44 protein-coding genes and 1 pseudogene (1 of these 45 running past the window's edge) are annotated in these 44,797 nt (G+C 47.3%); 28 read left to right on the forward strand and 17 right to left on the reverse strand.

Going from position 1 to position 44,797, the window contains the following annotated elements:
• Positions 1-997: the 5' portion of a TrkH family potassium uptake protein gene (locus CRG97_RS13135; RefSeq protein WP_098743396.1), read on the reverse strand. Its footprint begins 356 nt before the window's first position; 997 of the gene's 1,353 nt are visible here — the first part of the coding sequence; its start codon is at positions 995-997; its stop codon lies beyond the left edge, outside the window.
• A 78-nt stretch (positions 998-1,075) separates the two neighbouring features.
• On the opposite strand from CRG97_RS13135, the gene CRG97_RS13140 reads away from it, so the two are divergent.
• The 4 genes from CRG97_RS13140 (at position 1,076) to CRG97_RS13155 (ending at position 4,465) form a co-directional block, all read left to right on the forward strand.
• Positions 1,076-1,993 (forward strand): DMT family transporter, encoded by a 918-nt coding sequence (locus CRG97_RS13140; RefSeq protein WP_098743399.1) that lies wholly within the window; start codon positions 1,076-1,078, stop codon positions 1,991-1,993.
• 113 nt (positions 1,994-2,106) lie between these two features.
• Complete coding sequence (locus CRG97_RS13145) at positions 2,107-3,243, forward strand: alcohol dehydrogenase catalytic domain-containing protein (protein WP_098743403.1); 1,137 nt, start codon at positions 2,107-2,109, stop codon at positions 3,241-3,243.
• 161 nt (positions 3,244-3,404) lie between these two features.
• Positions 3,405-4,148, forward strand: a complete 744-nt coding sequence (locus CRG97_RS13150; RefSeq protein ID WP_098743405.1) for an AzlC family ABC transporter permease — start codon at positions 3,405-3,407, stop codon at positions 4,146-4,148.
• The gene (locus CRG97_RS13155) at positions 4,139-4,465 is read left to right on the forward strand and encodes an AzlD domain-containing protein (RefSeq protein ID WP_098743408.1); all 327 of its coding nucleotides are present in this window, start codon (positions 4,139-4,141) and stop codon (positions 4,463-4,465) included. Before CRG97_RS13150 ends, CRG97_RS13155 begins: the two co-directional genes overlap by 10 nt.
• 129 nt (positions 4,466-4,594) lie before the next feature.
• Here the strand turns inward: CRG97_RS13155 and CRG97_RS13160 are convergent, their stop codons facing one another.
• Positions 4,595-5,512: an NAD-dependent epimerase/dehydratase family protein gene (locus tag CRG97_RS13160; protein ID WP_098743411.1), complete on the reverse strand. Its 918-nt coding sequence runs from the start codon at positions 5,510-5,512 to the stop codon at positions 4,595-4,597.
• Positions 5,513-5,690: 178 nt separating this feature from the next.
• Between CRG97_RS13160 and CRG97_RS13165 the strand changes: the two genes are divergently transcribed.
• The 6 genes from CRG97_RS13165 (at position 5,691) to CRG97_RS13190 (ending at position 12,491) form a co-directional block, all read left to right on the forward strand.
• Positions 5,691-7,616, forward strand: coding sequence for an LTA synthase family protein (locus CRG97_RS13165; protein ID WP_098743413.1), 1,926 nt, complete (start codon positions 5,691-5,693; stop codon positions 7,614-7,616).
• Between the two features lie 201 nt (positions 7,617-7,817).
• Positions 7,818-8,816 (forward strand): biotin synthase BioB, encoded by a 999-nt coding sequence (bioB, locus tag CRG97_RS13170; RefSeq protein WP_098743416.1) that lies wholly within the window; start codon positions 7,818-7,820, stop codon positions 8,814-8,816.
• 70 nt (positions 8,817-8,886) lie between these two features.
• Positions 8,887-9,333, forward strand: coding sequence for a rhodanese-like domain-containing protein (locus tag CRG97_RS13175; RefSeq protein WP_237566379.1), 447 nt, complete (start codon positions 8,887-8,889; stop codon positions 9,331-9,333).
• 149 nt (positions 9,334-9,482) lie between these two features.
• Positions 9,483-9,821: an antibiotic biosynthesis monooxygenase gene (locus CRG97_RS13180; RefSeq protein ID WP_098743419.1), complete on the forward strand. Its 339-nt coding sequence runs from the start codon at positions 9,483-9,485 to the stop codon at positions 9,819-9,821.
• Between the two features lie 170 nt (positions 9,822-9,991).
• Positions 9,992-11,242, forward strand: coding sequence for a DHH family phosphoesterase (locus tag CRG97_RS13185; protein WP_098743421.1), 1,251 nt, complete (start codon positions 9,992-9,994; stop codon positions 11,240-11,242).
• A 79-nt stretch (positions 11,243-11,321) separates the two neighbouring features.
• Positions 11,322-12,491 carry a cell wall-binding repeat-containing protein gene (locus tag CRG97_RS13190; protein WP_237566439.1) on the forward strand — a complete coding sequence of 390 codons (1,170 nt, stop codon included), beginning with the start codon at positions 11,322-11,324 and terminating at the stop codon, positions 12,489-12,491.
• 312 nt (positions 12,492-12,803) lie between these two features.
• Here CRG97_RS13190 and qoxD read toward each other — a convergent pair whose 3' ends face one another.
• The 4 genes from qoxD to qoxA form a co-directional block, all read right to left on the reverse strand.
• Positions 12,804-13,091 carry a cytochrome aa3 quinol oxidase subunit IV gene (gene qoxD, locus CRG97_RS13195; RefSeq protein ID WP_098743425.1) on the reverse strand — a complete coding sequence of 96 codons (288 nt, stop codon included), beginning with the start codon at positions 13,089-13,091 and terminating at the stop codon, positions 12,804-12,806.
• Between the two features lies 1 nt (position 13,092).
• Positions 13,093-13,689: a cytochrome aa3 quinol oxidase subunit III gene (qoxC, locus tag CRG97_RS13200; protein ID WP_076321252.1), complete on the reverse strand. Its 597-nt coding sequence runs from the start codon at positions 13,687-13,689 to the stop codon at positions 13,093-13,095.
• Positions 13,686-15,629, reverse strand: coding sequence for a cytochrome aa3 quinol oxidase subunit I (qoxB, locus tag CRG97_RS13205; protein WP_098743428.1), 1,944 nt, complete (start codon positions 15,627-15,629; stop codon positions 13,686-13,688). The genes qoxC and qoxB overlap by 4 nt, the downstream gene beginning before the upstream one ends.
• 63 nt (positions 15,630-15,692) lie before the next feature.
• Positions 15,693-16,643 carry a cytochrome aa3 quinol oxidase subunit II gene (qoxA, locus tag CRG97_RS13210; RefSeq protein ID WP_098743430.1) on the reverse strand — a complete coding sequence of 317 codons (951 nt, stop codon included), beginning with the start codon at positions 16,641-16,643 and terminating at the stop codon, positions 15,693-15,695.
• 590 nt (positions 16,644-17,233) lie between these two features.
• Here qoxA and CRG97_RS13215 point away from each other — a divergent pair.
• The 5 genes from CRG97_RS13215 to CRG97_RS13235 all read left to right on the forward strand — a co-directional run bounded on the left by CRG97_RS13215 (position 17,234) and on the right by CRG97_RS13235 (position 22,450).
• Positions 17,234-18,298 (forward strand): histidine kinase, encoded by a 1,065-nt coding sequence (locus CRG97_RS13215; protein WP_237566380.1) that lies wholly within the window; start codon positions 17,234-17,236, stop codon positions 18,296-18,298.
• Complete coding sequence (locus tag CRG97_RS13220; protein WP_098743432.1) at positions 18,295-18,927, forward strand: response regulator; 633 nt, start codon at positions 18,295-18,297, stop codon at positions 18,925-18,927. Before CRG97_RS13215 ends, CRG97_RS13220 begins: the two co-directional genes overlap by 4 nt.
• 190 nt (positions 18,928-19,117) lie before the next feature.
• Positions 19,118-20,050, forward strand: a complete 933-nt coding sequence (locus tag CRG97_RS13225) for an ABC transporter ATP-binding protein (RefSeq protein WP_098743434.1) — start codon at positions 19,118-19,120, stop codon at positions 20,048-20,050.
• 16 nt (positions 20,051-20,066) lie between these two features.
• A complete protein-coding gene (locus tag CRG97_RS13230) occupies positions 20,067-21,347 on the forward strand; it encodes an ABC transporter permease (RefSeq protein ID WP_098743436.1) in 1,281 nt (426 codons plus the stop codon).
• Positions 21,347-22,450 (forward strand): ABC transporter permease, encoded by a 1,104-nt coding sequence (locus CRG97_RS13235; RefSeq protein WP_161952928.1) that lies wholly within the window; start codon positions 21,347-21,349, stop codon positions 22,448-22,450. The genes CRG97_RS13230 and CRG97_RS13235 overlap by 1 nt, the downstream gene beginning before the upstream one ends.
• A 95-nt stretch (positions 22,451-22,545) precedes the next feature.
• Here the strand turns inward: CRG97_RS13235 and pdxR are convergent, their stop codons facing one another.
• Positions 22,546-23,994, reverse strand: a complete 1,449-nt coding sequence (gene pdxR, locus CRG97_RS13240; RefSeq protein WP_098745064.1) for a MocR-like pyridoxine biosynthesis transcription factor PdxR — start codon at positions 23,992-23,994, stop codon at positions 22,546-22,548.
• A gap of 142 nt (positions 23,995-24,136) precedes the next feature.
• Here pdxR and CRG97_RS13245 point away from each other — a divergent pair, with 142 nt between their 5' ends.
• From CRG97_RS13245 to CRG97_RS13255, 3 genes are all read left to right on the forward strand, one after another.
• Entirely contained in the window at positions 24,137-24,754 is a 618-nt protein-coding gene (locus CRG97_RS13245; protein WP_098743441.1) for a LysE/ArgO family amino acid transporter, read from the forward strand.
• A gap of 109 nt (positions 24,755-24,863) precedes the next feature.
• A complete protein-coding gene (locus tag CRG97_RS13250) occupies positions 24,864-25,712 on the forward strand; it encodes a GNAT family N-acetyltransferase (RefSeq protein WP_098743443.1) in 849 nt (282 codons plus the stop codon).
• A 77-nt stretch (positions 25,713-25,789) separates the two neighbouring features.
• Positions 25,790-26,602, forward strand: a complete 813-nt coding sequence (locus tag CRG97_RS13255) for a sugar phosphate isomerase/epimerase family protein (RefSeq protein ID WP_098743446.1) — start codon at positions 25,790-25,792, stop codon at positions 26,600-26,602.
• A gap of 524 nt (positions 26,603-27,126) precedes the next feature.
• On the opposite strand, the gene CRG97_RS13260 is transcribed toward CRG97_RS13255, so the two are convergent.
• Positions 27,127-28,971, reverse strand: coding sequence for an ABC transporter ATP-binding protein (locus tag CRG97_RS13260; protein WP_098743449.1), 1,845 nt, complete (start codon positions 28,969-28,971; stop codon positions 27,127-27,129).
• A complete protein-coding gene (locus tag CRG97_RS13265; RefSeq protein ID WP_098743452.1) occupies positions 28,964-30,700 on the reverse strand; it encodes an ABC transporter ATP-binding protein in 1,737 nt (578 codons plus the stop codon). Before CRG97_RS13265 ends, CRG97_RS13260 begins: the two co-directional genes overlap by 8 nt.
• 204 nt (positions 30,701-30,904) lie before the next feature.
• On the opposite strand from CRG97_RS13265, the gene CRG97_RS13270 reads away from it, so the two are divergent.
• Together CRG97_RS13270 and CRG97_RS13275 are read left to right on the forward strand one after the other, a co-directional pair.
• A complete protein-coding gene (locus CRG97_RS13270; protein WP_481856199.1) occupies positions 30,905-31,789 on the forward strand; it encodes a M15 family metallopeptidase in 885 nt (294 codons plus the stop codon).
• The gene (locus tag CRG97_RS13275; protein ID WP_098743458.1) at positions 31,786-32,340 is read left to right on the forward strand and encodes a VanZ family protein; all 555 of its coding nucleotides are present in this window, start codon (positions 31,786-31,788) and stop codon (positions 32,338-32,340) included. The genes CRG97_RS13270 and CRG97_RS13275 overlap by 4 nt, the downstream gene beginning before the upstream one ends.
• Positions 32,341-32,478: 138 nt before the next feature.
• On the opposite strand, the gene CRG97_RS33070 is transcribed toward CRG97_RS13275, so the two are convergent.
• Positions 32,479-32,715 (reverse strand): hypothetical protein, encoded by a 237-nt coding sequence (locus CRG97_RS33070; protein ID WP_161952929.1) that lies wholly within the window; start codon positions 32,713-32,715, stop codon positions 32,479-32,481.
• A gap of 420 nt (positions 32,716-33,135) precedes the next feature.
• The gene (locus tag CRG97_RS13280) at positions 33,136-34,356 is read right to left on the reverse strand and encodes an RNA polymerase sigma factor (RefSeq protein ID WP_098743460.1); all 1,221 of its coding nucleotides are present in this window, start codon (positions 34,354-34,356) and stop codon (positions 33,136-33,138) included.
• Between the two features lie 318 nt (positions 34,357-34,674).
• Here CRG97_RS13280 and CRG97_RS13285 point away from each other — a divergent pair, with 318 nt between their 5' ends.
• On the forward strand, positions 34,675-35,076 hold the full coding sequence (locus CRG97_RS13285) for a hypothetical protein (RefSeq protein ID WP_098743463.1): 402 nt from the start codon (positions 34,675-34,677) through the stop codon (positions 35,074-35,076).
• A 145-nt stretch (positions 35,077-35,221) separates the two neighbouring features.
• Here the strand turns inward: CRG97_RS13285 and CRG97_RS13290 are convergent, their stop codons facing one another.
• The gene (locus tag CRG97_RS13290; RefSeq protein ID WP_202618917.1) at positions 35,222-36,151 is read right to left on the reverse strand and encodes an aminoglycoside phosphotransferase family protein; all 930 of its coding nucleotides are present in this window, start codon (positions 36,149-36,151) and stop codon (positions 35,222-35,224) included.
• 220 nt (positions 36,152-36,371) lie between these two features.
• On the opposite strand from CRG97_RS13290, the gene CRG97_RS13295 reads away from it, so the two are divergent.
• The gene (locus CRG97_RS13295; protein WP_098743466.1) at positions 36,372-36,686 is read left to right on the forward strand and encodes a DUF1904 family protein; all 315 of its coding nucleotides are present in this window, start codon (positions 36,372-36,374) and stop codon (positions 36,684-36,686) included.
• 370 nt (positions 36,687-37,056) lie between these two features.
• Here the strand turns inward: CRG97_RS13295 and CRG97_RS13300 are convergent, their stop codons facing one another.
• From CRG97_RS13300 to CRG97_RS13310, 3 genes are read right to left on the reverse strand one after another with little or no spacing between them, the layout of a single operon-like run.
• A complete protein-coding gene (locus tag CRG97_RS13300; protein WP_237566381.1) occupies positions 37,057-37,395 on the reverse strand; it encodes a DMT family transporter in 339 nt (112 codons plus the stop codon).
• Positions 37,396-37,406: 11 nt separating this feature from the next.
• Complete coding sequence (locus CRG97_RS13305; RefSeq protein ID WP_481856190.1) at positions 37,407-37,736, reverse strand: DMT family transporter; 330 nt, start codon at positions 37,734-37,736, stop codon at positions 37,407-37,409.
• Positions 37,737-37,791: 55 nt separating this feature from the next.
• Entirely contained in the window at positions 37,792-38,331 is a 540-nt protein-coding gene (locus CRG97_RS13310; protein WP_098743474.1) for a TetR/AcrR family transcriptional regulator, read from the reverse strand.
• 74 nt (positions 38,332-38,405) lie between these two features.
• Here CRG97_RS13310 and CRG97_RS33580 point away from each other — a divergent pair.
• Positions 38,406-38,567: pseudogene (locus CRG97_RS33580) on the forward strand (Mu transposase C-terminal domain-containing protein); the annotation flags it as partial.
• Positions 38,568-38,629: 62 nt separating this feature from the next.
• The gene (locus CRG97_RS13320; protein WP_098743477.1) at positions 38,630-39,583 is read left to right on the forward strand and encodes an aminoglycoside phosphotransferase family protein; all 954 of its coding nucleotides are present in this window, start codon (positions 38,630-38,632) and stop codon (positions 39,581-39,583) included.
• A gap of 90 nt (positions 39,584-39,673) precedes the next feature.
• Here CRG97_RS13320 and mraY read toward each other — a convergent pair whose 3' ends face one another.
• The gene (gene mraY, locus CRG97_RS13325; protein WP_202618918.1) at positions 39,674-40,624 is read right to left on the reverse strand and encodes a phospho-N-acetylmuramoyl-pentapeptide-transferase; all 951 of its coding nucleotides are present in this window, start codon (positions 40,622-40,624) and stop codon (positions 39,674-39,676) included.
• Positions 40,625-40,702: 78 nt separating this feature from the next.
• On the reverse strand, positions 40,703-41,287 hold the full coding sequence (locus tag CRG97_RS13330) for a TetR/AcrR family transcriptional regulator (RefSeq protein WP_098743483.1): 585 nt from the start codon (positions 41,285-41,287) through the stop codon (positions 40,703-40,705).
• A gap of 508 nt (positions 41,288-41,795) precedes the next feature.
• Here CRG97_RS13330 and CRG97_RS13335 point away from each other — a divergent pair.
• From CRG97_RS13335 to CRG97_RS13350, 4 genes are all read left to right on the forward strand, one after another.
• Positions 41,796-42,467, forward strand: coding sequence for a tyrosine-type recombinase/integrase (locus CRG97_RS13335; protein WP_153047493.1), 672 nt, complete (start codon positions 41,796-41,798; stop codon positions 42,465-42,467).
• A 5-nt stretch (positions 42,468-42,472) separates the two neighbouring features.
• Entirely contained in the window at positions 42,473-42,907 is a 435-nt protein-coding gene (locus CRG97_RS13340) for a tyrosine-type recombinase/integrase (RefSeq protein ID WP_098743489.1), read from the forward strand.
• 240 nt (positions 42,908-43,147) lie between these two features.
• On the forward strand, positions 43,148-43,648 hold the full coding sequence (locus CRG97_RS13345) for a GyrI-like domain-containing protein (protein WP_098743492.1): 501 nt from the start codon (positions 43,148-43,150) through the stop codon (positions 43,646-43,648).
• A gap of 35 nt (positions 43,649-43,683) precedes the next feature.
• Entirely contained in the window at positions 43,684-44,541 is an 858-nt protein-coding gene (locus CRG97_RS13350) for an AraC family transcriptional regulator (RefSeq protein ID WP_098743495.1), read from the forward strand.
• Positions 44,542-44,797: the final 256 nt, after the last annotated feature.

Raw genomic sequence — 44,797 nt, forward strand, 5'->3', positions numbered from 1 at the left:
TCGTAACGACGGCACCAATGAGTACGGCGAAAGTAGTCACCTTAATTCCGCCTCCTGTTGATCCGGGAGCTGCCCCGATGAACATCAGGATAATCATGAAGAACTGGGAGGATTGCTCCAGACTCGCGATGTCCAAAGTGCTGACGCCACCGGAACGAGGAGTGATCGATTGGAATAGGGAAGCCATGATTTTTACCGGGTACGAGAGCGGCCCTAAGGTTTTGGGATTGCCGTGCTCCAGAATAAAGATCATGACAGCCCCGATTACGATTAACAGTGACGTCACGGTTAATACAACCTTGGAGTGAAGAGACAGTTTCTTGCACTTCGGGTATTCAATAAGATCAAAGATGACGATGAAGCCGATTCCCCCAAGGAAGATCAAGAACATAATGATTATATTGACAAAAGGATCCGCTACATAGGTTGCAAACCCTGAGAAGGGTCCGTGAATTTGGCCAAAGAGGTCAAAGCCTGCATTGTTGAATATGGAAATGCTCTGAAATATGCCGAAGTAAGCCGCATCTGCAAGCGGCATAATGGCAGAGAACCTGAGCGTCAGCAGCAACGCGCCTACGCCCTCAATGATCAGAGCGTATATGAGCACTCTGCGGATGAGATCCACAATCCCTTGAATTTGGTATTGTCCCATCGCTGCCTGAAGGATCATGCGCTCGCGAAGCGAGATTCTGCGATTGAACATCAATGCAATCCAGGTGGCTGAGGTCATAAAGCCCAATCCGCCAAGCTGAACGAGCATGAGCATAACAATTTGTCCAAACATGGACCAATGAGTCCCTGTATCCACAACGGTTAAACCCGTTACACTGATGGCGGAAACCGCTGTGAATAGAGCATCTACAATCGAGGTAGAGCTCCCGTCTGCCGTAGCGATGGGAAGTTTAAGCAGGAATGTCCCGATCAGTGTAATCGAGGCAAAGCCGATCGCCAGAAATTTGGGAGGGGTCATTTGGTTGCGAAGGTCTTTCTTTTTCATGCCAATTATCCTTTTCCGAATGTTATAATTTTAAAATCATTCTCTAATATAACACGAAAGGTGAATCATTTAACCATCATGAATTCGAACCGAGCACCGATTCCCGTATTTATTCCTCTATTTATCGGCATCATAGCTATTTCTTTTTCCTCGATTTTTGTAAAATGGTCCAGCAGCCCCGTATCCATTCAAGCGATGTACAGACTGGTGATCACGTTCCTGATCATGCTGCCCTTCGCGGGAAAATACGTGCCGGATATCAAATCGCTGAAGCGAACAGATCTGCTGCTGCTCCTTCTATCCGGAGCGATGCTGGCTCTGCATTTTTTGTTATGGATGGGCTCCTTGAAGTGGACGAGCGTAGCCAGCTCCACGATTATCCTTGCTCTTCAGCCGGTATTCGTGATGATGGGTGCTTACTTCTGGTTTAAGGAGAAAACATCGCTGGCGGCGATCAGAGGCATGGCCATCGCCTTTCTCGGCGTCTTCCTTCTCATTGGAAGCAGTGGGCTTAGTGGGAGCAAGGGGCATTTGACAGGTGATATCATGTCTTTGCTGGGGACGGCTGCGGTTGCCGTCCATATGCTGCTGGGTCAATTGCTGCTACGGCGTCTGCCGTCATTCCTATACAGCTGGCTTGTCTTTGCGGTAGCGGCGTCCGTATTGGCGGTTTATAACGTGGGCATGAACATTCCAATGACGGGGTATTCCGGACGAGAGTGGGGGATATTTGCCTTACTGGCTGTCGTGCCAACGGTATTCGGTCATCTGCTATTTAACTGGTTGATGAATTATGCCACAGCCTCAACCGTATCAATGAGCGTTCTCGGAGAGCCGGTTGGAGCGAGTGTACTGGCTTTTCTCCTGTTGAATGAGTCGATGAGTTCCCTGCAGGCGGCAGGGGGAGCGCTTGTGCTGTTAGGGCTGGTATTATTCTTGAAAGTCGGGAAATCAAAAAAGCAGCCTGTAGACATTCAACCCGAAGCGCTGGGGTGAACTTCGCGTTATTTTTGCCCTGGCGGAGTAGTTATGATTGAATTTGCGTACACTGATCCTAAAAAGTAAAATCCTTACAAAAATGGATGTTGACTCGAAAAGGGGTTTCGTGCGTGAAAGCAGTCACTTATCAAGGCAGACATCGGATCCAAGTGAAGGAGATGAAGGACGCCGTCCTTCAGCACAGCGAGGATGTCCTGATCCGAGTCACCACCACGGCCATCTGCGGATCGGATTTGCATTTATATAACGGTGGATTAAAACAGCTGACCGATGATTACATTATCGGCCATGAGCCTTTGGGAATCGTTGTGGATGCAGGTTCGGAAGTAAGCAGGGTCAAAGTGGGTGACCGTGTAATTATTCCTTTTATCATATCTTGCGGAAAATGCCTCTTCTGCCAGAATCACATGGAGAGCCAATGCGATTATGCGAATGAAGCCAAGAATACCGGCGGTTTTTTTGGATATAGTGATGCGTTCGGCGGTTTTCAAGGTGCCCAAGCAGAGCTGTTGCGTGTCCCTTACGGAAATTCCATGCCCTTTGTTATTCCTGAGGACGCCGAGATGGAAGATGAGAAGCTGCTCATGCTCTCCGATGCGCTGCCCACAGCCATCTGGAGCGTGGAGAACGGAGGGGTTAAACCGGGCGATGTCGTGATTGTTCTGGGCAGCGGTCCGATTGGATTGCTGACGCAGAAGTTTGCCTGGCTAAAAGGCGCGAAGCGGGTGATTGCGATTGATCATGTGGATTACAGGCTGGCGCATGCGAAACGGAGCAATCTTGTGGAAACCTACAATTTTGAGAAAATCCCCGAAATCGAGCATTATATCCAAGAGATCACCAAGGGCGGCGCAGATGTTGTCATTGATTGTGTAGGTCTGGACGCCAAACGGACCCCTGCTGAAATGCTGGGCAGCATGCTGAGGCTGCAGGGAGGCTCATTGGGTGCTTTCCGCATGGCTGTGAGTATGGTTCGTAAATACGGGACCATCCAGCTAACCGGCGTGTATGGGCTTGTTTATAATGCATTTCCGCTGGGAGAGCTGTTCGAACGCAATATTATGTTAAAAATGGGGCTGGCACCGGTCATTCATTACATGCCGCACCTATATCAAATGTTGAAAGAGGGGACTGTAGATCCTTCGGATATCATCACACACCGGCTCCCGATGGAGAAGGCTGCCCATGGCTACGATATCTTCAATGAACGAAAGGATGGCTGTATCAAAGTCATCCTGAAACCTTAAGCAGCCAAATAAACCGAAAGAAGAAGCGTTCTTGGCGAATGAGGAGCATTCCCGGGACGCTTTTTTGATGGAAAAACGGTATAACAGCGTTGACAAGGCAGCAGGAAGAATTCATAGTAATTAAAAATAGAATTGTAGAGTAAGAGAGGAATCGAACACAGATGAGCACCAAGTCAGAACGGCTTCCCGCAGGTATAGAGGGAAACCAAGGAAGCCAGGGAAACACCTATCTTCAAGGCTTCAAAGATTGTATTCCAACCCTCCTGGGCTACCTGAGCATCGGTTTTGCGGCAGGTGTTGTCGAGCGCACAGCAGGTTTCAGCCTGCTCGAGATTGCGCTCATTTCGCTGCTGCTCTATGCGGGCTCCGGGCAATTTATTGCTGCAGGGATGATAGCGGCTGCTAGCCCGATCCTATCGATCATTGTTACGATATTTTTTGTTAATGCCAGGCATCTGCTGTTAAGCGCCGCGATTGCCCCGTACTTTAAAGGGCTTTCCTCGGGAAAAAGCTTCTTTATCGGCTCCCTGTTAACTGACGAGACATTTGGTGTTGCGGCAGCCAAGGCCACCGAGCAGAAGAGACTCGGCTATCAATGGATGGTCGGCCTGAATATCACGGCGTATCTGTTCTGGTGTGCAGCCAACGTAGCGGGGGGGCTAGTCGGGGAGTGGATTCCGGATCCGGAGAAGTTTGGCCTGGATTTTGCATTGCCCGGGATGTTTATTGGATTGCTGGCTCTGCAATGGATCAGCCGGAAGAAGTATAAGCTGGACTTCATGGTGGTTATGATTGCCGCCGTTTCGGTGGTAGCAGTCAGTACGATTCTGCCGGGAAGCGCGGCGGTGATTGTCGCAATTATGGTTGCGGCTACTGCAGGGATGGTGATCGAACGATGGAAATAAGATGGCATATCGCCATACTGATTATCGGTTGTGCTGTCGTAACCCTCATTCCAAGGGTTTTGCCGCTTATGATCCTAAGCAAGCTCCGCATTCCAGAGATGATGATCCGGTGGCTCAATCATGTACCGATTGCCGTCATGGGAGCGCTGCTAGCCCAGGAGCTGCTCCTATCGGATGGACGTGTAGATCCAGGTGGGCATACACTCGAATTGATTGCGGCCGTGCCCGCTTTCCTCACCGCTTTTCTCACGAAAAGCCTGTTTGCCACCGTCATCGTCGGGATCCTGACTTTGGTGGGACTCCGCCTGTTTTTCTGACAAAACGAAGCGCTATGTTTGGAATGTTTTTCGTATCCCTAACCGGAACGATTAAAAACAGCCATATTCCTTGGAATGACGAGGAATATGGCTGTTTCTATGTTCATTTGCTACCGTTCATTTGGGAAACTAGGATGTGCGAAGCCAGTGGCGGTAGGTTTCTTCCATTCCTTCTTCCAGGCTAAAAAACGGGCTCCACTGCAGCAATGCCCGGGTTCTCTCATTATTCAGGCAGCTATGCCGAATATCGCCGTTCTTCGCAGGCAGATAGTTGACATCAATGCGGTCAGGATGCAGCCTGCTGATGTGATCGACGAGTGAATTGACGGTATGACCGGTGCCGGTGCTAACATGAAGAACGCTCTCATCCCCGTGTTGGATGGAGGCGAGGTTTGCTTCAACCACATCCTTAACATAAATGAAATCCCGGGTTTGTTCGCCATCACCGTATATACGAAACGGTATCCCTTTACGCAGGCGATCACCAAATACCGCCACAACGCCGCCTTCCCCCTTCGTAGTCTGACCCGGACCGTAGACATTCCCATAACGAAGAATGGTGTACTGCAGGCCGAAGAAGCGGTGGTATAAACGGATATATTGCTCGCCTGCCACCTTGGAAAGTCCATAGAAGGAGATCGGATTAACCGGATCATCCTCCGTTAGCTGAGATTTCTCCAGGTCTCCATATACGCCTGATGTCGAAGCAAACACAATTTTACGAACGCCAGCCATGCGGCAAGCTTCAAGTATATTGATGGTGCCCATGACATTCGCATCCGCATCAAGCCCAGGCTCCTTGATCGACTGCTGCACGTTGGCCTGTGCCGCCAAGTGAAACACAACGTCCGGTTTCAGTACAGAAATATACGCTGTTGTCTGCTGACTGTTGACATCGGCTACATGTAAAATCGCCTCGCTGTGAAGGCGACCCGGATCTCCGGTTGTCAGGTTATCAATCACATGGACTTCATAACCTTGATTAACGAGTCTGTTCACCAGGTGGGAGCCGATAAAGCCCGCTCCGCCGGTTACAACCATCTTCATGTCGTAAACCCTCCAGCCTTTTGATTGGAATGCTTTATCCTACGTGATACGGGAGGTTCGTGCATTGGACAATTGACAGGGGGGGCGAAGGAATGGGCAGATTAGATTGACGTTTACATTCCTGTTATAATGGAAACTGCAATTTAACATTATATTTACACAAAAGAGGGAATGGAAAATGGAACGCTACCTTGAACAAAGGTTGAAATTAAGCATACTCGTTTTTTTGACGCTCTTATTGAAGTTGATCCTTCTAAGAGTGTTTCTGTTTAATGGGGTCGTATGGGGTAAGGTGCTTACCGACGCGCTATCTCTATTGGTCCTGATTAGCTTACTGGAGCTGATCCTGCCGGTAAGAGGGAAAAAGATGGTCTATGTGATCCTAGATGTCGTATTATCTTTTATCATGTTTGCGTCAGCGGTTTATAACGTTCATTTTGGCTCCATACCGACGTATACCGCGCTTGCGGGTATCGGTCAAGTAAACCAGGTAAGAGCCAGCATTACGGCTTTGTTAGAACCGGAGCACTTTCTCTTCTTCCTGGACCTGCTAGTCCTATTGGTCATATGGGCGGTTCGAAAAATTCGTTCGCGCTCACGAAGAGGATTGCACTTTGGTGGAGTCCGTTCCAGTTATTCCGCATCCTATTCGCGCAGACCTGGAATGAAGTGGCGCATCTCCATGACAGTTGTGCTGGTCATTACGGGTGTTCTGTCCGGACTTATCATCCATAAAGAATGGGGAATCGAGAATGAAATCGTGCGAGCGGAGCAGATGGGCTTTATGAATTATCAGGTATCGGCCGTGATCCGGAATTCGCAGGAGAATCGTGCCCTGGCCGAAGGGAGTCTGCAGGACACCATTCTGCGGTCCCAGCAGCTGCTGGCGACCTATCCTTACGTTAAGGAAGCAAAGGACAAGCCGGACTACTTCGGCGCTGCCAAAGGCAAAAATCTGATCATCGTTCAGATGGAATCGCTGCAGAACTTTCCGGTGGGTCAATCCCTGAATGGTCAGGAGCTGACACCGGTGATGAACCAGCTTGCGGATGGCGGCCTATATTTCCCGCATATCTTCCAACAGATCGGGCAAGGCAACACTTCCGATGCCGAGTTTGCGGTCAATACATCGATTTATCCGACCGGAACGGTGGCGATGTCCACCGGGTTCGGAAATAAAGAGCTGCCGGGTCTGCCGCGGCTCTTGAACAAGCACGGGTATATTACTACGACATTCCACGTGAATGATGTGAAGTTCTGGGATCGAAGCAAACTGTACCCGGCACTTGATTTTCAGCATTATTACGACAAGCCGTACTTCACGAATGATAACTTCAATGAATTTGGACCTTCCGATGAAGAGTTGTTCCGTGTCGGCGTGGACAAGCTGCTGGAGAATCAACAGCAGAACAAGCCTACCTATGCCCATTACATCACGGTATCCAACCATTCTCCATACCATGTGAAGGATGAATTCACGAAGATCACCCTGCCGGCTGAGCTGGAAGGGACCCATCTGGGGAATTACCTGAAGTCGGTGAATTATTCTGATTATGCACTCGGAACGCTGGTTGATCGTCTGAAGCAGAACGGGTTGTGGGAGGATACCGTACTGGTTGTGTACGGGGATCACTTCGGGATCAATCCGGCAGAAGCGGACGCCAATATGATCTCGTCAACGTTAGGGATTCCTTACCATGAGCGGGTCAGCCGATTTAACATCCCGCTTGTCATTCATGTACCCGGGATGAAGGAAGGAAAGGTTATCGAGCAGGTGGGGGGTCAGGTCGATATTCTGCCAACCGTCGCTAACCTTTTAGGTATATCGCTGGACGATGAAGGTTTTAACGCATTTGGCCATGACCTGCTGAATGTGGACCGCAATGTAATCGGGATGAGATATTATTTACCGACAGGGTCTTTCTTTAATAATGACATTCTGTTTGTGCCTGGGGACGGGTTTGAGGACGGCACGGCGGTATCCTTGAAGACGCTCGAGCCCGTAACGGACATCACGCAGTATCGCAGCGATTATGATTATATTCTGCAGTTAATGAAGCTGTCCGATGAATATGTGAAAATGCTGCCCAAGCGAGCGCCATAAAGTCAATGAGTGGTTAACGAGAAAGAGGATTGTTTCATCCAGCCTGACGCAGGCATGGATAATGCAGTCCTTTTTTTCTTGTGCAAAAGCTGCGATGGAGGATTGCCTCTGTTTCGTCATCTGTGCTATTATTACCCATATTGTTAACCTTATTATATATAAAAATGGTTGACATTAAAAACGGAGAGGGAGAATGAAGATATGACGACTCAAATCCATTATGATTGGGCGACGCTGGCTGACCATGTTGTGCAAGGGCATGATATTACGCCGATTGAGGCTTTGGCAATTCTATGCAGCGAGGATCAGGAACTGCTGACGGTTATGCAGGCTGCATATCGCATCCGCCGCGAGTATTACGGAAATAAGGTCAAGCTGAACATGATTGTAAACGCCAAGTCCGGTCTGTGTCCTGAAGATTGCGGATACTGCTCCCAATCCATTGTTTCGGAAGCGCCTATCGATAAATATGCCTGGCTTACCAAAGACAAAATTCTCGAAGGCGCGCGTGAGTCGATTCGCCGAAAGGCGGGCACCTACTGCATCGTGGCTTCCGGTCGCCGTCCTACCAATCGAGAGATTGATCATGTAGTCGCAGCGGTGAAGGAGATTACACAGACTACTCAGCTGAAGGTGTGCTGTTGCCTGGGTTTTTTGAATGAGGACCATGCACGTAAGCTCGCCGATGCCGGTGTGCATCGATATAACCATAATTTGAATACTTCCAAAGATAACTATGAACAGATTACGACCACGCATACATACGATGATCGGTTAGATACCGTGAAGCAGGCAAGCTCTTCCGGAATGTCCCCTTGTTCCGGAGCTATCTTCGGAATGGGCGAGAGCCTGGAAGAACGGGTGGAGATTGCGTTTGCTCTGAAATCGCTTGGAGCGGATTCGATTCCTTGCAATTTTTTGAATGCGATTGAAGGCACTCCGCTTGAAGGGCGCAAGGAATTGACCCCGACGATGTGTTTGAAGATTCTTGCCATGATGCGGTTTGTTAACCCCACGAAAGAGATTCGAATTGCAGGGGGACGCGAAGTGAATCTGCGCTCCTTGCAGCCGCTGGGGTTATATGCAGCCAACTCGATTTTCATCGGCGATTATTTAACGACAGAAGGCCAGGCACATACCGCAGACTGGGGATTGATTGAAGACCTGGGCTTTGAAATTGAGGAATGCGCTCTGTCATGATGTATTGACATTTAGACATGAAGCACATACTATATACCCGTAGGGGTAGGGACTGGGGGTTGAATGTCCCGTGCTCTTTCCACCAAGCATCAAGCTGATGCACTTGACAATGATGGGGGAATGCTGCGTGCTGATTGCATCTGCCGCTCTGATTATATTTATATTCAGTATATATTACCGGAGGTATGTACCTATAACTGGCCTGCGGTTCATGAAGTGCAGTGAACTTCGACAGGCTCAGAAGGAATGTCCGAATCTAAAAGTGCTCGATGTACGCGATGTATCCGAATATATGGCCTGTCCGCAGAAAGAGACGATTAACATCTCTCTCGGAAGATTGCCGTATGTGTGGGAGCAGGAGCTCAGACCCGATGACTCCGTGGTCATTGTAACGCCGAAGCGTTCGGATGGAATCCTGGCTGCTCGCAAGCTGAAGAAGGCTGGCTTTACTTCGCTTTTTTATTTGCAGGAGGATTGCACGGCTTGCAATTCCATGCAACATGTTTCACTGAATTAATAATGATCTGATCAGCAGACTCATGCTGGTCAGATTTTTTTTGTTTTCGGGTGAAAGGATAAAATTTGACAATGATAATCGTTATCATTTAGAATGAAAGAATATCGTTCATTTTACGGTTATTTTCGCTAAGGGAGTGTTCGTTCAATATGTTGATCGAGACGAAAACGATTATTGTTAAAGCAGGCACATCCAATTTGGTTGTTGAGCGTTTTAGCAAACCGGGACCCATTGAAGAAATTGAAGGTTTCATCGATCTGAATGTCCTTGTTAAGAATGCAAAGCGTACCGACGAAACGGAAGAAGTCATCGTCATGATTCGCTGGGAATCCAAAGAAGCTTGGAAACGCTGGGAAACCAGTCCCGCACATATTCAAGGACATCGTGATAAACGCGGCAAGCCGCAGCCTGAGCATGTGATTAGCTCCAGCCACGGCATGTATGAGATTATGGCATCCAAAGGACCGAGACCTGTTCAACAGGCATAATATCTTTATTATCCAAAAAAGAAGCGGCTGCTAAAGTCGCTTCTTTTTTTGTCCCATTGTAACGTCGGATGGGGCTATCAGGGGTTAAAGCGATAGATTTTAGGGAACCGTAAAGGGATGAAAGACAGGATCAGCTAATCATTCCACCTACTGTTTGGAGGAAGTCACCTATGTATCATCTATACAGCCATAATGATCTGGATGGTGTCGGTTGCGGCATTATCGCCAAATGCGCTTTCGGCGAAGGAATTGATGTCCGTTACAACTCCATTCACGGTTTGAATCAGCAAGTCGCAAGGTATTTGAACCGGACTTCCGTACAGGAGAATCCGTATGATGTGTTGTTTATTACGGATTTGTCCGTCGCTCCGGATATGGAGAAGGAACTGAACGTGTTTGTTGAAGAGGGAGGGCAGGTGCAGCTTATCGATCACCACAAAACGGCTCTTCACTTGAATGAATATAGCTGGGGGCAAGTGGATGTCACGCATCGGGACGGCCGCCTAGCATCGGCAACCTCACTATTCTATGAATATTTAATTGAGCATGGACATCTGGGCAGAAGCGAAGCACTGGACGAATTCGTAGAGCTGGTCCGCCTCTATGATACGTGGGAATGGGAAGAGAATCAGAAGATTGAGGCTAAACGTCTGAATGATTTGTTCTATATGTTGTCCCTTGACGAATTTGAGAGCAAGATGACGCAGCGTCTGCGGGAGCAGGGGGGCTTCTTCTTTGATGAGTTTGAAGAGAAAATATTGGACATGGAAGAGAATAAAATCGATCGTTACATCCGCCGCAAGCAGCGGGAACTCATTCAGACCTTCGTGGGGGAGCATTGCGTAGGCATCGTGTATGCCGAATCCTATCACTCTGAGCTTGCCAGCGAGCTGGGAACGACATATCCTCACCTGGATTACATTTCCATCTTGAACATGGGGGGAAGGAAAATGAGCCTTCGTACGATTCATGATCACGTGGATGTGTCCGAAGTCGCGATGCGATACGGGGGAGGCGGTCATCCCAAAGCAGCGGGGTGCACGATTAACGAGGAAGTGTATCAATTATTTGCTGCTGACCCGTTTGAGCTGGAGCCGATCCGGTTCGACGCTTCACGGAATCAGTTCAACATGAAGGGGACGGAGTCCGGCGTTCTTTACGAAAGTTGGAGTGAGGATCTGCTGTTTGTTTATGCCCACGCCGGGGAATGGATTGTCGAGTGGAACGGGGAACCCCTCCCATTCCGGTTCAGATCGTTCGAGGAGGCGGAGCGGCACATGAAGCGGCAGTATGGGGCCTGGCTCTCCAGGGATGACGTGTTTGTGAAGATGCTGAAGGAACAATGGAGGCGAAACCGTTCCAATGGCCGGCCGGGACTACCGCCGGATATGGATGAGGAGAAGTTAATGGAAGATCTGTAGAATTAACAGCATCAAGGGTGGAGGAGATCTATCCTAAAGACGCTTTATTGTGAGACAGGAGGAATATACGGTGAAAAAAATGATCGCCGGCTGGGCTCTTGCCCTGTTAACGGCAGGCATCCTCGCATGGAGTCAGACTCAAAGTCATTCCGAGCCCTCCATTCCCTCGGCTGTTCACAGCAAGGAGCTGCTGAAGGATGTTCCTGTACCTTGGTCCGCTACGAAGAACACCATTCGATTGAATACATCCGATCCTGTAAGTGCGGCTGTACTGACCTCCAAGACGCTGTGGCAGTCCACGAATGAGCATAGTCGTCCGCAGACGGTGATTCTGGTGGATTCGGCTCAATGGTCCATTGCGGCTGTTAGCGTCGATCTGACCCAGCTTAGCGAAGGGCCTCTACTGTTTGTGGAAGAAGAGGGGATTCCCAAGGAGACGCTGGAAGAGCTGAGACGGCTGAAGCCAAGGGGAGCGGAGCATAACAAGGGCATTGAGATTATTACTGTCGGCCCGATTTCGGATAGGGTGATGAAGGAACTTCACGGGCTTGAATATAAGACCGATCACATTACTGCCGGGGAGCCAGCAGAAGCAGCAGCCGCTATTGATGAATACGCTGCTAAGGTATCCGGATCTGTACCCACCTCGGTTATTGTCGGATCGATGGATCGTCCGGATTATACGCTTCCTGCGGTGAGCTGGATTGCCCATATGCCGGAAACGATGCTGTATGTTCGCGAGAAGAATGTGCCTGAAGTGACGGCACAGGCGCTCCATAAGCGGAAAGGGAAAGCGAATATCTATATCATTGGTCCCGAAAAGGTGGTATCCCGGGCAGTCGAGGACGAGCTGCGGCAATATGGGAAGGTGACGCGAATATCCGGGGATGACCCATTCGAGAATGCCATACATTTTGCACAGTTCAATGATCCCGTAACAGGCTTTGGTTGGGGCATTCAATCGCCGGGTTACAGTCTCTCGTTCTCGACACCAGATTCGCCTGTATTGCCCATTGCAGCCGCTCCATTATCCCATATGGGTAAGCATGCACCTTTATTGTTTACGGACCGCGACGGGGTGCCACGCTCCATTACGAAGTATGTAGAATCGATACGGCGTCAGAGCGGCACGTCCCGGGTGGAAGCTCCTTATAATCATGCCTGGATCATTGGAGATGAACAGACCCTGACTACGAAGCTCCAGAGTGAGATTGATGAAATTCTGGACATGGATGCAGGGCATGACTAATGTCGTCCTCCAAGTCCATTGGCAGGTGAAGTTGGTCCATGGTGTATTGAATGTAAATAAACCGTTCCTTTCGTAAATGGTGGGTAGAACTTCCATTTTACCAAGAAACGGTTTCTTTTCGTTTGTCTAAAGTATGTTTCCGCACAACGTAGCGGAGAGGACGAAACGATTCGTACACGAAGCGTCGCATAAAAGAAAAGAGGGCATCCCGCCAGATCTAGGATCTTTTGGGATACCCTCTTTGATATTGGATGACTGTTCAGGATACGAACGTTCATCGCCATGTTTTAAGTTCAGAGATATTCGCAGGGATTAAGCATACCAGCCCCATACGAAGATGAACAGCGTTCCGAAGATTGTGACAAGGCCAACGAACAGAGCGTAGGCAATGTTGATGTAAACGGATTTTTTGTCATCACTTTCCCCGACGTGCATGAACAGCATGAGCTGAACGGTTGCCTGCAGGATAGCGGTAACCAGCAGAACGGCCAATTTCGAAGCTGCCGGCATATCCAGCAGAACGACGAGCGCAACCGCTGAAAGGACGAGAGACGATATATAACCCGCTACATGCTTAATTGGAAATAGCTGTTTTAACATGTCACATCAGTCCTTTCAAGTATACAAAGCTGAAGATGAAGATCCACACAACGTCCAGGAAGTGCCAGTAGAGCGAGAAGATGAAGGACTTGTTGGCTGTGGAATGATCCAGTCCATGCTTTTTAATTTGAAGCAGAATGCCAGTTCCCCACAGGAGACCGAAGGTAACGTGAGCTCCGTGGGTGCCAAGCAATGTGAACAAGCTGGAGGAGAAGGCGCTGGTTGAGAGCGTTACTCCTTCATGCACATAGGTGAAGAATTCGAAGATCTCGATCCCAAGGAATCCTGCACCGAGCAGCAGGGTGATGACCATAAAGATCATCATCTGCTTTTTCAGTCCCAGACGCATCGCATGAACAGCCAAACCGATGGTGAAGCTACTCGTTAAGAGCAGGAACGTTTCAAGTAATACTGGTGTAATTTCAAAGATTTCCGCTCCGCTCGGACCGCTGGCAAAGCGGTTCACGAGAACGAAGTAGACGGTAAACAAGGTTGCAAAGAGCGCAATTTCAGCTCCAAGGAACAGCCAGAAGCCAAATATACGATTACGGTTTTCCTCTGTTCCATATTCCAGCGGCTGAGTGGCATCTATTTTCATACCGTATCACCCCGCAGTTTCTGTTCGGTTTGAACAATCTCTTCAACCGGGATGTAGTATCCGTGATCACGGTCAAAGGACATGGTTGCCAAAATAATCAATACCGCAATACCGGCAACGATGGATGGAATCCACCAGCTGAATACCAGGAAGAAGCCAAGGAAGAAGAAGGCGATACCCAGTATAAATGGTTTTCCGGTGTTGCTTGGCATGTGAATCTTCGTGATTTTCTCATCCGAAAGCGGCTCGTTGTTTTTCTTCGAGAACCAGAAGGCGTCGCGGCCTTTGACTTTCGGAGTTACCGCAAAGTTGTAAACAGGAACCGGACTTGGCGTTGACCATTCCAGTGCGCGTGCATCCCATGGATCTCCTGTTTTGTCGCGCGGCTCGTAACGTGTACTCCAGTAGATGTTGTATACCAGAATGATAAATCCGATCGCCAGGCCGACTGCGCCGACCATCGACAGCATATTCAGCGGACCAAAGCCGGTTTCGGCCGAATAAGTGTACGTACGGCGGGTCATCCCCATAAGTCCCAGGAAGAACATCGGGAAGAACGTAACGTTAAATGAGATGGCAATGAACCAGAATGCGATTTTGCCAAGCTTTTCGTTCAGACGGAAGCCGAACACTTTAGGGAACCAGTAATGGAAACCGGCAATGACGGCGAATACGGCGCCTGGAATGAGCACATAGTGGAAGTGGGCAACCAGGAACATCGTATTGTGATACTGATAGTCGGCACTGGCCATCGCCAGCATGACGCCGGTAACGCCGCCGATCGTGAAGATCGGAATAAAGGCAAGCGAGTAGAGCATCGGCGTCGTAAAACTGATTCGACCCTTTCGAAGCGTGAAGAGCCAGTTGAATATTTTGATTCCGGTCGGTACGGCAATCGCCATCGTCGTGATGGAGAAGAAGCCGTTGACCATGGCCCCTTGACCCATCGTATAGAAATGGTGGGCCCATACCAGGAAGGACAACCCGGAGATAATCACCATACTCAATACCATGGAGCTGTAACCGTACAAGTTTTTTCTGGAGAAAGTCGAAATGATCTCACTGAAAATACCGAAAGCTGGCAGAATGACAATGTATACCTCAGGGTGTCCCCATACCCAGAACAGGTTGGCCCATAGCATATCCATGCCGCCGTTGGCCATCGTGAAGAATTGCGAACCAAAGATGCGGTCAAACATCATAAGCAAGAGCGCAATCGTAAGTACAGGGAAAGCAAAGATAATGATGACGCAAGTGATCAATACTGACCACGTAAACATCGGCATGCGCATCAGGGTCATGCCCGGAGCACGCATCTTCAGAATCGTCACGATAAAGTTCAGACCTGTCAGCAGTGTACCAATCCCTGAAATCTGAAGCGCCAGCGAGTAGTAGTTGTTGCCGACCGTCGGACTGAACTCGATACTGGCCAGCGGGAAATAGGCGGACCAGCCGGCATCCGGCGAGCCTCCGATAACGAAGGAAATGTTGAACAGCATCGCGCCGGCAAAGAACAGCCAGAAGCTGATTGCGTTCAGTTTAGGGAAAGCTACGTCACGTGCACCGATCTGAAGCGGAATGATGACGTTCATCAGACCGAAGATAAACGGCATCGCCATAAAGAGAATCATGATGACCCCGTGAGTCGTGAATACTTCATTATAATGCTGACCGTTCAGAAACTTCATGTCCGGCGCAGCGGTTTGCGCACGCATCATGATTGCGTCGACGCCTCCGCGGAACAGCATGATCAATGCACAGATGATGTACATGACCCCAATTCTTTTGTGATCCACGGTTGTGAGCCATTCCCGCCAGAGATAACCCCACTTCTTGTAAAAGGTTAAACCGAAGAGGATTGCAAGCGAGACGAGAACAATACTCACCATGGCACCGTAAATTAACGGATCACCGGTAACGAAAAATTCGTCCCATTTCATAAAGGCCTAGCTCCTTTCTGGATGTATGAAGTAGATCGGGTGAAGAACGTTTTCGTCACCGATTTAATGTCCTTCATGTTGATGATTTGGACTTTCTTCAGCCGGGGAGTCCGGCAGTTGTTCATTCGGATCAACGTCGTTATGATCCTGATGCTCCTCATTGCCGTTGGCATCGCCGCCATGATGATGATTTTCGGACGGTGGAGGACTGAATTCCAGATGGGTGTTGGAGAAGGTCATTCGACCGACATGCGCGGTATCCAGCAGCTTCTTGAATTCATCTTCCTTCAGCTCAGGCGCAGTATCCTTCACATCCTTAACCCATTTATCGTACTCGGTAGAAGTCATGGCAAGTGCTTCAAACTCCATATGAGCGAACCCTTCGCCGTTGAAGTTTGCGTTACGACCCAACATGGAGCCCGGTTCATCGGCCACCATGTTCAGCTTCGTGATCATGTCACTCATCGCATACTTCTGACCATGGAGCTGCGGAATCCAGAAGCTTGAGATCGTGCCGAAAGAGTAGAGTCGGAATTCAATCGGACGATGGATTGGAATGTTAACGTAATTTACGGTTTCGATTCCTTCTTCAGGATAGCTGAAATGCCATTTCCAGTTGGATGATGAAGCGTAAATGACCAAAGGTTTTTGGTTCTCATAACCATCAGGCACATTCTCAACAGCCACCGTCGTTTTGACGGTAACGACCGAGAGGACGGCAACGATCAGGATCGGAATGGCAGTCCAGAGTATTTCCAGCCATTTGTTGCCCTCGTCATGTGGTGGTTCATAACCTTCATTGGATTTCTTAGCTCGATATTTGGTAAGAATGAAGATATAAAGCGTGTAAACAACGGCTAAAATTCCGACCATCATCAGAATGGAGAATATGATTGTATCGGATAGGGTTTTGGCAGCCGGTCCTTTCGGATCTAATACCGTGAGTGAACTGCATCCCGATAAGAGCAAGGTGAAGCTTAATAACAATGCAAATAACGGCCCTCTTTTGTTCATGATGTACCCCTTTCCTTGAAACGTTCGTTCGATTCAATGTTACTGACACATCTATAGTAGAAAGTTCCGGTCGGCTTTGCAAAACACATAAACTTGTATAATTAACATATAAATCCATATTCGTGTCAATGTATGTAATTTTATGTGTTCAATTTGTTACAAAAGCAACGGGGTGTGAGCGAAATCATTGTAGTGGCGCGGTTTCGGGGCAGTTCATACTTTGTTCAAACTTTCACGAGAGTTACCAGTTTCGTCACAATTCCGGGCCTGTTTTTCGCCACAATTGTCCTCTAATATTGCCGAATAAATCCCAGTATTGATAAGGGTTTAGACGTGTATGTATATTTTTTCACAATTAGGCTGGAGCGATTTTTTTATTTCCAATTTACTTATTTCACCAAAAGTACTGAATAGGCTTGTGATATGATATAACTAAAATTTGGAACGTTATTTTATACTGGAAACCTTGAGTTTGCTTGAGTGGAAAGAGAGGGGACGATGTGCGGTCGTTCTGGATATGGTTTATATTTCTTGGTTTGAGCTGGGTTTTCGCCTTTCTCCCTATGATCCAACATGGAAGTCCTGACCAATTGCCTTGGAGATTGGGGAGCAGCGCCATTTTCTTCACGGCCTTTTTTCTATCCCCGTTATACCGCGCCAGGCCTGCAATGCTATTTGTCACACTGCTCGTTGCGTCTTTATTTTCCGTGATCTCCTTATGGCCAACCAGTACGAGTGCACTTAACCCATATATTCTGTTGGTTTATTCCATTCTGGCAGGAAAAGCCGTGTACCGACTTCCGTTCATCCATGCTGCCTGCATAGGTCTTGTTCTGGCCGCAGGCGCCATGATGCCCGGTTTATTCGGATACGCCGAGTTTCCATGGTTCTTCCTCGTTCTATACTCGGTTATTCTCGCGATGGGTCTTGCCTTATTTCGCACGGTCTGGTCCCGTAATGAAGAGTCAATGGTTCGATATGAAACGCTGCTCAGTGAGTATCGTAATATGAAACGCCGTCTGATTACGGATGAGCAGCACGCCAGGCAGGAGGAGCGGGCTCAGGTCGGTCGGGATATCCATGACTCTGTCGGGCATAAATTAACGGCACTGCTCATGCAGCTTGAGATGCACCGGATGCAGGCAGACGGGGATACGGCCGAGGTTCTGAAGGGACTAAAGGCCCTCGCCAAGGAAAGTCTGGAGGAGACCAGGAACGCGGTGAAATCCATGAAGCAGCAGGAGGCCAGCGGATTGCCCGCAATCATCGGACTTCTCCGGCGCTTGGAATCCGAAAGCTTTATGCGCGTAACGCTAACGGCGCGGCATGGAGCGCTTACCGTACCTTTAAACAATAACCAATCCATTGCGGTATACCGAGCGGTTCAGGAAGCCATGACCAATGCGATGAAGCATGGGAGCTCTCGAGAAGTGCATATCATTTTTGAAGCGCCGGGAGGAGGCATATTTCGTTTTGAGGTAAGCAATCCGTATCATCGGAAACGCGATACATACCGGGAGGGCTATGGTTTAAAAGCGATGCGAGAGCGAATGGAAGAGGCTGGGGGCGAACTTCAAATCTCCCAGTACGACAACCAATTTATCGTTCGCGGAACGTTATTCATGTCCAAGTTAACAGAGGAGGGAGTCCGCTGATACGTTTATTATTGGCAGAGGATCAGGCCATGGTTCGTCAAGGTCTGAAGATGATGATCGAAAGCGATTCGGATATGCTGGTTGTCGGTGAGGCCAGTAACGGCAAAGAGGCTGTGACTTTATGCGAAAACCATATCTTTGATATCGTTGTGCTGGATATCCGAATGCCGGAGATGAACGGATTGGAGGCTGCCCGCATCATACGTTCACGATGGCCGAAGACAAAAGTGTTGATGCTGACGACGTTTAACGACGATCAGTATGCGGTCGAGGCGCTCAAGAGCGGGGCAAGCGGGTACATGCTGAAGGAGGCGGAGCCGGAGGCCCTGATCCGCTCGATTCGAAGCTGCTTGAGCGGCGGATTGTCGCTCCAGGAGGATGTGGCTGCCAAGGTGATTCCCAAGCTGCTGGAAGAGAAGAAAGCACCCACCGTTGATGCTTCGATTACCCCACGGGAGCTGTCCATCATACGTCTGGTAGGGGAAGGGCGCAGCAATCGCGAAATCGCAGACGAGCTGGGGTTGTCGATCGGAACGGTCAAGAATCACGTCAGCCAGATTATGGACAAACTTGATCTAAGAGACCGGACGCAGCTGGCGATTTATGCGATACGGCACAATGTGGTTTGATTTGCGAGAAAAGATGATAACCCGATATTTCCGAATCTACCATGACTGAAGTCATGGTTCGGAATCAAAGCAATGACCGAGGGCAGTGATGGCACTGCCTTTTTGCATATACACTTGTAACTGTGGACGATATGAACGAGGGGAAACCAAGGCAGTTTAGGCGTTCATATCGAGAATGGGGGGAGTCATGATGCTGGAAACCGTAGAACTTCGAAAGGTGTTTAAGGGCAAGACCGCTGTGGAGGAAGTCAGCCTGTATCTGGACCGTGGAGAATCCGTCGGATTAATCGGTCCGAACGGCGCCGGGAAATCGACAACAATCTCCATGATTTCATCCTTACTGAAACCGACGGGCGGCGACGTACGCCTGAACGGCAAAAGCGTGCTCAAACATCCGCAAGACATTCGCACCGTATTAGGCGTGGTGCCTCAGGAAATTGCCTTGTATGAGGAATTGACCTCGTATGAAAACCTTAAATTTTTCGGGCGCGTATATGGGTTGAACGGGAAGGAATTGGAGGTCAAAATTCAGGAGCTGCTTGAGACGGTCGGCCTGCGGGATCGCCAGAAGGAGTTAATTCGAACTTATTCCGGAGGCATGAAGAGAAGGATCAATATCGCAGCGGCTCTGTTGCATGATCCGCAAATCGTCATCATGGATGAGCCAACCGTGGGCATTGATCCGCAGTCCCGCAATCATATCCTTGAAACGGTCCGGCGCTTAAACCGGGACAAAGGGACAACGGTACTATACACAAGCCATTACATGGAAGAGGTGGAGCAGCTGTGCAGCCGAATGTACATCATGGATCACGGGCGGATTATCGCTTCGGGTACCAAGGAGGAGCTTCAGCACATCTTGTCCGGTGAGGATACGCTGATCATCCAGCTGAATCGCCCGAATCCAGAGCTGGCCGAGGAGCTTCGCTCCTTGGAAAGCGTCAGGCAGGTTGAGGAGACGGATCATGGCTTGAAACTCATTGTAATGAAGAACAGTTACATTCTGTCCAGCATCGTGCAGGCTGCGGAACGCCATGGGGTACAGATTCAGAATATTCATATCCAGTCGCCAAGTCTCGAGGATGTATTTCTTCATTTGACCGGCCGCAAGCTTCGGGATTGAGGGGAGGGGTGAACGCTTGGGCGTATTTTTCAAAAAAGACTTTCTCGTCTATTGGAGAGACCGGAAAGAGATGCTGATTGCTCTGTTTATGCCGTTAGCGCTAATTCTGGTTCTCGGATTTGCCTTGCCAAATTGGGTAGAGAATTCGAATGAATCCCTTGAGATGAAAGTCGCATTGGTAGTGAATGACCGGCATGAAGAGGGAGTCAAAGCCTTTCAGGAAAGCCTAAAGGGTTTGTCGATCAGCACGGAAGAGAAGAACGAACGGAGTAAAGCAGCCGCGAATTTTCAACCGGAAGCCCTGTTAATGAATATGTTCGGCGACGATGAGGTTGAGGAATTTCTTCAAGTTGCTGCATTGGATGACAAGACTGCCCAAGTACAGCTGAAGGAAGAGAAAGTGGAAGCCGTCATAACAGTTCCTGAGGGGTACACGCTGGCTGCGCTTAACAAGCTCCTCCTGCATGATGGGGACGGTGCGGTGTTGACTTTGACGGCGCTAGAGAATTCGATGAAAGTGAATGTTCTGCAAAATATGCTGGATGGATTTTTGGATACCGTTAATTATCAAGCTGCGCTGGACAGCGGAATGGAAGGACAGGAAAACAAGGGTGAGGGCAAGCTTACGCTGGCGAACCGCCCTGTCGGAGGATTGGAACAAATTGAAGGTGTGGACATGATTACCTCGTTCCAATATTACGCACTGGCGATCAGTATATTCTTTGCGCTGTCCGTCTCCACAACGACGGCGTCCAAATCGATCACGGAAAAGCGAGAGATGGTGTTTATGCGTCTCCTTCTTGCCGGAACCCATCCATTTCGCTACTTGTCCGGTAAGGTTGGGTCGACCTTGTGCATGTCTCTGCTTCAATCTGCGGTACTGATCATCGTCTCACACTTTCTGTTTCAGCTGTTTCCGGGGAAATCCCTGATCTTCTGGATCGGTTTGACCTTCATCATCTTCATGCTGTGCCTAACGGTTGCGGCGTTATCCGCGCTTTATACGGCCATGCTCTTCCGAATGAAGGACGTAGATGTCGCAACCGGCATTTCGTTCATACTGCTGGTTGTGCTTGGCGTCATCGGAGGGAATCTGGCGCCGATCTATATTTTGCCGGATTGGCTTATGAATATCGGCAGCGTAACCCCCAACGGCTTGGCCTTAATGTCCATGATTCAGTGGATACAGGGCAGTCCGTTTCAAGAACTATGGCTGCCGATCCTGTACCAAGGGGCATTCTTCATCGTTATTCTAGCTGCGAGTTTATGGATCTTTCCAAGAAGGGGGCGGATCTGATGGCTCCCATCCTATTATCACAATGGATGAAAGATAAGCGAAATCCATGGATGATCATCATGTTCATCGGCTTGAGCATCTTGGCCACGCTGATGTTTGGAGGGAATGTGGACAGCAAGATCAAGATTGACATCTTCACTGAAGACGGGGCGGTGCAAAAGTCTGAGGCCAAGTGGATCGAATTGCTGAATCAAAACGATACATTCGCATTTCGTATTCAGGATGAACAGACGGCAAGAAAGAAAGTGCGCGAGGGACGCGCAGATCTCGCCGTGAAGCTGGTCTCTGATGATTATCGCATCATAGCCGCAATGGATAACCCATATGTCCAGCTAGCTAATCAGCATCTCCGCACTGTTTATGAAAGAGAGCTGCAGCTTCGGGCCGCAGCGGCGACCGTTCAAGATGAAACGAAATTCCGCGAACACATACATTCTTATATGGAGAAACCACCCTTGCGTCTCCAATCCGAGTCGCAGGATGGGGGAGAACTCGTTCGTCATGATATGGGACTTCAGCTGCTGTTTGGATTTTCGTTATTCCTAGTGATGTTTACCGTTGGGTTCAAGGTGAATACGATTACGAAGGATAAAGCCACCGGCGTTTGGAACCGGCTGATTCTGTCCCCTGTCCGAAAAACAGAGATGTATTTGGGTCACCTGCTATACAGCTCTGTGATCGGCGTCTTGCAGATCATCCTGGTGCTGCTCATCTTTCGGTATGGTTTCGGTTACGACCTAGGCGATCAATACGGTTTGCAGCTGCTAGTCATTGTGATCTATACACTGACTATCGTCGCACTATGCATGCTCTTTGTCGGCATCTTGCAGTCGCCCGAGCAATTTGGAACGCTGTTTCCGTCCATCATTCCGATCATGCCGCTCATTAGCGGGGTATACATGCCGCCAGGCACGATCACGAATCCGATTCTGCTTGGCATCGCGGAGGTCATTCCGCTGACCCATGCGATGAAAGCATTGACGGGAATAGCCGTGTACGGTGACGGCATCGCGGATCTCTGGCTCCCGATTTCCAAATTGCTGCTCATCGGGGTGTTGTGCATGGGCATAGGAATTAATCTGATGGAACGGCGTCATGTGTAGGTGACAGGTATAGTTAGCGATATCGAGCGAGCACGCTGACAAAAGGAAAGGGCCTTCCCTGTGGATCAAAGTCCTCGGGAGAGCCCTTTTGTTCATTATAACGTATGGAGGCGGATAAGCTCCGCAAGCCGGATAAGCCCGCTCTCCAGCTGAGCGTACGAGGCGTAAGCATAGGATAGGCGCAGATGCTGCTGGTCGTTACGATCATATATATTTCCGGGATTAAGCAAAATGCTCTCCTTCAGTGCCTGCTCGAATAAAGGGCGAATGGAGAGGGGGTTCTTGATGCGAAGCCAAATATAGAATCCACCTTGGGGTGTATTCCAGTGTGCAATATCGTGAAAATATTGCTCCAGTAACGACAGGGTAAAGTCTCGGCGTCTCATCAGCTCTGCCCGGATCTGAGCGAGATGATTCTCATATAACCCACTGGAGAGCCATTCGGCGACGGCATGCTGGGAAAGGGAGCTGGAGCCGTAATCGGTTTGCATTTTGATATCGGACAGCCGATCGATGACCGGCTCAGGCCCGACGATCCATCCGATGCGCAGCCCGGGACCCAGGGTTTTGGACATGCTGCCCATATAGAGCACCAGGCCTTGTTTATCCGTAGCTTTCAGTGGGGGTGGTGAGGGGGTATCTAACCATAGATCCCCATACACGTCATCCTCGATTAAGGGCAGCCTTTCCTGAGCGCAAATCCGAAGCAGCTCTGCTCGTCTGTCGGAAGACATCAGCGTTCCGGTAGGGTTATGAAAGGCAGGGATGGTATAAAGCAGGGCAGCGCTGTGCTGGCGTTTGAGTCTTCCGATGGCTTCCGTTCGGACCCCGTTCTCATCCATAGGGATACCGTGCAAATGCATGCCGGCGGATTGAAACACATGAATCGAGTTCAGGTAAGAGGGATTCTCTACCAAAATGGAGGAACCGTGATGCAGCAGTCCAAGCGAGATCAGCTGTAAGCCTTGCAGCCCGCCGGAGACAATGAGTATGGAAGCAGGGGAGGCCATAATCCCTTTCTTTTTCAGATGATCACTGATGATTTCTCTTAAGTATAGGTTCCCTTTCGGTTCCGAGTAGCCCAAGGTGAAATGGCTGGACATCCTGCCGCTAAGCGTCCCCCGCATCTGGTTGGTAGGGAGGAGGTCAGGCGAGAGCTCGCCTGTTCCGAGACGGATCATATCCGAATCGGTTTCCGCACGATTGATTTGCTGGATCATATGGATGTTGGGCTGATAGGAGCCGGATTTCACGTATTGATTCCAATCAGGCGGAGGCGTGGCAGCAAGTAAACTCCAAGTATTGTTGATAATTACGGTCCCTTGTCCCACGCGGGATTCGATTAAACCGTCTGCGGCGAGCTCCCCGAGCGCATACACAATGGTGCTGCGGTTCACTTGAAATTTGGCAGCCAGATCTCGCTGCGTGGGAATTCGGGTACCGACCGGCCATTCCCCGTTCATGATTCTGCTCTTGATATCATCATAAATTTGCTGATGAAGCGGCAACTCGGAGTGCTTATTCAATTTCCATTCTTCGGCCATAGGTATTGGTAAACCCGCTTTCATGTAGGAATATGCCTCAGTATAACTCATTGGTTGGGTCAAGTGCCAACCAATTGGTTGGAGACGCAGCCGATACCCTCCTTTACAATGGTGGAAATATTCGCTGGAGGTTTGGTTTCTTATGATGGGCGTCATCGTTCATGGATTCATTCTAGCTTTAGGTCTTATTCTTCCTTTGGGCGTGCAAAATGTGTTTGTATTTAATCAGGGAGCGGTACAATCCCGCTTCGTCAAGGCACTGCCCGTCATGATTACCGCATCGCTATGTGATACGCTGCTGATCTCATTAGCGGTTCTGGGGGTATCCGTTGTTGTTCTGGAATATGAATGGATCCGAACCGTGCTGTTTTCATTGGGGATCTGTTTCCTGGTCTATATGGGAAGGGTAACCTGGAAGAGTAAACCTTCGGGTCAAGCGCAAGAAGAGGCTCGTTCGTTTACGCCGAAAAAGCAAATTGTATTTGCCATGTCTGTATCCTTGTTAAATCCGCATGCTGTTCTGGACACGATCGGGGTCATTGGCACAAGCTCGCTCCAATATACAGGGATCGACAAAGTGGTCTTTGCCGTTGTATGCATCGCAGTTTCGTGGTTGTGGTTCCTGGGTCTTGGAATAGCAGGCAGGGCAGCGGGAAGGATGGATCCATCAGGGAAATGGTTGTCCACGTTGAACCGAATATCAGCGTTGATTATGTGGGGGACAGCGGGGTATCTGGGGGTTAGCCTGATTCTATCCTAGCCGAAACGGTATGTGTGAATTTTTTATTATAGATGATAATTCCCTTGGCCCATTCTTCTTCCAACCTTTATAATGAGCCTAATTCAAAAGGGTATAAGGAGGGGGAGTTATGGAATACAGATTAATAAAGGCGGATCCCAAGATGTTCTCGAAATATTTTGCTACCTATTATAAGAATAATTGGTTTAGACCGAGTTGGGGTGATTTAACCAAGGTTCTAGCGGATTCGGACGACGGTTACTGGGTTGTCTCAGGTGACGATAAAGTGGCGGGAGTTTATTTGTCTGACCATTCCATCGGACTTGTGTTTGGTATCCCCCCATATTCTATTACCACAAAGATGATTGATTACGTGAAGAGCTACACCTTAAAATCCTGGAATTTGACAGAGTCTCTGCATGCTCATAATGTTCTGGCTGAGCAGGAGATCGCTTTTCGTGAAAATGGTTTCGTTCAGGTTGAATCCAGACAATGCATGATGCGGCCTACCGAACAGCTGGAAACATCGATGGATCACCATTATATGGATAGAAGACCCACGATAGAAGATATGTCTAAGATTGTAGAGGTGTTTAGGGAAGCATATGCAAATGGCCCGGATGAGCGGGAAGTCCAGGTTTATGCGGATGATGCGGCCCGATATTTTGACATAGTGGACCCCAAGCTGTTGGAAGCATCTTCAGTAGTATATGACCGAACAACGGAAGAAATCGTCGGCGTATGTTTGATCTCTTTATGGGAGGGCTTGCCACTGGTCTATAGCATCTCAGTATTATCTCAACATCGAGGAATGGGGTTGGCGAGCGCGATGCTGGATAGGGCATTAATGGTCTTGGAGCCTGATTACCCTGTGCTGCGCCTCTTTGTAACGACGGGGAATCAAGCGGAGCAACTGTATAGGAAGAAAGGTTTTCTCTCCGGCGTGGAATATCAACATCTTAAATACACCATCGAGTAAAATCTGCTGCGTAGAGTGTTTGGCAGTGTGATAAACGTAAGATCGTGCTTTCATCTATTCTCTAAGGGGGTATTCAGGTGAATATTTCGATTGGCGGCTATTCTTTTTATAATACGTTTCTGGATGGAAAAATGGATGTGTTCGGTTATTTGGAGACGGTGAAGTACCGGTACCGAATGGATGCGGTTGATTTGTGGAACGGTTTTTTCATCGATCGGAGCGATAGCGTATATAAGCTTGCTGATAAGAGTTACATCCGGAAAATCAGAGAGGCACTAGATGAGAAAGAGATGAGGGTGGTTAACTTTGCTGTGGACGGAGCGCATCTATGGGATCCAGACCCGGATATCCGGCAGAAGCTGTACGAGAATGCGCTGGTTCATCTGGATGCCGCTGAAATCCTGGGCGCCGAAACCGTGCGAATCGACACCGGAGGCAGTTATAAGGAATCGGAGCCGATGACTTACGAACAGTTCGAGTATACCGTTAAACGTTATCGGGAATATGCGGATCGTGCAGCGGAAGGCGGTTATACCATTGGTCCGGAAAATCATATGGGCGCATCACTGCTTCCGCGTGAATTGAAACGTCTTGCAGAAGAGGTCCATCATCCGGCTTTTGGTTTTCTGCTTCATCTTGGCAGATGGAAGGCAGATGAGGCTGAAGGTGATGAGATGGTTGCCCCATGGACGGTACATACTCATTTTGATGCGAAAACAGCGGTTCATCCCGATGCGGAGGAGAAGGTGCGGAGCCTGCTCGCAGGCGGATACAAGGGTTACTGGGGCGTCGAATACAATGCGCCGCGCAATCAATATGTGGAGATGGAATGGATTATAGGGGCTGTAAAACGGATCGTGAGTAATGCCAGTCGAATTAAGTTGGAATGATGAAATCGTACGGGATGTTTGCATCGCATTGTATTGCATTTGTATTGCATTTGTATTGCATTTGTATTGCTAACGGACTGAGCATCCGTTATTTAGTTAAAAAAGATGGATTTGACTAGTGTAGCGGACATGAGATACGTTATTCGCCGTAAAAGTGTGATTATCGCCTTATGCTAACTAAAATAACGGACCTGGTGTCCGTTCGATTCGCGAATTGAGCTATTTTGATCGAAATAACGGACCTGGTGTCCGCTTGATTCGCGAATTGAGCTGGTTTGATCGAAATGAAGCCGATCAGATCCGGTAGCGCCAAATGGGAAGAATAATCCTCATTAGTCTTGGACTGATACAGATACTGTTCTGCAGTTATAAGGGGTGGCTTGGTGCGGTACGCTGGGCTCAGTTTGCTACGCTTAGTTCGCAAAATCATTTATTCGGATAGCAGAAAAACAAGAGAGCCGGTCCCATGGAACCGGCTCTCTTGTTTGTTGTCAGCAGCCTGTAAGAAAGCTTCCAAAGCCACTTTAACTGCTTAACTTAAACTGGCTGTTGTATAACTCGTAATAAAAGCCGCGTTTGGCCAGCAGCTCTTCGTGTGTGCCACGCTCCGCGATACCACCTTGATTCATGACGAGAATCTGGTCAGCCTCACGGATCGTGCTTAGACGATGAGCGATGACAAAGCTGGTTCGGCCCTGCATCAGGGTGCGCATGGCGGTCTGAATATGCATCTCCGTCCGCGTATCGATGCTGCTGGTTGCCTCGTCCAGAATCAGAATGACCGGATCGGCAAGCACCGCGCGCGCGATCGTCAAGAGCTGCCGCTGCCCCTGGCTCAGATTGCCTCCGCCTGAGAGAAGCAACGTATCATAGCCTTCGGGCAGCTTCATGATAAAGTCATGCGCATTGGCAAGCTTGGCGGCAGTTTCGATCTCTTCGTCCGAGGCATCCAGCCGGCCGTAGCGGATGTTCTCCCGAATCGATGCCGAGAATACATATGCATCCTGCAGCACGATTCCCAGCTTGCTCCGCAAATTGTCCTTATTCAATTGTCGGATGTCGACCCCATCAATGGTGATCACGCCAGAATCGATCTCATAGAAACGGGTGAGCAGATTGATTATGGTGGTTTTGCCGGCACCTGTCGGACCGACGAGCGCAATGGTCTCGCCCGGCCGAGCGGTGAGTGAAACATCCTTCAGAATCGGGACGCCCTCCTTATAACTGAAGCAGACACGGTCAAATTGTACCTCGCCATACATGTCATCCGTTGTATTCTCGTCTTGATTGTCTTGGTACTCGGACTCCGTATCGATCACCTCAAAGACCCGTTCAGCACCCGCCACAGCAGATTGCACCAGGTTGAATTGATTCGCCAGATCGTTCAGCGGGCGTTGAAACTGCTTCGAGTAGTTCAGAAATGCAACGACAATTCCAACGGTCGTAAAATCCCTGAATGCCATGTACCCGCCAACCGCCGCAATTAAAGCAAAGCTGACGTTATTCAGCACGTTCATAACCGGACCGACGGTACCCGAGTAGATCTGAGCTTGAATGCTGGCATCGGTCAGCTTCTTGTTCATGACATCGAACTGCGCAGCGGCATGCCGCTCCCGGCGATATACCTGTACGACCTTCTGACCTGAGACGGTTTCCTCGATAAAGCCGTTAAGCTCCCCCAGCGTGCTCTGCTGCTTGGAGAAATGCTTCCTTGTCCGGCTTGCTACCGTCTTCGTGAACAGCATAACAAGCGGAATGGTCACCATGCTGAGCAGCGTCAGCCATACGTTCAGGTACAGCATGATGGCGAGTGATCCAACCAGGGACAGCACGCTTGAGATTAGCTGGGTTACGCTCTGATTCAATGTCCCGGAGACGTTCTCGATATCGTTGGTCGTGCGGCTCATCAATTCGCCGTGCGTCTTGCTGTCGAAGAATCGCAGCGGAAGGATTTGAAGTCTTGCAAAAATATCCCTCCGCATGGCCTGAATAGACAGCTGGGAGACTTTAACCATGACATGCTGCTGCAGCCATGCCGTGAGAGCGGTACCCGCGTAAACGGCAAGAAGCACCGCACACAACCCCATGAGTCCCTCGAAATCTCCTGGAATGATGTAATGATCCACCGCATTTCCCAGTAGGTAAGGAGCCACCAGGGACAGAATCGTCGTGATGAGCGTGAATAAGAAAACAGCGATCATACCGCCCTTAAATGGACGGATGTAACCCCAGATCCGGCGTATCGTTGCCATCGTATTTTTGGGCTTCGCCTTGGCCATCGTCATTCCACGCATGGGGCTGCCGCCGCGCATGCTCAGATCCGGAGCGTCCGCATGGCCTTGCTTGGTTTCCTGATCCGCTTTAGCCATGGGAAGACACCTCCTTGCCGAATTGCGATTGATAAATATCCTGGTATAACTCACAGGAAGCAAGCAGCTCGCTATGCGTACCCTCCGCTACCAATTTTCCATCATCCAGCACCAGTATAAGATCGGCATCGATCACGGAAGAGATCCGCTGGGCAATCATGAGGCAGGTGCGACCGTTCATCAGCCGGGTTAACTCTTTCTGAAGCCTGGACTCTGTTCCCATATCGATGGCGCTTGTGCTGTCATCAAGAATAAGAATGGCGGGGTGAAGCAGTAATGCCCGTGCAATGGAGATCCGCTGCTTCTGGCCGCCGGAGAGGTTCACACCTCTTTGTCCAAGCACGGTATCATATCCTTCCGGCATGGACGAAATGAATTCATGCGCCTGCGCAGCCTTAGCTGCTGCCATCACTTCTTCATCGGAAGCATCCGCTTTCCCGTAGCGGATATTGTCCCGGATCGTGCCTGTGAAGAGGATGGATTCTTGGAGGACGATGCCAATGCGTTCGCGTAACGCCGATAAGTCGATTTGTCGAACATCGGTCCCATCGATGAGTATCCGCCCGGATGTTACATCATACAGGCGGGGGAGCAGGGATACCAGGGAGGTTTTACCCGAACCGGTCGCTCCCATAATTGCGACGGTCTGCCCTGGTCGAACCTTGAAACTGATATGATGTAAAACGGGCTTCTGTATTTCCGGTTTATAGGAAAAAGTCACCTGGTCAAATACGATTTCTCCTTGCTTGTATGCATTCATCGTCGGATGAGTAACGTTTACAATCTCGGATTCCGTATGCATGACTTCCTGGATACGATCAGCAGAAACCTTGGCTGTAGAGATTCGGACTAGCATCATCGCGACGGAGGATACGGAGAATAGCACCTGCGTCACATAGTTGATAAAGGCTACCAGGCTTCCCACCTCGAAAGAGCCATCGATCGCGTTCTTCCCGCCAAGCCATAGGACAACCACGATACTGACGTTCAGTATCATGGTGAGGATGGGCATATTGAGCGCAACAATCCGTTGTGTTTTAACCGAAACTTGCGTGAAGTCGGTATTCGCTTGATGGAATCGCTCCTTCTCATACCCGGCTCGCACGAATGCTTTGGATACCCGGATGCCAGCGAAATTCTCCTTCAGGACTGTATTCACTTTATCGAGTTTCTTCTGAACCGTGGCAAATAAGGGCAGGGTGGCCCGGATCAGGAAGAACATCACCACGAACAACAACGGAACGGCAATGGCCAGAATGATGGCGAGCTTGGGGCTAATGATCACCGCCATAATAATGCTTCCAATCGCGAGAAACGGAGACCGTACGAATACGCGCAGCAGCATCTGGACCATGGTCTGTAGCTGAACGATGTCGCCCGTCAGCCGGGTGATAAGTGAACCGGTTGGGATGTCGTCCAGATTTCGGAACGAGAGGGTTTGAACCTTGCGGAACAAATCCCGACGCAGGTCGGCACCGAAACGCTGCGAGGCAATGGAAGAATAGATCGTACATCCGAGACCTCCAAGCAGCCCGATGGCAGCCGCACCCAGCATGATAAGACCTGTATGGAGAATGTGTGAAGTATCGTTCTTCATGACACCTTGATCAATTATGCTGGCCATGAGAATGGGCTGAAGCAAATCCATGGCGACCTCCAGCAGCATGAGCAGCGGCGCAAGCAGGGCCGCAGCCCAGTGGGGACGTAAATAACGAAATAATTTGAGCAAGAATAATGGCACCTTCTTTATTCTTTTTAGTCTAAATACCAAGTTAAGCCATAGGCTTCAACCTTGTCAAAGGGAAAAGGGATAAGCGCAACTTGCATCTCTTAAGAAAAACTTTATCTTTTCCCTACTTTTCCTTAAACTCTATTTATTAATCTGGATAGACCAAGCTAGAGGGAGTTGTTGAAGTTGAAAAAGGGTTTGATCATGCTCGTTATATTTCTGTTGGTCGGATGCGAGTCCATTCTGACGGAGACGCCTAACGTGAATGATAGGGTAGAAAGTAGAGATGGACAGGAAGCAAAAGCGGGTTCCGATACGCAATCGAATCCTCCATCAGCTGTGCAGACAATCCGTGTAACAGATGAACAAGTGACACGTGGAGATTTGGTCCTGGTCAACAAGGATCATCCACTTGATCCGGGAGCGGTGCCGAAGGATATCGTAACATTGTTTGAGAATAAAGACTTAATGCATGGTTATGTGGTTCTGGACAACACGATCCGGTTATCGCGCAGTGTGGCAGAGAAATTCGGTGATATGATTGAAGCCGCCGGAGAAGACGGAGTCAATCGCTTCATGATCAGCAGCGGGTATCGGGATGAGGGCGAACAAGAACAGCTTTATCGTGAAAAAGGTTCCGATTACGCCTTGCCTCCAGGCTACAGCGAACATAATCTCGGGCTCTCAATGGATATTGGATCGACGCAGCAGTCGATTGATCGATCGCCTGAAGGGAACTGGCTGAAGGAGCATGCATGGGCGCACGGATTCATTCTGCGCTATCCTGAGGACAAGACAGAGATTACAGGCATTCAGTATGAACCGTGGCATTTTCGTTATGTTGGGCAGCCGCACAGTATGATCATGAAGGAACTGAATCTTACGTTGGAGGAATATCTGGATTATCTGAAGGAAAAAACCAGCTATAGAACAACCGTAGAGGGGAAGGAATACGAAATTAAGTATGTACCCGTTACATCCAAAGACATGGAGATTGAGATACCGGCAGGAAGCGAGTATGAGATATCTGGAAACAATATCGACGGAATCATTGTGACGGTACTGCTAAACAAGGATGATGCGGAATGAAATTATCGTATAAATGGATGCTTGTATTACTATATGCGCTGTATCTCTATGTCTTACTCAAGGTGATTTTATTCAAGTTCGGTTCCGTAGATATATCGGTTCTGTGGCAGCAGCTGCATCGAGCCACCGAGATCCCGGAATATGTACAGAATCGATTGCAATTTGCCAATTTCACACCCTTTGAATCCATTCGAATGAATATGAAGCACCTTTCGAGTCCGCATGACGTGATCAATCTCTTCGGGAATATCGCCATATTCATGCCCAATGGCATATTCGTTGGTCTTATGCTTAGGAACAAGTTGCTTGGATTCATTGGCTCCTTCACGACATCCCTGGGGTTGAGCCTGGGACTGGAATGTTCCCAGCTCTTTTTCTCAATGGGAAGTTTTGATGTGGATGATTTAATCCTGAATACGGCTGGCGGTGTGCTGGGGTACGGCATATATCTCGTGCTTAAACTCACCTTAACGGGAACAAATCTTCCTATTGACGAGAGTAGGGGAAGAACGGATAAGCCTTTAACTGGGAACGAACAAGTAAGGAATTGAAGTGGATTGGATAGAAGGGTATCGGAAAAAACAGGTAAAAGCATGACCAATAGCCGGTATAATACCGGCTATTGGTCGCAGCATCAACATGTTCTTAACATTTCTATTCGTTTGACGAGGTTATCACCTGAGCGGCTTTCATTTAAATCTTGGCCGAACCGGCCTGCGGGCCTGATGGCACACTGCGAAGCCAGCTTCCCGCCATTTCAGCTGCATCACGACCGTAAGTGCCAGCGAAGTAGCGGCAATTATACTTAAAATGATGAAGCCTGAGGTGTATGCGCCTGTCGCTTGGTATAACCGGCTAAGAATAAGCGGCAGAGCTGCGGCGAACGAAGCTCCAGCAGCCCCTAGCAGAACAGCAACGACATACATTGATCCAGGGAATCTACCCAATCACGCGACCCGGCCGGAACTCGACCCGTTCTGTAAAATGCCCGGTTTTAAGACATCCGCTGTCCGGATACGGTCCCTGAAGTGACACGTGATTGGGAGTAGTAGGAAAAGATCGTGGTTTAGAGAGCTGGAAGCCATGGTATCATGCGGTCGGTGACGTTTCCGAAGCCCGCCAAGGAGTGGTGGAACAAAAGAATAAGTATGTTTTGACGGTTGGCCGCCGTGAGGCTGCTAATAAAGCCCCCTTAGATAGATGTGGCATGGAAGTTCTAATATGTACCTGGATAACCCGCAGACAAAGGTGATTTCCCATGTCGTGCTGGGCCGGTATGGATAACGAGAATGGCAAACGTATGGAGATAGTGGAAAAACCCGGTCCAGGACCGGGTTTCTTTTGACCTAAACGAGCTGATCTTGGAGGGCTTTCGCCCACTGTTCATGAAGCTTTTCTTCGGAAAGCTGGAAAATTTCTTGATAACCATTAGGCTTACGAATCAATTGATTTAATGGACCTAACCCATATTTTTTAATGATGAACTCAACGATCCGATAGGAGAACTGAAATCCTGTTTTGCCGAAATCCCAGGAATCATCATTGAGATCCTCGAAACTTGGAATGGCCCGATTGCTGATGGCTTCCGAAGTCGTGCTTCGAATGAAATCTTCGGACATTTGCTGCGTTTCGTACCCGCCGATGCCCTGACGGATCCATTTGGGGGCAAGGGGGTTGATGTCGCTGATCAACCACATGGTATACAAGTGCAGCGTGGACCGAAGGATCGATTGATACGTATGCTCAGGACCCGGGTTTAAGGGTGAGACGATTTTTAACGTGTTGTTATCGAACGTGCCCATGAACCAATCAGGTGCATCCGATTCTCCAGCGGCTTGATGGAATGTTGGCAGATCGGGATAGATTTCAATGACGATTTTGCGTGAAGGCTGATGATTATATTTCGCTGCAATCTGTTCTACATTGTTCTTTAGTTCTTGAAACAGGTCCTGATGCACGTTGCTCTGATGATGACTTGCATCACTTTTGCTTTCAAAGGATATCAAATCTAGAATTGACATAATGGTGATGTCACCCCATTCTTTTAATTCTTTCTTTAGCTTCTCTAAGGATCGGTACAATCGATTTTTCACCGCACTCTCGCGCATGCCCACGATCCTGGATATTTCCGACAGCGTACAATCCACGAAGAATCGTAAGGATATAATCTGCTGATCAAGCTCACTCAGCTGCTTAAGTGCCGCGCTAATATCGATTCGAATATCAACATATCTGGCAAAATCAAGGGAGATGGACTGTGATTCATAACTTGTAAAGTCATAAGGCATCTCATGTTTACGTGATATACTTCGATATTCATTCTTAACCGTGTTCTGGGCGATCTTGAAGATCCAGGTGAACAGACTGGAGTTCCCGTTAAACTTATCGAGGTTCTCCATAGCCCTTAAGAACACTTGTTGTGTTAAGTCATCTGCAGCCATCGGATTCACTTTCAGTGCGAGATAATGGCGAATCCTCAGGCGGTATTCATCATACATATCTTCAAATGTGCGTTTGGTTCCCTGGTTATCCGGATAAACAGGGAGATTGTCTTGAGCTCTTGACACGGATAAGAACCTCCTCTTGACCTTACAATTCATTAGACACCGGAGAGAGTCAAAAAGCCACATGCGACGGGAAAAATTTCTGGAGCGGATTATGTATCGTGAATATGCAACATGGCTTTCCCGTTGCACTTGCGAACCCTCCATTGCTGCGCGAGGTAGAATTTAGTTTTGTCTAATGCTCATTTTCATATGGTGACTGTGCCTGTAAATCTAGGTTATTGACGTATTTATATCAATCATCCTATAAAGGCACAAGAATGAAAGACGGATCTGCATATGATGTCATCATGATGAATAGGGAAGCGAGGTGATCCTAATATGCCATCGAAACGCGCAAGGAAGTCCAGAGCTGCTTCGAAGTCGAGTCCTCCTCAGCATTGGGTAGGTCAACCGGTCGTGGTCGTTCTGAAGGACGGCAGCTACTATATTGGAGAACTCAATCAGATCCAAGGCCAGGAAGTGACGCTATCAGGACTTCGTGCTAACCAAAAAATGCCGGCTTCGATTGCACGGAGCGGGGATAAAGCGCAAATTTCCGGCTTTTTAAGTGACTTGTTTGGAGGTCCTCCAAGCGCTCCGGCAGTCGAAGGAGCCGAGGAAAGAGAAGGAGTTGCGGCTGTAGGCGGGTTGGGCTTTTTGGGACAAATCGTGCCTCACATTAAACTGGGCATGAATGTGATAAAAACCATTATGCCATTAATGGCAATGTTAAAAATTTAACGTTACGGCAGCATCAGGCAAATCACGAGGCTAAGAGAAAGAAGCTTGAAGGTGTCAAGCTTCTCAGAGTGTCGAGAAAGTCCAGAGGACTTTTCGACACTTTATTTTTTATATAGGATATGATTCCGCCATAACCATCGAACCATTACCTGGCGATGGCACGCTGAATAATCGATTTGGCTTCCAATGCAATGGCTTCATCTTTTTCGTCGATGGCTTGGATGAATATTAACATGGGGATATATACGGCGATCATTCGTGCCAGAATCTTAGTTTCTTCGTCCACTTCGCCATAGATATCATAGAAAGCCGCTCTGGAGGCCGGTGGCAGGAAGCTGTAAACGATACTCAGGTCACAGGCAGGATGGCCAATGTTTATGTCACCCCAATCAATAATGCCCGAAAGCTTGCCGGCATCATCGACCAACATGTTTTTAAAATGGAGATCCCCGTGGATTAGAACATGTTGGTGCCTGACCCGATCCAACTGGATGCCCTGCAAATAGTCCGCGATCTCGTTCAACTCCGCTTGCGTAATATAGAGGGTAAGACGGGAGAGGAAATTCAGCATTTTGTCTTTCCGGCCGGCCAGATCGGTCAGATTACGCTGGTCAGACAATACACCCGCTTGCTGTGCTATTTCTACGGGAAATGTATGCAGGTTCTTCAGGAAGCGGGCGAGCGTTGCCGCCGACTGCATCCGCGCTTCATCTGATATTCCAATCGGAAATTTCCCTGGAAGATAGGTATACCCCAGAAAAGGTGCAGGATAGTCTTCACTCTCTTTTCCGAAGAAAAGGGGTTTCGCATAAGGTACCGTTATGTAGTGTTCCAGCTTGGGCAGGATTTTTGCTTCGGTATTTAGTAAAGTTATGGCAATATCTCTTCGGGGGAAGCGAAACACATACTCATCGCCAACGCGATAAACGGTGTTGTCCCATCCGTTGCCAATCTCCTGGACCTTGAGGGTGGACAATTGGGGAAATTGACGGTTAAGTAATAATCGGACTAACGGCTCAGTTACTTCCCACTCGGCATCCCATAGATTTCGGCCGATGATGACCTTCACCTCCATAATGAATTTCTCGTATGATGAATCGGATGTTACTAAGTCTAACGGAAGTGCTCCGTAAAGGGCAATTGAAAGGATAACTATAATTGAAATTCACCTGCGAATATGTGTATCTGAATCATAGTGATTCCTTTCACAATAACAATATTGTATAGTAGAAGAGAGATAAAAGTCACTTGGGGACATCTATAAGACAATAATTTGACGAAATGAAGGGATACGAGTGCCATATTTACGCTTTAAAGGATTTACCGAAGTTTTTCTTGAAGAAATCACACCACAGGTCGTTGCCGAATTCGCCGGTATTGTTCAAATACCGCAGGAAATTGTAAAGATTGAACTGCTTCCTTATCAGATCATAACCAATACGCCGTTATCCGTGGAAATCCTCATGTTCCAGAGAACTCAGGAGATTCATGATGCTGTCGCAGCCCGCATTCACGACATCTTGTCGGAACGCGGGTACCGAAACGTACATATTTTCTTCGTGATTCTTAAGCGGAATCTTTATTATAAAGAAGGCAGGCCATTAGAATAAAATAAGACGTTGCAGGCGAGACAAGGATGCAGATGATGCATTCTTGTTTTTTTATAAGGATGAAATCGGCTCGGTTGTTCATGGACCCGATAGCTCTCAGTCATCTTCTAAAAAGACGACTCCATCCGCTTCATAAACGTACGTGCTGTCATTTTAGAAGATAATTTGCGTTGGTTTTAAGTGTGATTTTGCACATCAATTCGGATCTGCCTAGTAAAAAAGCGACTGTTTTTTGTTCCGCAATAGCGCCCGTTGCGGAATAAGCTTTAACTTCTAAATGTTACTCGCTTAATCAAGCCCATCCATCTATCAAATATGTTCTTTGCACGTGGTAGTATGACCTATTCTCTTAGTTTTACAAACTCATTTATCAATTACCTACTGATTTCGACCCATTTATCATAACAATGCCTATTACAACTAAAAGCAGGGATACGATTTTGATGACGGATATGCTTTCTTCAAAAAATGCGATACCAATAATAGCTGTCATCCCTGTTCCAGTCCCGCCCCATACGGCATAGGCAATCGATAAAGGAACGACCTTCATGGCAAAAGATAAGAATAAAAAAGCAATAAAATAAAAAGCTAATGCACCTAGTGTCGGCCATACCACAGAAAATCCATTAGACAATTTTAAAAATGTTCCCCCCGTTATTCCACATCCAATAGCCATTATTAAATAGAGAGTGTGCTTCTCTAACATCATTCCCATCCCCTTTAACTAAAATTTAGCAGGATTATTCCGAAAAGCAGGATACATAATCCTGCTATAGATCTCAAAGTTATTTTTTCTTTCAAAAACAGAATAGCGATAAAAACAGTTAAAGCTGTACCTATGCCCGACCAAGTCGCAAAAACAACCCCCATAGAAAGAGTTTTTAAAGATAATGCTAAAAAATAAAATGTTACACTATAGCCAACCATAGTAAATAAAGACGGCCAGAACTTTCTAAATCCCTGCGATAATTTCAACTGAGTAGAGGAAAAAACCTCCAACAATATGGCGACAAACAAATATAAATAGGCCAAGAACAATACTCCTTTCATTTCATAGATAGAACGATCATTATATTTTATATCAAAAAATAAAAGAGCATATCTTTTATTTTTTGATTGATTTCAACAACTCTCTAGCTACTTTAATCGCTTTTTCGGGACCAATTATTTCAGCCATAGAAGTAGACCCTTCAGCAATTGTATGGATATGAAGACATAATTCCGGTGAACGATTATTTTGGGCTAATACCTCTCTTAAATAGGCCGTAAAAGCTTGTTTATGATCCATTATAAGTTTTTCAATCGCTTCGCTTCTTCCTCGATATTCTTCCAATGCACGTAAAAAGATACAACCAATGTCTCCTTTTTCGATCAGCCACATAAAATGACCCTCCATCACATCTTCAATATCCCAATTATCCGGATCTCTATGCTGAGGCCTTACAAGGTTCCAATAGTAAAGTTCTCTCTTTTTTAATACTTCCAAAACTAATTCTTCTTTAGAAGAAAAATGATTATATAAGGTCATGATAGCTACATCAGCTTCAGTTATGATTTTCTTCAATCCAATGGAATGAAATCCATATTGGTAAAACAACGTTTCTGCAGTATTGAGTATAGCTTCTCTTTTGGATGATCCCATCATACATACTCCTTTATTCTATAGTGATCGTTCTATACATTATAACACTTGAAAAATTTTAGTCATTAGATATTATCTGGCTAACCATTATTTTAGGTGATTACAGCCGTGCAATTGCTGGATATTTCTTAACTTTTCAAAACCTCTCTGCAATCGGTGTTCCAAGAGGGCGAGGGAAAATAGAAAGATTCTTTTTAACCATTAATCAATTGTTTTCACAAGATTTACCCGGTTATTTGTGTTCCTTTATGATAAGGTAAAAGAGTTACCAAACATGTATAGAAGTATAAAAGGAGGGCCCATGGACTGTTTAAAAGGCATTTTGAAGGATCACTATGGCTTGGAGAATACTGACGTTGTACCACAGCAGGGTGGCTGGGCTGCACTCGCATTTAGAGTCAGGAGCCATAACGAGCATTATTTCCTGAAGGCTTATGAGAAAAGCCGGGCATCCACTCCCAAGTGGACGGCGCTCATTGATGATTACGTGCCGATATTGCTGTGGCTTGAAGAGCATAGCCGTTTGAAGGGCAAGATTCCAGCCCCCATTCTCACGACGGACGGTAGCTATCAATGCGAGGATGATGAAGGAATTTATCTGTTGTATGAATATATCGTCGGGGACACAATCGCCGATCAAGAACTGACAGAGGATCAGGTACGGCAGCTAGCGGAGATGATCGCAGAGCTCCATCGCTATGGGGAAGAGGTTCCGCTGGTGACAAGTGCGATGAAAGAAAGCTTTACGGTGCCGTTTCTTGGGCAGCTGAGGAGCACGCTGGACGGGGAGTTGCCGTATGACCTCGGGGAAGTGATGCTTCATCATATCGATAGCTTGAATGAATTAATGCTTAAAGTTGAAGAACTGTCCGAAGCGCTGAAGAATCGTGATCTCCGAATGGCATTATGCCATACCGACGTACATGGATGGAATCTGATGTCTACGTCTACGGGACAGCAACTGAAGCTGATCGATTGGGAAGGACTGAAGTTGGCACCGGTTGAGGCGGATATGATGTCTTTTGTGGATGAGCCCTATTTTGAACTATTTATGAGGGTTTATAAAGAAACGCACAGTGATTATGAAATAAACGCTGAGGCGTTGCAGTTTTATCAAGGCAGACGCAAATTGGAGGATGTCTGGGAGTTCATGGAGCAACTGCTCTATGATGTCCAGCATGACAAAGAGCGTGCGTTAACGCTCCAGAGTCTGAGAAAAGAGCTGGAAGAGATCGCTTCTTCCCATCGGGACTGATCCTTATACATGAAAAAAGCCAGCCAGTAGAGTGAAGCACGCTTCAATCCTACCAGGAGGCTTTTTTCCTTGCTTGTCTATTTCGGTGTTTCACAACACATACTTTGCAAGTACCCAACAGAGAAGAGCCATAAACCAGGAGACAAAACCGAAGATCATAACGATTTTGTTCTCGCTCCAGCCGTACTTGAGACTGAAGTGGAAATGGATCGGGGTCATTCGGAAGAGACGCAGCTTGGTCCGTTTGTAATACCATACCTGCAGGATAACCGAAAGCTGCTCCGCCAAATAGATAAGGAACAGCAGTGGAATCAGAATTTCGACCTTCTCGATAACCGCAAGGAATGAAAGGGAACCGCCAATGGCAAGGGATCCCGTATCGCCCATAAAAGCCCGGGCCGGATAAATGTTGTAGAGCAGCAAGCCGAGCAGACAGCCGATCATGACCAGCGAGAACATCTGGACCTCCGGTTTGTCGGAGATCAGAAAGAAGAAAAAATAGGTGGGTATGGCCACATTGATCAACAGTCCGTCCAAACCATCGGTAAAGTTGATTGCATTAGCCGAGCCTACAATGAACAGCAGCATGATGATGACGTACACGCTAACCGGCAGATGGAGCTGGAACCCGTTGAAGAGCGCGATATCACTTGTCAGCGAAAAGGAATGGAACAGCACATACAGTAATGAGCCGGTAAACAGGAACTGAAATACAAGCTTCATGCGACCGGAGATTCCGGACGGGTCCTGCCACGCAGCTTTTTTGAAGTCATCCATAAACCCGATCGAGCTGAACAAGAGGAAGGTCGCGCATAAAAAAACGGTAAGCGGCGCAGGTTGGAATTGCAGTGACATGGCAACGCCAATCAGCAATATAAGACCTGCCATTAACGGCGTCCCGCGTTTGGCCTGATGATCGGGAGGCAGCTCGGTCCGGATTGGCTGCGTGAGCTTTAACGTACGCAATCCCCAGATAAGCAGCGGCGTGAACAGTGTCACCAGCAAGAAAGATAGTCCGGATACACCCAGAATTCCATTCATCTCATACACATCTCTTTCTATCGATTTCGTGTTAGTACATTGTATTTCGATGAAATGGACAAATATTCCTTCTAATTTCTAGAATTGATAGGGTCCGTTAATGGACAAGCGTAATGCCATGGCCGTCATTTCCCGTGGAGTGTAGGGATATCCATTCAACATCCACCACAAGATGGTCTCGTGAAACGCGCCCGTCATAAAGTTGATCACCACGTCGGACGGAACGCTGATCTCGGCGCCTGTCTCGATAGATGCTTCAAGCCCAACCTTTACAAAATGGTATAGCGTGGCTTTGAAATAACGCGTGAATGGCGTGTCCGGATGGATTAAAATGAAGGCTTCGTAAAACTGGCGATTCTCCAGCACATGGTTGAATAAAGCTACCATATTGGAGGGCAGTTCCACATAATCAACCTCTTGAAGGGATATTTTTTTCTCGATCACGATGCAGCGTTCCAAATCTTCCATCATCTCCTTGGACATGACCTCCATTAACTCGGCTACACCACTAAAATGCTTGTAAAAGGTAGGCCGTGTCACTTGTGCCTCGGCACATAGATCCGTAATGGATATGGGATCGATTCGGGAAGCCATCATGTGAAGGAGAGCGGTTTTTATTTTTTGCAGAGTTCTGATTTCTCTCGGATCTAACTCCGGTTTCATGACAGTAGCTCCACTCCTTCGCAGTTCCACAATATGTATCTCTCTATTATACAAAATACCATCATGTACTGAATCTGGGTAGGAGATGTAGTAAGATCCACGACTACTCTATTCTTCATGTAAGAATCGACGCCAAACGCAGATGGTCATATATCTTAAGATGTGAGTTGTTCGAAGACGGCGTGAAACATCAAGACCGGTTCGCTACGCTACTCGTCATCATGTTACACGCGAAGTCCAGCACCAAGACTTCGCTTGCACTGCATCTTCATGCTTGAAGTAAGGTGAGAAATGAAGTAGCCATTGCTATCTTGATTATGGTTTAATCTATTTAATGGCTACAACAATTTTAAACCCATAAACGTAATATTATTGAATTGAATGCGGTTGGATCATAAAGGATGGACAGCACCGAAAGTATCGGGAGCTTACAACGTCGATTACGGCGATTGTGAGCTCTTTTTGCTTTCCAATAATTAGGTTGCTGCTATAATGAGAGGGTGGGAACGTGAGTATATGGGTGTCTCGGAATGATGGAGGTTCCTTGTATGTTCGTTTTAAGTATGATGAACAAATGGTGATGAAGATTCGAGAAATTCCAGGAAGGAAATGGGTCAGTGATAAAAAGATCTGGATGATTCCATTTACACCCGAATCCATTCAACAGTTGCATACACTTTTTGAAGGAACGAAGATTTATGCTGATAGCGTGTTGATGAAAGAGTGCAGTTTGTTTAACAATGAAGTTCATATGCAGGATCACATTCCAATCTATTCATGGAATGAGTCGATAAAAAGGTCTTTCGTTGATGTACTGCAGCTTCGAGGTTATAGTAAAAAAACGATAAAAGCTTATTGTAGTCAAGTTCATCGATTTCATGCTTTTGTACAGCAGCAAAATAATTGGATGGATCACGAGAAAATGATTCAGAGTTATTCATTACACTTGCTTCATAGGAAATGTTCCCATTCCTATGTTAATCAAGCGCTCAGCGCGATCAAATTCTATGCTCAAAAAGTATTATTGCTTGAGGAAACAGTCTCTTATGTTCGCCCTAAGAAAGAAAAGAAGTTGCCGAATGTGTTATCGATGAACGAAGTGATGTTGATCTTAAAAGCACTCCATAATTTAAAACATCGTGCGATCCTATACCTTACCTATTCCTCAGGATTACGGTAGGGGAAGTGGTTCGGTTGAAAACTCAAGACATTGATTTCGAGCGAAAAACACTTCGAGTTTCTCAAGGCAAAGGTCGAAAGGATCGTCTTACGCTATTATCCGATACAGCTATCGATATTGTTCAACCGTATTTACAACAAGAAAAGCCTGAGAAGTGGATGTTCCCAGGTCAACACCCAGAGCGCCATATGACTGAACGAACTGTTCAAAAAGTGTTCGAACAAGCACGTACTGCCTCTGGAATCCAGAAAAAGGTTAGTATCCACGCCTTACGCCATTCATTCGCTACACATCTATTGGAAGGTGGAATTGACATTCGCTTCATTCAAGAGTTGCTCGGTCATCAAAGTGTACGCACCACCGAAAGGTACACACATGTGAGTGTGAAGGACATAAGAAGGATTAAAAGTCCGTTAGATCAATTGGAAGAGGAGTCGTAAACTTGGTTGTTGAAGGTGTGTTCACGAAGTTCGTAAACACCTCAAGAGATGAAATTTTTGCGAAGTTCGTGAAAAAGACGTTATCTGAAATCAGCGAAAAACTGAAATGATAATATCATCAAATACGTTGGGTATCCTCGACTAAGATAATATAAAAAAGCTTTTGGTAAAAAAAATCAAAAAAAGATTGGCTCCTGAGTGTATTCTTTAATTGTTATAAACATTACAGGAGTTGATAATATGGTAACAGTTAGAATTGAGAAGAAACCTTCCTTCAAGATTTGTGGACGTAAAACCTGGGTAGGGCAGGATAACGAGGCCTTCGGGCAATTTTGGGAAAAGTGCAGAAAAGAAGGTTTGATACAGTTATTCGAAAGAATTCATGAAAATGGTACAGAAACCGTAACGAACAGTAATGCTATAGGTGTTTCGTGTGTAGAAAAAAATCCGAACGATAGAAATTTCTGGTTTTACGTTGCGACTGAGTGTGACCATTCTCCAGAAGGCTTCAATTTGGAGGAATATATAGTTCCTGCATCAGAGTGGGCGATATTTGAAAATTACGGTGAAAACCCCGATGCCTTGATTGATGCGGAAATGTATGCATTTGAAGAATGGCTTCCGTATTCACGCTACAATCATGCAAATGTTCCCGAAATTGAGGCTTACCCACCCAGAAAAACAGATAAAGGTTTTTCGTATGAATTTTGGCTTCCTATCAGAGAAAAAAAGAAATTTTAATAGAGATAGAGTGAAAAAACTAATAGGATGGTTGTATGAATTATTACGAAAAAATACAAAAATCGGTTGATTACATTGAACTTCATTTAAAGGAGGACCTAAGCGTCTGTTCCATTGCAGAGCAGGCCTATTTTTCTGTAACCCATTTCTATCGAATCTTTCGAGCAATGGTAGGAGATTCGGTGAAAGAATATATTCGTAATAGAAGGTTAAGTCAGAGCGTAAATGAACTTCTTACAAGCGAGAAACGTATCATTGAGATTGCTATTGAATATGGCTTTGAATCGCAAGAAACATACACACGGGCTTTTACCAAACAATTCGGTATTACTCCTGGGAGGTATAGAAGACAAGGGAAGAAAATCGTTCTATATGAAAAGGCGGATGTGTGGAAAACCAAACAAATTAATGAGATATTAGAAACATCTTTTCCTTTTAGACCTCAGATTGTTCAATGTAAAATAAATCAAGTCATAGGTCTCAAGGCAATCGTTAAGCCTGGGTCTGAAACGATAAGAAATTTGTGGGCAGAGTTCGGAAAAAGAAAGGCAGAGATAGAATGTCAGTCCGAAAATGAAATATGTTTGGGAATATGTGAATATAATCCAGATATTACGGACGAAAGTGATTTCACTTATATTGCAAGCATTGAAGTGTGCGACCCTAAACAAATCCCTTTCGGAATGATAAGTAGAACAATACCATGCTCTAAGTATGCTGTCTTTCCCCATAGAGGTTCAATTAATAATTTAAAAAATACGTATAATTATATATATGGAGTTTGGTTGCCGGACTCAGGCTATGAATTAGCAGAACTTGATACGATTGAATATTATGATTTTAGATCAAGCAATTCGAATTTTGAATTCGATATTTATATTCCAGTTATATAGAAAGTTTTGTGTTCCATAGTATAGTTGAAGAACTACTGTAAGTAATTCGAAGAAGTCGCTGACATCCGATAACAAAGCATTCACGCTACGGGGCTATCGCCCCTTGGATGTCAGATGTATAATCGTGAAAGAAGCTCAGACAACAAATGACCCAGCCTAAGATAGGAGCTATCTAAGGCTGGGGTGTTTCGTGAATACAAGAACGTTATCTGAAAGAATCGGTAAGTAAATTAAAAACGGAGGAAGTACATGTCTC

This window comes from Paenibacillus sp. EZ-K15 (assembly GCF_002573715.1).
GTDB lineage: Bacteria > Bacillota > Bacilli > Paenibacillales > Paenibacillaceae > Paenibacillus_AQ.

Excerpts from the sequence above, each read along its gene's own strand:
- CRG97_RS13140 (WP_098743399.1), top strand. The coding sequence starts at position 1,076 with ATGAATTCGAACCGAGCACCGATTCCCGTATTTATTCCTCTATTTATC.
- CRG97_RS13150 (WP_098743405.1), top strand. The coding sequence starts at position 3,405 with ATGAGCACCAAGTCAGAACGGCTTCCCGCAGGTATAGAGGGAAACCAA.
- CRG97_RS13155 (WP_098743408.1), top strand. The coding sequence starts at position 4,139 with ATGGAAATAAGATGGCATATCGCCATACTGATTATCGGTTGTGCTGTC.
- CRG97_RS13160 (WP_098743411.1), bottom strand. The coding sequence starts at position 5,512 with ATGAAGATGGTTGTAACCGGCGGAGCGGGCTTTATCGGCTCCCACCTG.
- CRG97_RS13165 (WP_098743413.1), top strand. The coding sequence starts at position 5,691 with ATGGAACGCTACCTTGAACAAAGGTTGAAATTAAGCATACTCGTTTTT.
- bioB (WP_098743416.1), top strand. The coding sequence starts at position 7,818 with ATGACGACTCAAATCCATTATGATTGGGCGACGCTGGCTGACCATGTT.
- CRG97_RS13180 (WP_098743419.1), top strand. The coding sequence starts at position 9,483 with ATGTTGATCGAGACGAAAACGATTATTGTTAAAGCAGGCACATCCAAT.
- CRG97_RS13185 (WP_098743421.1), top strand. The coding sequence starts at position 9,992 with ATGTATCATCTATACAGCCATAATGATCTGGATGGTGTCGGTTGCGGC.
- CRG97_RS13190 (WP_237566439.1), top strand. The coding sequence starts at position 11,322 with ATGATCGCCGGCTGGGCTCTTGCCCTGTTAACGGCAGGCATCCTCGCA.
- qoxD (WP_098743425.1), bottom strand. The coding sequence starts at position 13,091 with ATGTTAAAACAGCTATTTCCAATTAAGCATGTAGCGGGTTATATATCG.
- qoxC (WP_076321252.1), bottom strand. The coding sequence starts at position 13,689 with ATGAAAATAGATGCCACTCAGCCGCTGGAATATGGAACAGAGGAAAAC.
- qoxB (WP_098743428.1), bottom strand. The coding sequence starts at position 15,629 with ATGAAATGGGACGAATTTTTCGTTACCGGTGATCCGTTAATTTACGGT.
- qoxA (WP_098743430.1), bottom strand. The coding sequence starts at position 16,643 with ATGAACAAAAGAGGGCCGTTATTTGCATTGTTATTAAGCTTCACCTTG.
- CRG97_RS13225 (WP_098743434.1), top strand. The coding sequence starts at position 19,118 with ATGCTGGAAACCGTAGAACTTCGAAAGGTGTTTAAGGGCAAGACCGCT.
- CRG97_RS13235 (WP_161952928.1), top strand. The coding sequence starts at position 21,347 with ATGGCTCCCATCCTATTATCACAATGGATGAAAGATAAGCGAAATCCA.
- pdxR (WP_098745064.1), bottom strand. The coding sequence starts at position 23,994 with ATGGCCGAAGAATGGAAATTGAATAAGCACTCCGAGTTGCCGCTTCAT.
- CRG97_RS13245 (WP_098743441.1), top strand. The coding sequence starts at position 24,137 with ATGATGGGCGTCATCGTTCATGGATTCATTCTAGCTTTAGGTCTTATT.
- CRG97_RS13250 (WP_098743443.1), top strand. The coding sequence starts at position 24,864 with ATGGAATACAGATTAATAAAGGCGGATCCCAAGATGTTCTCGAAATAT.
- CRG97_RS13260 (WP_098743449.1), bottom strand. The coding sequence starts at position 28,971 with ATGGCTAAAGCGGATCAGGAAACCAAGCAAGGCCATGCGGACGCTCCG.
- CRG97_RS13270 (WP_481856199.1), top strand. The coding sequence starts at position 30,905 with ATGCTCGTTATATTTCTGTTGGTCGGATGCGAGTCCATTCTGACGGAG.
- CRG97_RS13275 (WP_098743458.1), top strand. The coding sequence starts at position 31,786 with ATGAAATTATCGTATAAATGGATGCTTGTATTACTATATGCGCTGTAT.
- CRG97_RS33070 (WP_161952929.1), bottom strand. The coding sequence starts at position 32,715 with ATGTATGTCGTTGCTGTTCTGCTAGGGGCTGCTGGAGCTTCGTTCGCC.
- CRG97_RS13285 (WP_098743463.1), top strand. The coding sequence starts at position 34,675 with ATGCCATCGAAACGCGCAAGGAAGTCCAGAGCTGCTTCGAAGTCGAGT.
- CRG97_RS13290 (WP_202618917.1), bottom strand. The coding sequence starts at position 36,151 with ATGGAGGTGAAGGTCATCATCGGCCGAAATCTATGGGATGCCGAGTGG.
- CRG97_RS13300 (WP_237566381.1), bottom strand. The coding sequence starts at position 37,395 with ATGATGTTAGAGAAGCACACTCTCTATTTAATAATGGCTATTGGATGT.
- CRG97_RS13305 (WP_481856190.1), bottom strand. The coding sequence starts at position 37,736 with ATGAAAGGAGTATTGTTCTTGGCCTATTTATATTTGTTTGTCGCCATA.
- CRG97_RS13310 (WP_098743474.1), bottom strand. The coding sequence starts at position 38,331 with ATGATGGGATCATCCAAAAGAGAAGCTATACTCAATACTGCAGAAACG.
- CRG97_RS13320 (WP_098743477.1), top strand. The coding sequence starts at position 38,630 with ATGGACTGTTTAAAAGGCATTTTGAAGGATCACTATGGCTTGGAGAAT.
- mraY (WP_202618918.1), bottom strand. The coding sequence starts at position 40,624 with ATGAATGGAATTCTGGGTGTATCCGGACTATCTTTCTTGCTGGTGACA.
- CRG97_RS13330 (WP_098743483.1), bottom strand. The coding sequence starts at position 41,287 with ATGAAACCGGAGTTAGATCCGAGAGAAATCAGAACTCTGCAAAAAATA.
- CRG97_RS13345 (WP_098743492.1), top strand. The coding sequence starts at position 43,148 with ATGGTAACAGTTAGAATTGAGAAGAAACCTTCCTTCAAGATTTGTGGA.
- CRG97_RS13350 (WP_098743495.1), top strand. The coding sequence starts at position 43,684 with ATGAATTATTACGAAAAAATACAAAAATCGGTTGATTACATTGAACTT.